Source organism: Mesorhizobium sp. M1329, from assembly GCF_040318035.1.
Classification (GTDB): Bacteria; Pseudomonadota; Alphaproteobacteria; order Rhizobiales; family Rhizobiaceae; genus Mesorhizobium.
In genome coordinates, this window is record NZ_JAMYLN010000022.1 from 1 (window position 1) to 53258 (window position 53258).

64 protein-coding genes and 2 tRNA genes (1 of these 66 running past the window's edge) are annotated in these 53258 nt (G+C 63.0%); 38 read left to right on the top strand and 28 right to left on the bottom strand.

From position 1 onward, the window contains the following. Window positions 1–277 precede the first annotated feature (277 nt). The 4 genes from NKH21_RS21085 to NKH21_RS21100 all read left to right on the top strand — a co-directional run bounded on the left by NKH21_RS21085 (window position 278) and on the right by NKH21_RS21100 (window position 2987). On the top strand, window positions 278–949 hold the full coding sequence (locus NKH21_RS21085) for a TetR/AcrR family transcriptional regulator (protein WP_352867275.1): 672 nt from the start codon (window positions 278–280) through the stop codon (window positions 947–949). Between the two features lie 4 nt (window positions 950–953). After that, window positions 954–1565, top strand: coding sequence for a hypothetical protein (locus NKH21_RS21090; RefSeq protein WP_352867278.1), 612 nt, complete (start codon window positions 954–956; stop codon window positions 1563–1565). Further along, entirely contained in the window at window positions 1562–2410 is an 849-nt protein-coding gene (locus NKH21_RS21095; protein ID WP_352867280.1) for a 23S rRNA (adenine(2030)-N(6))-methyltransferase RlmJ, read from the top strand. Before NKH21_RS21090 ends, NKH21_RS21095 begins: the two co-directional genes overlap by 4 nt. A 124-nt stretch (window positions 2411–2534) precedes the next feature. After that, a complete protein-coding gene (locus tag NKH21_RS21100; RefSeq protein ID WP_352567494.1) occupies window positions 2535–2987 on the top strand; it encodes a hypothetical protein in 453 nt (150 codons plus the stop codon). Window positions 2988–3024: 37 nt separating this feature from the next. On the opposite strand, the gene NKH21_RS21105 is transcribed toward NKH21_RS21100, so the two are convergent. Then, a complete protein-coding gene (locus NKH21_RS21105; protein ID WP_352667187.1) occupies window positions 3025–3387 on the bottom strand; it encodes a VOC family protein in 363 nt (120 codons plus the stop codon). A gap of 126 nt (window positions 3388–3513) precedes the next feature. Here NKH21_RS21105 and NKH21_RS21110 point away from each other — a divergent pair, with 126 nt between their 5' ends. Then, window positions 3514–4266 (top strand): sulfite exporter TauE/SafE family protein, encoded by a 753-nt coding sequence (locus NKH21_RS21110; RefSeq protein ID WP_352867284.1) that lies wholly within the window; start codon window positions 3514–3516, stop codon window positions 4264–4266. Window positions 4267–4305: 39 nt separating this feature from the next. Here NKH21_RS21110 and NKH21_RS21115 read toward each other — a convergent pair whose 3' ends face one another. Continuing rightward, window positions 4306–4941 carry a TetR/AcrR family transcriptional regulator gene (locus NKH21_RS21115; protein ID WP_352867286.1) on the bottom strand — a complete coding sequence of 212 codons (636 nt, stop codon included), beginning with the start codon at window positions 4939–4941 and terminating at the stop codon, window positions 4306–4308. 63 nt (window positions 4942–5004) lie between these two features. Here NKH21_RS21115 and NKH21_RS21120 point away from each other — a divergent pair, with 63 nt between their 5' ends. The 3 genes from NKH21_RS21120 (at window position 5005) to NKH21_RS21130 (ending at window position 7523) form a co-directional block, all read left to right on the top strand. After that, window positions 5005–5535, top strand: coding sequence for a DinB family protein (locus NKH21_RS21120; protein WP_352867288.1), 531 nt, complete (start codon window positions 5005–5007; stop codon window positions 5533–5535). Between the two features lie 494 nt (window positions 5536–6029). Continuing rightward, entirely contained in the window at window positions 6030–6440 is a 411-nt protein-coding gene (locus tag NKH21_RS21125; protein WP_352867290.1) for a hypothetical protein, read from the top strand. A gap of 486 nt (window positions 6441–6926) precedes the next feature. Further along, a complete protein-coding gene (locus tag NKH21_RS21130; protein WP_352867292.1) occupies window positions 6927–7523 on the top strand; it encodes a glutathione S-transferase family protein in 597 nt (198 codons plus the stop codon). Window positions 7524–7602: 79 nt separating this feature from the next. Here NKH21_RS21130 and NKH21_RS21135 read toward each other — a convergent pair whose 3' ends face one another. Then, on the bottom strand, window positions 7603–8253 hold the full coding sequence (locus NKH21_RS21135; RefSeq protein ID WP_352867294.1) for an outer membrane protein: 651 nt from the start codon (window positions 8251–8253) through the stop codon (window positions 7603–7605). Between the two features lie 419 nt (window positions 8254–8672). Here NKH21_RS21135 and NKH21_RS21140 point away from each other — a divergent pair, with 419 nt between their 5' ends. The 5 genes from NKH21_RS21140 to NKH21_RS21160 all read left to right on the top strand — a co-directional run bounded on the left by NKH21_RS21140 (window position 8673) and on the right by NKH21_RS21160 (window position 12954). After that, complete coding sequence (locus NKH21_RS21140) at window positions 8673–9449, top strand: SDR family oxidoreductase (protein WP_352867297.1); 777 nt, start codon at window positions 8673–8675, stop codon at window positions 9447–9449. Beyond that, window positions 9446–11524 (top strand): excinuclease ABC subunit UvrC, encoded by a 2079-nt coding sequence (gene uvrC / locus NKH21_RS21145; RefSeq protein WP_352867300.1) that lies wholly within the window; start codon window positions 9446–9448, stop codon window positions 11522–11524. Before NKH21_RS21140 ends, uvrC begins: the two co-directional genes overlap by 4 nt. Window positions 11525–11624: 100 nt before the next feature. Then, entirely contained in the window at window positions 11625–12221 is a 597-nt protein-coding gene (pgsA, locus tag NKH21_RS21150) for a CDP-diacylglycerol--glycerol-3-phosphate 3-phosphatidyltransferase (RefSeq protein WP_023719790.1), read from the top strand. A gap of 1 nt (window position 12222) precedes the next feature. Then, window positions 12223–12480, top strand: a complete 258-nt coding sequence (gene moaD, locus NKH21_RS21155) for a molybdopterin converting factor subunit 1 (RefSeq protein WP_023677674.1) — start codon at window positions 12223–12225, stop codon at window positions 12478–12480. Window positions 12481–12483: 3 nt separating this feature from the next. Then, the gene (locus NKH21_RS21160) at window positions 12484–12954 is read left to right on the top strand and encodes a molybdenum cofactor biosynthesis protein MoaE (RefSeq protein ID WP_352468976.1); all 471 of its coding nucleotides are present in this window, start codon (window positions 12484–12486) and stop codon (window positions 12952–12954) included. Between the two features lie 19 nt (window positions 12955–12973). Here NKH21_RS21160 and NKH21_RS21165 read toward each other — a convergent pair whose 3' ends face one another. Genes NKH21_RS21165 through NKH21_RS21180 form a run of 4 tightly spaced genes read right to left on the bottom strand, consistent with a single transcriptional unit; the run spans window position 12974 to window position 15532 of the window. Continuing rightward, window positions 12974–13468, bottom strand: coding sequence for a DoxX family protein (locus tag NKH21_RS21165; RefSeq protein WP_352667160.1), 495 nt, complete (start codon window positions 13466–13468; stop codon window positions 12974–12976). Then, window positions 13465–14274 (bottom strand): HvfC/BufC family peptide modification chaperone, encoded by an 810-nt coding sequence (locus NKH21_RS21170; RefSeq protein ID WP_352667158.1) that lies wholly within the window; start codon window positions 14272–14274, stop codon window positions 13465–13467. The genes NKH21_RS21165 and NKH21_RS21170 overlap by 4 nt, the downstream gene beginning before the upstream one ends. Then, on the bottom strand, window positions 14261–15181 hold the full coding sequence (bufB, locus tag NKH21_RS21175) for an MNIO family bufferin maturase (RefSeq protein ID WP_352867304.1): 921 nt from the start codon (window positions 15179–15181) through the stop codon (window positions 14261–14263). The genes NKH21_RS21170 and bufB overlap by 14 nt, the downstream gene beginning before the upstream one ends. A gap of 27 nt (window positions 15182–15208) precedes the next feature. After that, the gene (locus NKH21_RS21180) at window positions 15209–15532 is read right to left on the bottom strand and encodes a BufA1 family periplasmic bufferin-type metallophore (protein WP_352479258.1); all 324 of its coding nucleotides are present in this window, start codon (window positions 15530–15532) and stop codon (window positions 15209–15211) included. A 293-nt stretch (window positions 15533–15825) separates the two neighbouring features. Between NKH21_RS21180 and NKH21_RS21185 the strand changes: the two genes are divergently transcribed. Further along, the gene (locus NKH21_RS21185) at window positions 15826–16593 is read left to right on the top strand and encodes a YbaY family lipoprotein (RefSeq protein WP_352867307.1); all 768 of its coding nucleotides are present in this window, start codon (window positions 15826–15828) and stop codon (window positions 16591–16593) included. Between the two features lie 191 nt (window positions 16594–16784). After that, window positions 16785–17054, top strand: coding sequence for a hypothetical protein (locus NKH21_RS21190; protein WP_352867309.1), 270 nt, complete (start codon window positions 16785–16787; stop codon window positions 17052–17054). Window positions 17055–17129: 75 nt separating this feature from the next. Here NKH21_RS21190 and NKH21_RS21195 read toward each other — a convergent pair whose 3' ends face one another. The 6 genes from NKH21_RS21195 to NKH21_RS21220 form a co-directional block, all read right to left on the bottom strand. Then, the gene (locus NKH21_RS21195) at window positions 17130–17738 is read right to left on the bottom strand and encodes a class I SAM-dependent methyltransferase (protein WP_352867311.1); all 609 of its coding nucleotides are present in this window, start codon (window positions 17736–17738) and stop codon (window positions 17130–17132) included. A 258-nt stretch (window positions 17739–17996) separates the two neighbouring features. Continuing rightward, window positions 17997–18419, bottom strand: a complete 423-nt coding sequence (gene ndk, locus NKH21_RS21200) for a nucleoside-diphosphate kinase (RefSeq protein ID WP_023677669.1) — start codon at window positions 18417–18419, stop codon at window positions 17997–17999. A gap of 354 nt (window positions 18420–18773) precedes the next feature. Then, window positions 18774–19061 (bottom strand): DUF1905 domain-containing protein, encoded by a 288-nt coding sequence (locus NKH21_RS21205; protein WP_352867314.1) that lies wholly within the window; start codon window positions 19059–19061, stop codon window positions 18774–18776. Window positions 19062–19099: 38 nt separating this feature from the next. Then, on the bottom strand, window positions 19100–19222 hold the full coding sequence (locus NKH21_RS21210; protein WP_352493224.1) for a hypothetical protein: 123 nt from the start codon (window positions 19220–19222) through the stop codon (window positions 19100–19102). A 4-nt stretch (window positions 19223–19226) separates the two neighbouring features. Then, window positions 19227–19862, bottom strand: a complete 636-nt coding sequence (gene bluB / locus NKH21_RS21215; RefSeq protein WP_352867317.1) for a 5,6-dimethylbenzimidazole synthase — start codon at window positions 19860–19862, stop codon at window positions 19227–19229. 438 nt (window positions 19863–20300) lie between these two features. Beyond that, window positions 20301–21011 carry a glutathione S-transferase family protein gene (locus NKH21_RS21220; protein ID WP_352867319.1) on the bottom strand — a complete coding sequence of 237 codons (711 nt, stop codon included), beginning with the start codon at window positions 21009–21011 and terminating at the stop codon, window positions 20301–20303. A gap of 77 nt (window positions 21012–21088) precedes the next feature. Between NKH21_RS21220 and NKH21_RS21225 the strand changes: the two genes are divergently transcribed. From NKH21_RS21225 to NKH21_RS21235, 3 genes are all read left to right on the top strand, one after another. Continuing rightward, window positions 21089–21601, top strand: coding sequence for a DinB family protein (locus NKH21_RS21225; RefSeq protein ID WP_352670262.1), 513 nt, complete (start codon window positions 21089–21091; stop codon window positions 21599–21601). Window positions 21602–21608: 7 nt separating this feature from the next. Continuing rightward, entirely contained in the window at window positions 21609–21914 is a 306-nt protein-coding gene (locus NKH21_RS21230) for a hypothetical protein (protein ID WP_352867321.1), read from the top strand. Between the two features lie 130 nt (window positions 21915–22044). Next, the gene (locus tag NKH21_RS21235; protein ID WP_352867323.1) at window positions 22045–22833 is read left to right on the top strand and encodes a GGDEF domain-containing protein; all 789 of its coding nucleotides are present in this window, start codon (window positions 22045–22047) and stop codon (window positions 22831–22833) included. A gap of 12 nt (window positions 22834–22845) precedes the next feature. Here the strand turns inward: NKH21_RS21235 and NKH21_RS21240 are convergent, their stop codons facing one another. The 3 genes from NKH21_RS21240 to NKH21_RS21250 form a co-directional block, all read right to left on the bottom strand. Further along, window positions 22846–23148 (bottom strand): DUF982 domain-containing protein, encoded by a 303-nt coding sequence (locus NKH21_RS21240; protein WP_352452964.1) that lies wholly within the window; start codon window positions 23146–23148, stop codon window positions 22846–22848. A 164-nt stretch (window positions 23149–23312) separates the two neighbouring features. Further along, window positions 23313–25394 (bottom strand): ATP-dependent helicase, encoded by a 2082-nt coding sequence (locus NKH21_RS21245; RefSeq protein WP_352867326.1) that lies wholly within the window; start codon window positions 25392–25394, stop codon window positions 23313–23315. A gap of 94 nt (window positions 25395–25488) precedes the next feature. Then, complete coding sequence (locus tag NKH21_RS21250) at window positions 25489–25662, bottom strand: hypothetical protein (protein WP_352867328.1); 174 nt, start codon at window positions 25660–25662, stop codon at window positions 25489–25491. Window positions 25663–25794: 132 nt separating this feature from the next. Between NKH21_RS21250 and NKH21_RS21255 the strand changes: the two genes are divergently transcribed. From NKH21_RS21255 to NKH21_RS21285, 7 genes are all read left to right on the top strand, one after another. Continuing rightward, the gene (locus NKH21_RS21255) at window positions 25795–25974 is read left to right on the top strand and encodes a hypothetical protein (protein ID WP_254820275.1); all 180 of its coding nucleotides are present in this window, start codon (window positions 25795–25797) and stop codon (window positions 25972–25974) included. A gap of 450 nt (window positions 25975–26424) precedes the next feature. After that, the gene (locus NKH21_RS21260) at window positions 26425–28302 is read left to right on the top strand and encodes an ABC-F family ATP-binding cassette domain-containing protein (protein WP_352867330.1); all 1878 of its coding nucleotides are present in this window, start codon (window positions 26425–26427) and stop codon (window positions 28300–28302) included. Between the two features lie 85 nt (window positions 28303–28387). Next, a complete protein-coding gene (locus NKH21_RS21265; RefSeq protein ID WP_352867332.1) occupies window positions 28388–30496 on the top strand; it encodes a molybdopterin-containing oxidoreductase family protein in 2109 nt (702 codons plus the stop codon). Window positions 30497–30552: 56 nt separating this feature from the next. Next, on the top strand, window positions 30553–31251 hold the full coding sequence (locus NKH21_RS21270) for a DUF2270 domain-containing protein (protein WP_352492634.1): 699 nt from the start codon (window positions 30553–30555) through the stop codon (window positions 31249–31251). A gap of 189 nt (window positions 31252–31440) precedes the next feature. Beyond that, complete coding sequence (locus tag NKH21_RS21275) at window positions 31441–33663, top strand: cation:proton antiporter domain-containing protein (protein WP_502911904.1); 2223 nt, start codon at window positions 31441–31443, stop codon at window positions 33661–33663. Between the two features lie 378 nt (window positions 33664–34041). Continuing rightward, window positions 34042–34278, top strand: coding sequence for a DUF680 domain-containing protein (locus tag NKH21_RS21280; protein WP_352670228.1), 237 nt, complete (start codon window positions 34042–34044; stop codon window positions 34276–34278). A 278-nt stretch (window positions 34279–34556) separates the two neighbouring features. Next, window positions 34557–34829, top strand: a complete 273-nt coding sequence (locus NKH21_RS21285; RefSeq protein ID WP_352867336.1) for a DUF680 domain-containing protein — start codon at window positions 34557–34559, stop codon at window positions 34827–34829. 88 nt (window positions 34830–34917) lie between these two features. Here NKH21_RS21285 and NKH21_RS21290 read toward each other — a convergent pair whose 3' ends face one another. The 6 genes from NKH21_RS21290 to NKH21_RS21315 form a co-directional block, all read right to left on the bottom strand. After that, window positions 34918–35433 carry a SixA phosphatase family protein gene (locus NKH21_RS21290; RefSeq protein WP_352867339.1) on the bottom strand — a complete coding sequence of 172 codons (516 nt, stop codon included), beginning with the start codon at window positions 35431–35433 and terminating at the stop codon, window positions 34918–34920. A gap of 4 nt (window positions 35434–35437) precedes the next feature. Beyond that, window positions 35438–35629: a type II toxin-antitoxin system RelE/ParE family toxin gene (locus NKH21_RS21295; RefSeq protein ID WP_352867341.1), complete on the bottom strand. Its 192-nt coding sequence runs from the start codon at window positions 35627–35629 to the stop codon at window positions 35438–35440. 78 nt (window positions 35630–35707) lie between these two features. Beyond that, complete coding sequence (locus NKH21_RS21300; RefSeq protein ID WP_352867343.1) at window positions 35708–35995, bottom strand: type II toxin-antitoxin system ParD family antitoxin; 288 nt, start codon at window positions 35993–35995, stop codon at window positions 35708–35710. Between the two features lie 34 nt (window positions 35996–36029). Next, the gene (purN, locus tag NKH21_RS21305; protein WP_352867346.1) at window positions 36030–36737 is read right to left on the bottom strand and encodes a phosphoribosylglycinamide formyltransferase; all 708 of its coding nucleotides are present in this window, start codon (window positions 36735–36737) and stop codon (window positions 36030–36032) included. After that, complete coding sequence (purM, locus tag NKH21_RS21310) at window positions 36734–37798, bottom strand: phosphoribosylformylglycinamidine cyclo-ligase (protein WP_352867349.1); 1065 nt, start codon at window positions 37796–37798, stop codon at window positions 36734–36736. The genes purN and purM overlap by 4 nt, the downstream gene beginning before the upstream one ends. A gap of 254 nt (window positions 37799–38052) precedes the next feature. Further along, window positions 38053–38700 (bottom strand): glutathione S-transferase family protein, encoded by a 648-nt coding sequence (locus tag NKH21_RS21315; protein WP_352867351.1) that lies wholly within the window; start codon window positions 38698–38700, stop codon window positions 38053–38055. Between the two features lie 200 nt (window positions 38701–38900). On the opposite strand from NKH21_RS21315, the gene NKH21_RS21320 reads away from it, so the two are divergent. From NKH21_RS21320 to NKH21_RS21345, 6 genes are all read left to right on the top strand, one after another. Continuing rightward, window positions 38901–39458: a CDP-alcohol phosphatidyltransferase family protein gene (locus tag NKH21_RS21320; protein WP_352867480.1), complete on the top strand. Its 558-nt coding sequence runs from the start codon at window positions 38901–38903 to the stop codon at window positions 39456–39458. After that, window positions 39430–40686: an AI-2E family transporter gene (locus NKH21_RS21325; protein WP_352867354.1), complete on the top strand. Its 1257-nt coding sequence runs from the start codon at window positions 39430–39432 to the stop codon at window positions 40684–40686. Before NKH21_RS21320 ends, NKH21_RS21325 begins: the two co-directional genes overlap by 29 nt. A gap of 5 nt (window positions 40687–40691) precedes the next feature. After that, window positions 40692–41393 (top strand): DnaA regulatory inactivator HdaA, encoded by a 702-nt coding sequence (gene hdaA, locus NKH21_RS21330; protein WP_352670194.1) that lies wholly within the window; start codon window positions 40692–40694, stop codon window positions 41391–41393. A 15-nt stretch (window positions 41394–41408) separates the two neighbouring features. Continuing rightward, entirely contained in the window at window positions 41409–41744 is a 336-nt protein-coding gene (locus NKH21_RS21335; RefSeq protein ID WP_352867357.1) for a hypothetical protein, read from the top strand. A 243-nt stretch (window positions 41745–41987) separates the two neighbouring features. Continuing rightward, window positions 41988–42245 carry a type II toxin-antitoxin system Phd/YefM family antitoxin gene (locus NKH21_RS21340; RefSeq protein WP_352867360.1) on the top strand — a complete coding sequence of 86 codons (258 nt, stop codon included), beginning with the start codon at window positions 41988–41990 and terminating at the stop codon, window positions 42243–42245. Next, window positions 42242–42625 carry a type II toxin-antitoxin system VapC family toxin gene (locus NKH21_RS21345; RefSeq protein WP_352670188.1) on the top strand — a complete coding sequence of 128 codons (384 nt, stop codon included), beginning with the start codon at window positions 42242–42244 and terminating at the stop codon, window positions 42623–42625. The genes NKH21_RS21340 and NKH21_RS21345 overlap by 4 nt, the downstream gene beginning before the upstream one ends. A 70-nt stretch (window positions 42626–42695) precedes the next feature. Here the strand turns inward: NKH21_RS21345 and NKH21_RS21350 are convergent, their stop codons facing one another. Further along, window positions 42696–43697 (bottom strand): GlxA family transcriptional regulator, encoded by a 1002-nt coding sequence (locus tag NKH21_RS21350; RefSeq protein WP_352867362.1) that lies wholly within the window; start codon window positions 43695–43697, stop codon window positions 42696–42698. Between the two features lie 126 nt (window positions 43698–43823). On the opposite strand from NKH21_RS21350, the gene NKH21_RS21355 reads away from it, so the two are divergent. Then, on the top strand, window positions 43824–44651 hold the full coding sequence (locus NKH21_RS21355) for an alpha/beta fold hydrolase (protein WP_352867364.1): 828 nt from the start codon (window positions 43824–43826) through the stop codon (window positions 44649–44651). Between the two features lie 123 nt (window positions 44652–44774). Here the strand turns inward: NKH21_RS21355 and NKH21_RS21360 are convergent. After that, window positions 44775–44851, bottom strand: a tRNA-Pro gene (locus NKH21_RS21360). A 160-nt stretch (window positions 44852–45011) separates the two neighbouring features. Between NKH21_RS21360 and NKH21_RS21365 the strand changes: the two genes are divergently transcribed. From NKH21_RS21365 to NKH21_RS21375, 3 genes are all read left to right on the top strand, one after another. Continuing rightward, window positions 45012–45317 (top strand): ETC complex I subunit, encoded by a 306-nt coding sequence (locus tag NKH21_RS21365; RefSeq protein WP_352670180.1) that lies wholly within the window; start codon window positions 45012–45014, stop codon window positions 45315–45317. 49 nt (window positions 45318–45366) lie between these two features. Further along, a tRNA-Arg gene (locus NKH21_RS21370) sits at window positions 45367–45443 on the top strand. 58 nt (window positions 45444–45501) lie between these two features. Then, on the top strand, window positions 45502–46722 hold the full coding sequence (locus NKH21_RS21375; RefSeq protein ID WP_352867367.1) for an anion transporter: 1221 nt from the start codon (window positions 45502–45504) through the stop codon (window positions 46720–46722). Between the two features lie 105 nt (window positions 46723–46827). Here the strand turns inward: NKH21_RS21375 and NKH21_RS21380 are convergent, their stop codons facing one another. From NKH21_RS21380 to NKH21_RS21395, 4 genes are all read right to left on the bottom strand, one after another. Next, window positions 46828–47139, bottom strand: coding sequence for a cupredoxin domain-containing protein (locus NKH21_RS21380; RefSeq protein ID WP_352867482.1), 312 nt, complete (start codon window positions 47137–47139; stop codon window positions 46828–46830). 14 nt (window positions 47140–47153) lie between these two features. After that, window positions 47154–47678 (bottom strand): DUF4142 domain-containing protein, encoded by a 525-nt coding sequence (locus NKH21_RS21385; RefSeq protein ID WP_352867369.1) that lies wholly within the window; start codon window positions 47676–47678, stop codon window positions 47154–47156. Between the two features lie 104 nt (window positions 47679–47782). After that, window positions 47783–48454 carry an RNA polymerase sigma factor gene (locus tag NKH21_RS21390; RefSeq protein ID WP_352867371.1) on the bottom strand — a complete coding sequence of 224 codons (672 nt, stop codon included), beginning with the start codon at window positions 48452–48454 and terminating at the stop codon, window positions 47783–47785. 254 nt (window positions 48455–48708) lie between these two features. Further along, on the bottom strand, window positions 48709–49878 hold the full coding sequence (locus NKH21_RS21395) for a cystathionine beta-lyase (protein WP_352867373.1): 1170 nt from the start codon (window positions 49876–49878) through the stop codon (window positions 48709–48711). Between the two features lie 426 nt (window positions 49879–50304). On the opposite strand from NKH21_RS21395, the gene NKH21_RS21400 reads away from it, so the two are divergent. The 3 genes from NKH21_RS21400 to NKH21_RS21410 form a co-directional block, all read left to right on the top strand. Next, a complete protein-coding gene (locus NKH21_RS21400) occupies window positions 50305–51333 on the top strand; it encodes an amino acid ABC transporter substrate-binding protein (RefSeq protein WP_254820740.1) in 1029 nt (342 codons plus the stop codon). Window positions 51334–51396: 63 nt separating this feature from the next. Beyond that, window positions 51397–52584: an amino acid ABC transporter permease gene (locus NKH21_RS21405; RefSeq protein WP_352867375.1), complete on the top strand. Its 1188-nt coding sequence runs from the start codon at window positions 51397–51399 to the stop codon at window positions 52582–52584. A 4-nt stretch (window positions 52585–52588) separates the two neighbouring features. Next, window positions 52589–53258 carry the 5' portion of an amino acid ABC transporter permease gene (locus NKH21_RS21410; protein WP_352867378.1) on the top strand. 488 nt of this gene lie beyond the right edge of the window, so 670 of the gene's 1158 nt are visible here — the first part of the coding sequence; its start codon is at window positions 52589–52591; its stop codon lies off the right edge, out of view.

Consider the following 53258-nt stretch of genomic DNA (forward strand, 5'->3'; position numbering starts at 1 on the left):
GCGCCCGTCGCTTCACCGGCCCAGCAGGGCACAACCCACGCCGGAAACGAACTCAAAACTGGATAGAAACTGGGGGCAACGTCAGTCGGCATAAGAAGGGCCTGCAGCCAGGGTCAGGACACAGGCGGCGGCGAGCAGGCAGGCACGGCGGACGGAAGAATGCGTTGATGAGAGAGTACGATAGACAGGCATGACATTCTCCTCTGGTCTTTGTTAGCCTTACGATGTAAGGTAATGTCGAAAATGAACCTTACACTGTAAGTTGTCAAGCGGCACCATGGACACATCGATCAAAAAAAAGCGACCGCGCGGCCGGCTGTCTCGCGAGATGATCGAGGATGCGGCTTTGAAGGTGATCGAGAGCGAGGGCCTCGCCGGGTTTTCGATGCGCAAGCTGGCGGCAGAACTCGGCTGCGAAGCCATGAGCATCTACCACCACTTTCCTTCGGCGGCGCATCTCTTCGAAGCCTTGGTGGACCGGCTGATCGGCTCCATCGAAATGCCCGACGCGGATTTGCCCTGGCGGCAAAGGTTGCGCAGCGCCGTGCTGGATTTCCGCCGCGTCGCGCGTGAGCACCCGGCCTTTGCCACGTTCCTTGTAACCTACCGGATGAATTCGCCGACCTGTCTCACTTGGCTGAACGGCATCCTTGGCCTGTTCGAGGCCGGCGGCTTCGGACCGGAACTGGGTGCGCGGCTGTTCCGCACCACCGGCTATTATCTGATGGGTGCCATCCTCGACGAGACTGCCGGCTATGCAAAGGGGCCTTCGGCCGTGACCACCGTCAGCGACGGGCAACTGGCGCGGGATTTTCCAAAAGTGGCTGCGGCCGAGCGTTATTTCGGCACCGCCGAATTCGACCGAACGTTTGATCTCGGCCTTGACATGCTCCTGGACGAAATGGAGCGCGCCCGCGACTGCGCCAGCGCGCCGAACACCAGGTCTTGACCTCATGCGCTCCCTGTTCGCCCTGATACTGCTCATCGGTACCGGCATCGGCGTCGTCTACCCGTGGGCGATGACCAATTTCTCCGGCCATGAGATCGGCACCTGGCGGGTTTACGACCAGGGCCGGTTCAAGCCGGTGACGGTACCCCTGAGCGCACGCGACGGGCCGCTACGCGTGCTGGTCGACCTTACGGCAAGAGCCGAGCACATCGTCTCGCAGCAGCGCACCGTGTTGACCCTGACTGCCGCCACCGGTGGTAGGACGGTGCTCGCCTCGGCGCTGCAGTTCAACCATTCCGACAATCCGCGCCAGGTCAGCCCACAGCTGCCGGACAGGATCTTTCGCGACGAGGCCGGCCTGATCCCGAGCGTTACCCCCGGTTCCTACATCTTCACCGTCGGTCCGGACGACGCCGAGGGCATTCCGATGCGGGCCGTCGACCTCGTCCTGCGCTCGGGTGCCGGCGAGGTCGACCGCCGGGCGCGGCCGGTCGGTTTTTCCGTGATGGCGGCCGGCCTGGCCGGGCTGGTGCTGGCATTCTGTTTCGGCGGCCGCCGGCCCGAAAATCCGAACTCGCAGCCGCCACCGCCGCGCTGGGGCAGGGGCTCCAATTGAACTATCGCCACGCCTACCATGCCGGAAACTTCGCCGACGTCGTCAAGCATGTCGTGCTCAGCCGGCTGATCGAATATCTGAAACACAAGGACAAGGCGTTCCGGGTCATCGACACCCATGCCGGGATCGGCCGTTACGATCTGTCCTCGACAGAAGCGCAAACGACCGGCGAATGGCAAGGCGGCATCGGCCGGCTGGTCGATGCGGCCCTCGATGCGCCGGCGGCAGCGCTGCTGGCGCCGTATCTTGAAGCCGTCCGTTCGCTCAATCCGGACGGCGGCGTGAAAAAATACCCGGGTTCGCCGCTGATCGCTCGGCACCTGATGCGCAAGCAGGACCGGCTGTCGGCGGTCGAACTGCACGCTAAGGATGCTGCCGGGCTGAAGGCGCTGTTCGACGGTGACTTCCAGACCCGGGTGATCGAGCTCGACGGCTGGCTGGCTCTCGGCGCGCATCTGCCGCCAAAGGAAAGGCGCGGCCTCGTGCTGATCGATCCGCCTTTCGAGGAAGAGGGTGAGTTCGGTCGCTTGGTCGACGGGCTGCAAAGCGCCCATCGGCGCTGGCCAGGAGGAATTTACGCACTGTGGTATCCGCTCAAGGACCGCAAGGCGGTCGCCGCCTTCCGCAAGGCGCTGAAGCAGACGGGCATTCCGAAGCTGCTCGATATTGGTTTTGAGATCAGGCCGGCATCCGTCGAGCCGAGCCTCGACGGCTGCGGCATGGTGGTGGTCAATCCGCCCTTCACGCTGGAAGGCGAGTTACGGACGCTGCTGCCGGCGCTGCACCGACTGCTTGCACTCGAGCAGCCGTCGCATTGGACGCTGGACTGGCTGGCGGGAGAGTAGTTTGAGGCGCAGCCCTGCCATTCAGACAGCGCAACAATCGTCACCACAACCATGGTCGCTACAACCGCTTGACCGCGCGTCAGCGAATCCGCACAGTGCGCGCAGTCGACCTTGAGAGGCTGCCATGACTCGCTTCGCCCAATCCGCCCTTGCCGCACTACTCGCCTTGTGCACGCCGTTGGCCGCACCACTTGGCGTCACCCAGGCAGTCCAGGCGGCCGACCTTGCAATCTATACCGACGAGGATAGCGGCGTCTGCGGCGAGGCCTGGGTCCTGGACAAGATCACCGACCGCTTCTCCTATCAGGTGCATCACGTGCCGCATCTGCCCGATGTGCAGATCGTCGACTTCCAGCGTATCCACCAGCATCGCTATCTGCCGGCGGACGACACCTGGCCGATCGGCCGCCGTTATTGCGGTGCCACCGTCAGCCTCTCCGACGGCCGCGCCCGCACCATCTGGTACCTGATCGAAGAAGGCCAGGGCTTTGCCTCGATCGGTGACAACGTCGAATTCTGCGTCTCGGGCTTCGACCGTTGGATGGTCTATAACGGCCGCTGCCGCGTCCTGCGCTGAACCGGCGCCCTTCGATTCCCGATGGATTGTTGCGCCCTTAAGTGGTCGAGAAAAGAAACACCTGACGGCCATCAGGATCGCGGACGATAACACGCCTGCCCATAGCCGTCGCCTTGACATCCGCGATGACTCCAAAGCCATTGGCCTTCGCCGCAGAAGCGGCTTCGTCTGCGTCGGCGATTTCGAAGCCGATCATCGTTCCCGCTCCTTCCGTCATCATTCCTTCGTTTGCCGGATAGAGTTCGATCGCGAGCCCTTGACCTTGGAACGCGAAATGTATCGGACCGGAGCCGTGCTGCTCTTGCCTGAAGACAATTCCGAAATTCGCGTAGAAAGCGGCGGCTGATCTGGGATCAGCCGAAAACCAGGTGACAAATGCCAAGCTCGGCAAGGAGGACATTCATACCTCTCTGATGTGAGGGTTGTCCGGCACTCAAGGTCGGACGGAGGTTGCCAAAATCGTAGACTTCTATGCAAGTCGACGCCAACAGACCACATCGATCACTGTGCGGGGAAACAGCACTGCATGGATTCACTTGTTTATACTGTTGCTCTCGGGGCGGTCGTTGCTGGCTTCGTCCAGGGGCTGTCCGGGTTCGCCTTCAGCCTGGTTGCCATGTCGTTTTGGGTTTGGACCGTTGAGCCCCAGCTTGCTGCTGCCATGGCGGTCTTTGGGGCGCTCACCGGCCAGATCATCGCTGCCGTCACCGTCCGCCGGGGTTTCGACCTCAAGCTTCTGCTGCCCTTCCTGATCGGCGGGGCCATAGGGATTCCGGTCGGTGTCGCCGTCCTGCCCTTTCTGGATGTGCAGTTGTTCAAGTTGGTCTTCGGTGCGCTGCTGGTCGTTTGGTGTCCCTTGATGCTCTTTGCGCGTCGCCTCCCTCCCATCACGGTCGGAGGTCCTGTTGCAGACGGTGCGATAGGTCTGGTCGGCGGCATCATGGGTGGGCTTGGCGGCTTCACCGGCCCGGTCCCAACGCTGTGGTGCGTGCTGCGCCAATGGGAAAAGGACAGGCAGCGCATTGTCATCCAGAATTTCAACCTTGTGACCCTCTCCATGACGATGGCCGCCTATCTTGCGGCCGGAAAGATCAAGCTCGAAATGCTGCCGATGTTTGCCGTCGTCGCGCCGGCGATGTTGATACCGACACTGCTTGGCGCGAGACTCTACATCGGTGTTAGCGAGGCGACTTTTCGAAAGATCGTCCTCACGCTCTTGGCCGCATCAGGTGCAGCATTGTTGGCATCGTCCTTGCCGCACCTCATGAGCCGGTTTTGAACGACACACAGAAATCCCCGACTTCCGCCGTGCCATGCGCTATCGACCGATGCGGCCCGCTCCCGATAGGTAGGCGCAGATCAGTTCGACGAGTTGCTTTTGCAGCTCCGGCGCGGCGAGCATGTTCCGGCGTGCCGCGTTGTGGATCACACCTTCGATCGCCGACGACAGCACGCCCGCCACGGTCTCTATGTCGACGCCTTTCCTTGGCTTGCGATAGGAGGCGACGGCAGTCGCATAATGATTGAGGTATTGTGCCTGGAACGACGCATGGGCGGCCCTGGAGCGGCGATCGCCGGGCGCCTCGTCGAGCAGAACCTGGTGTAGTGTCGGGTGAATGCTGTGCGCCGCGATCATGCCGCGCACCAGCTCCTGCGCGAATTTCCTGAGCGGCTTTTGGTCTTCCGCCGAATCGTGAATGACCGACAGCACATGATCGAAGTGACGGCGCCGGACGGCTTCGAGCAGGGAAAGCTTGTCGGGAAAATACTGGTAGAGCGTGCCGATGCTCACACCTGCCGTCTCGGCAACCTTGTTGGTGGTGAAGCCGGCCCAGCCTAGCCCGCTCAGAACATGAGCCGCCGCCTCGATGATCGCCTCGACGGTTGCCCTGGAACGCGCCTGGCGCGGCTGCTTGCGCATGCGCGGATGCGGTTTTGCAATGCGAGTAGACACGCCCGCCCGTTCTCCTGAAAATATAAACAACATACTCGCATTTCCGTGAGAAGGACACCGGCCATGAGTGCGCTCACTCTGCTTCGCAGCCTGTTTGCCTATCAGGCCTGGGCCAATGACGAACTGCTGGAAAAGCTGGCGGGCCTCGACCCGCATGTTCACGACAAGGAACGGCAGGCCGTGATACGGCTCGTCGATCACAGCCATGTGGTTTCGCGGATATTCTCGGCGCACCTGGTTGGTGCAAGCCATGGCTACTCCGCCGACACCACGGAGGACATGCCGGCGTTCGACGAACTTCGCGCCGCGGTCGCGGCGACCGATCGCTGGTATCTCGATTATCTCGAAACCGTTTCGTCGCGGCAGCTGTCCGAGCCCGTCGCATTCGTGTTCACCGACGGGGATAAGGCATTGATGTCGCGACAGGAAATGCTGACCCACATCGCACTGCATGGAGTCTATCATCGCGGTGAAGCGGGGCGCATCCTGGCGCAGATTTCCGTCATGCCGCCATGGGATACCTTTGCCGTCCATCTCCACAGGGCCGAGCCTTCGCGCCGGCTGCAGATGAGCCGTGAGCCGCTCGGCGCCTGAACGGCCAAGCGCTTTCGATCACGCGGTCGGCGCGACCGGATCTATCGAGCGATATCCTGTCCTTCAGAAATGCGAGCTGTCTGCTCACTGTCATCGCGTCGTGCAAGATAGTGCAGCGGCGTGCTCGGCGCGTTGCTTCCTACTTACCTGTAGTTTATCTTTTCGGACAAGACGAGGCGGGCGACCGCCTTCGCTCTTGACAATGTTCGCGCTGAGCGTCGGACGTTGAAGCGCAAAACTGGTCGAAAAGGTCATGAGCTTGACGAGAAGACCGGTCGAGATAGAGCGACCAGAATTTCTGTCGCAGAACTTCGCTGCGGGGCACAAAGATTCGCAACCAATTTTCGCGCCGGTAAAATGGTCGCCCGCTCGCCGTAACCGAAACTTAAGCTGCAAAAATCATTCTAATGCTTCGCTGGCTAGCAAGCCGCGAGTCAGATATGCAATGCGCGCCGGGTCAATAACGGCCGTCGGCACAACGGAAGGGGCATGATATGGCTAAGCAGTCATCCAAAGCGCCGGCATCCAAGGCACCGGCAAAGTCACCGGCAAAGAAAGCACCGGCAAAAGCAGCCGCGGCAAAGGCCGCAACTGCTGTGAAGAAAGCAGCACCCGCTGCCAAAGCGAAGGCCGCTGCGCCTAAGGCAAAAGTAGCGCCGGCCAAAAAGCCGGTCGCCAAGGCCGCGGCAAAACCGGCCGTAAAGAAAGCAGCACCGGCCAAGGCTGCACCGGCAAAGAAGGCGGCACCGGCCAAGAAGCCGGCTGCAAAGGCCGTGGCGAAGCCTGCTGCGAAGAAGGCAGCACCGGCAAAGGCCGCCGCTGCGAAATCTTCTGCTGCAGTGAAGAAAGCAGCGCCCGCGGCCAAGCCGAAGGCAGCGCCCGCAAAGGCGAAGGCCAAGAAGTAGTCGCGGTCCTGCTACCGCCGGGGACAGTACTCACGATTGCCAGGGCGGGATGCCGGACAGGCGCCTCGCTTCTCGGTTGACGGTCGGGCAGGACGAGAAAGAGGCGGGAGGAAGACGTCTTTTCGCAACTCCCAGGACTTCGCCATGCGGCGAAGTCCGGTGGGATTTTCTTGGTTATCAAAACCAACCTTCGGTGCAAGGCCGAGTTGGCAGCTGATCGGATCTGGATTGTCCGACCTGCTCGCGTCTGCCGCCGCACCTCCGGCTCATCGCATCCGAAAGCGAGACTATGGCTGCACGCTGGCGGCGCGGTTTTCCGCCTCTGGCCGTTGATGAACCCTGCATGATCGGTCAACAGTGCCCGCGCACGAGCCCCTGTCGGAATCGATTTTCGGTGAGGGTCATGCGCGAAGTCACAATGCTACCGCGTCCTTTTGCGCGTCCAACAGGGCGTATGGAGCTGTAGCCGTCAAACAGGAATCGACAATGCCCAGACTGCTCTACGCGTCCACTTCTCCCTACAGTTCCAAGGTCCGCATGGCAGCACTTCATGCGGGCATTGCGGTCGATCTCGTGCCGATAAAGACCGAGGAAAGGCCGGCCGAACTGATCGGCGCCAATCCGCTCGGCAAGATCCCGGTGCTGGTGCTCGATGACGGCCGCTCGGTCCACGACAGCCGCGCCATCACCCAGCATCTCAACCGGATGTCGAAGAACGCATTGTTTCCGCGTAATCCCGACAAGCGCCTTGAGGCGGAGGTGCTGGAGGCATTGGCCGACGGTATCTGCGACTGCGCGCTGTCGATGGTCTATGAGCGGCGCAGGCGGCCGGAAGAGATGGTCTATCAGCCTTGGCTTGAGCGCCAATGGACGAAGATTGCGGCCGCGCTCGATCTGCTCAACGCCAACCCGCCGAAGCTGCCGAAGAAAATCACCCTCGGCCAGATCGCATTGCGCGCCTGCCTCGGCTATCTCTCGCTGCGTTTCGCTGGAAAATGGGAAAAGGGCCGCGGCCGGCTGACGCGCTGGGCGGCACGCTTCGACGAGAAGTTCCCGGAGCTGAAGCCCGCCATCCCGGCTTGAGGGCGGGCGGCCTAAAGCCGTGCCACAAAAAAAAAGCCGGGCGCGAGGCCCGGCTTTTTCGTGTCGTGGCTTGGACGACTTAGAACTTCATACCGACGCCGAAAGTGACGCGATTGTCGGTCGACTTGACCTTGCCGATACCGTCGAAGTCCTTCCTGCCGAAGTCCGTGTAACGATACTCGACACGGCCGAACACATTGTCGGTGATCTTGATGTCGGTACCCACGCCGGCTGTCCAGCCAAACTGGGTGTTGGTGTCGCTAACGCCGGCCGCTTCAATCTTCTGGTTCTTCAGCGCGCCACCGGCGGTGCCGTAAAGCAGGATATCCGGGCTGACGGAATAGCCGAGGCGGGCACGCAGCGAACCCTCGAAGCCACCCTTGGCCTCGATGCCGGCATCGTCGCCCTTGACGCCGTTGTAGCCGATGTCGGCTTCGGCACCGTAGACGAAGTTCTCCTGCTGCCAGTTATAGCCGCCGAAGACGCCGCCGACAAAACCCTTGGTGTCGACGTCGACGCCAATGTCTTTGGCTTTGGCATGGCCGGCAAAGCCGTAGCCGACGCTCACACCGGCATACGGACCGGCCCAGGATGCGACCGGAAGTTCTGCAATCGGGGCAGGTGCCGGCGGCTCTTCCTGAACCACGTCCGCGGCATAGGCGGTTCCGCCGAGGGCGAACAGCCCAAACGCCACCGCGAGCGGTCGCGCAAATTTAAGATTGGCTTGCATTGTTCTTTACTCCTTAAGCCACAGGACACAGGCTTGTTGTTTATGAGCGCCCTCAACCCGTCCGGGGGATGAAACGGATCCGGCGTTCAACGGTTCCAAATGTCGTGTCGAAATGCGGCTGAAGCGAACCTGAACTTGGGTCATTCCCTGGCACGAATGAGGCAGAACCTTGACGTTGCATCTTCGCAACAGCGAATGTCAGCAGGTTCGCCGTGCTGCACTGCACACGGCTTGGTGTAAGGGCTCCAGCGCCCTATATTGCGGTCGGGCTGGCCCGAATTCCGGTCGAGCCAGAACGCCCACCGGCCACTTTGCCACAATCTTGCCCCAGGTGGAAATGGGATTTAACGCTTGGCGGGCCATAATTTGCCGGCGCGATCCCGGCAGGTCGGAATCGGCATCGGATTAAGGATTGACAGATGAGCAAGGTCGCCGCGACGGCACTGGTGACGGGCGGGGCGAAGCGGATCGGCAGGGCGATCGTCGAGGACCTTGCCGCGCATGGTTTTGCCGTCGCCATCCACTGCAATCGCTCGCTGGCCGAGGCGGAGGCACTGGCGGCCGAAATCAACAATGATCATTTTGGTCGACATGGCCGGGCCGCCGTGGTTGCTGCCGACCTGACCGACATGGATGCCGTCGGCAACCTTGTCGGCCGCGCGGCGGCGGCGCTCGGGCCGGTGTCGCTGCTGGTCAACAACGCCTCGCTATTCGAGCACGACAGCGTTGAGGATTTCGACTGGCCGGCCTGGGATCGCCATTTCGCCGTGCATGTCAAGGCGCCGGCGCTGTTGGCGCAGACTTTCGCCCGGGCCTTGCCGCAGAATAGTGAGGGGCTGATCGTCAACATGATCGACCAGCGTGTCTGGCGGCCGACGCCGCGTTATTTTTCCTATGCGCTGTCGAAGTCGACCTTGTGGACGGCGACCGAGATGACGGCGCAGGCGCTGGGTCCCCGCATCCGCGTCAACGCCATTGGTCCTGGACCGACATATAAGAACACGCGCCAGCACGACAGCGATTTCGATGCCCAGATTGCCGGCCTGATCCTGAAACGCGGCCCGGAATTGCCGGAATTCGGTGCCACTATCCGTTATCTCTGGGCGGCACGCTCGGTTACCGGCCAGATGATCGCGCTTGACGGCGGCCAGCATCTTGCATGGCAGACGCCCGATGTGACAGGCATGACAGAATGAGCCCCATGGACCAGAAACAGAAAACGCGCGGTGGCGCCGACGACCTGCCGCCCGAAATCGACCTCGAGGACGAGGCGGCCGAAGAGGTCGTCGAGCCTGCAGCCAGCGGTCCGGACGTCACCTTCACCGCCATCGACTGGACCCCGCATGCCGGCGACGCCGACGGCATGGTCGGCGCCGAGGTGATCCAGACGCTGGTCAAGCGGCTGCCCAATGCGCCCGGCGTCTACCGTATGATGAATGCCACCGGCGACGTGCTCTATGTCGGCAAGGCACGCAGCCTGAAGAAGCGGGTCACCAGCTACGCGCAAGGCCGGTTCCACACCAGCCGCATCGGCCGCATGGTGCGCGAGACGTCGACGATGGAGTTCGTCGTCACCCGCACCGAGATCGAAGCGCTGCTGCTTGAAGCCAACCTCATCAAGCGCTTGCGGCCACGCTTCAACGTGCTGATGCGCGACGACAAGTCGTTCCCCTATATCCTGTTGACCGGCGACCATGTCTCGCCCGGCATCTACAAGCATCGCGGCGCGCGCTCGCGCAAAGGCGACTATTTCGGCCCCTTCGCCTCGGCCGGCGCCGTCGGCCGCACCATCAATTCGCTGCAGCGCGCCTTCCTGCTCAGGAGCTGCACCGACTCCTTCTACGAGAACCGCACCCGGCCTTGCCTTTTGTTCCAGATCAAGCGCTGCGCCGGCCCGTGCACCGGCGAAATCTCGCATAGCGACTATGCAAGGCTTGTGGCCGAGGCGAAGGATTTTCTCTCCGGCCGCAGCCAGAAGGTGAAGACGGAGATCTCCGCTGCCATGCAGCAGGCTTCGGAAAACCTCGATTTCGAACGCGCCGCCATCTATCGCGACCGGCTGGCGGCGCTGTCGCATGTGCAGAGCCATCAAGGCATCAATCCGCAGACCGTCGACGAGGCCGATGTCTTCGCCATCCATCAGGAGGGCGGCCAGGTCTGCATCCAGGTGTTCTTCTTCCGCACCGGCCAGAACTGGGGCAACCGCGCCTATTTTCCCAAGGCCGATCCGGCGCTCGAAGCCGGCGAGGTGCTGGGGTCGTTCCTGGCACAGTTCTACGACGACAAACCGACGCCGCGCACCATCCTGTTGTCGCATGGCGTCGAGGACCAGGAATTGCTGGCGGAGGCGCTCTCCACCCGCGCCGGCCGCAAGGTGTCGATCTCGGTACCGCAGCGCGGCGAGAAGAAGGACCTGACCGACAATGCGCTGCAGAATGCGCGCGAAGCGCTCGGCCGGCGGCTCGCCGAAACCTCGACGCAGGCGCGGCTGCTCACTGGCTTTGCCGAAACCTTCGGCCTGGAAAAACCGCCGGTGCGCATCGAGGTCTATGACAACTCGCACATCATGGGCACCAACGCCGTCGGCGCCATGGTAGTCGCCGGGCCGGAAGGTTTTGTGAAGAACCAGTATCGAAAGTTCAACATCCGCTCGACCGAGATCACGCCGGGCGACGATTTCGGCATGATGCGCGAGGTGATGCAGCGGCGCTTTTCGCGGCTGTTGAAGGAACATGGCGATGCCCCGCAGTTCGGGGGCTCGGGCGAGGCGGGCCCTACCGAACCGGGCGACGATATCGAGGACGCGGGCGGCTTTCCCGCATGGCCCGACGTCATCCTCATCGACGGCGGCCAGGGCCAGATGACGGCGGTGCACAAAATCCTCGCCGATCTCGACATAGAGGACCGCGTGGTGGCCATCGGCATCGCCAAGGGGCAGGATCGCGATGCCGGCCGCGAACGCTTCTTCGTCAAGGGCAGGGTCCCATTCTCGCTGCCCGTACGCGATCCGGTGCTCTATTTCGTCCAGCGGCTGCGCGACGAGGTCCATCGTTTTGCCATCGGTTCGCACCGCGCCCGCCGCAAGAAGGAGATGGTCAAGAGCCCGCTCGACGAGATCAGCGGCATCGGCCCCGGCCGCAAGCGCGCGCTGCTGATGCATTTCGGTACGGCCAAGGCGGTCAGCCGCGCCGCCGTCGAGGACCTGGTCAAGGTCGACGGCATTTCCGAGCAGGTGGCGAAATTAGTCTATAATCATTTTCACGAGAGCTAAGACCTATTGCCGATATTTCGGCTGGCTAATCGATTCTGGCCTGTTGACCCCCCACATTCGCTTCTGATTTGACTAAGCAGGCAGAAAGAGTTCCCAAAACATGTCCCAGCGCGCGTTCAACCTGCCCAACATGCTCACTTACGCCCGCATCCTGGCGGTGCCGCTGGTCGTGCTGTGCTTTTTCCTGGAGGGGCATCTGAAATCGAGCGACTTCGCCCGCTGGTCGGCGCTCATCATTTTCCTGCTCGCCTCGATCACCGATTACTTCGACGGCTATCTGGCCCGCGCCTGGCAGCAGACCTCCAACATCGGCAAGATGCTCGACCCGATCGCCGACAAGCTGCTGGTCGCCACTTGCCTGCTGCTGCTTGCCGCCGATACCGATCGTCATGCCGGCATCGCCGGCTGGTCGCTATGGGCGGCGATCATCATCCTGTGCCGCGAGATCCTGGTTTCGGGCCTGCGCGAATATCTGGCGGCCCTGAAGGTCTCGGTGCCGGTGACGCAGCTCGCCAAATGGAAGACCACCATCCAGATGATCGCCATCGCCTTCCTGCTGGCGGGACCGGCCGGCGACAAGATCTTCCCGCTGACCACCCAGACCGGGCTGGTGCTGCTGTGGATCGCCGCCCTGGTTACGCTCTACACCGGCTACGACTATTTCCGCGCCGGCCTCAAGCACATCATGGATGAATAAAATGTCGACGAAGCTCATCTATTTCGCCTGGGTGCGCGAGCGGATCGGCAGACCGGAGGAAGAGGTCGAACTGCCGGCAGGCATCGAAACGGTCGCCGACCTGTTGCGCTGGCTGAAATCGCGCGGCGAGGAGTACGAGAACGCGCTGCAATATCCTGACGTGATCCGCGTCGCCATCAACCAGGAACATGTCGAGCACCGCGAGAAGATTGCCGGCGCGCGCGAGATCGCGCTGTTCCCGCCGATGACCGGTGGCTGAACCATGTCCGCGGTGGTGCCGGTCGTGCGCATCCAGGCGGAGGATTTCGACGTCGCCGCCGAGATCGCCAGGCTGACCAGGGGTCGCAACGACATCGGCGCTGTGGTGACCTTCTCCGGCCTTTGCCGCGACGAGCAAGGCAGGCTCTCCGCGCTCGAGCTCGAACATTATCCCGGCATGGCGGAAGCCGAGATTTCCCGCATCGCCGGGGAGGCAATCGAGCGCTGGCCGCTGCAGGGGCTCACCGTCATCCATCGCCACGGCAAGATCGCGCCGGGCGAAAACATCGTCCTGGTGGTGGCCGCTTCCGCCCACCGGCAGGCGGCGTTCGAGGCCGCGAATTTCCTGATGGACTATTTGAAATCACGGGCGCCGTTCTGGAAAAAGGAACACCATAGCGACGGTTCCGAGGGCGGCTGGGTCGACGCCAAGGAGGCCGACGACAAGGCAGCGAGCCGCTGGAAACGAGACTGACCAGGCTTTCCGCGAGCCCTCAACCTTTGTCAGCGCCGATCAGATGATCGAGCGAAATCCGGCCGGGTCCCCAGGCCATGATGCCCAGCGCCATCGCCGCCCAGGTAATGTGCAGCGGCCAGCCGTCCGGCACGGTGAGCTCGATGACCAGCGTCATCAGCAGCAACCCGAATGCCGCCAGTCGCGTCGCCAGGCCGAAAACAAGGAGAACTGGCAACACGATCTCCGCTGACCCTGAGGCGAACGCCACCAGCCCAGGTGCCGGAAAATCGTAAGGGCCGCCCGGCAGATGCAATTTGAGTTCCGAGCTGAAAAGCAGCACGGCGACATCGTTCAACTGTAGAAAACCGTCCCATTTGTTGACGCCGGATCGCCAGAACGGGACGGCGAGGGCGCAGCGCAGAACAAGCTGCGTCAGCGATGGCGTCGCGATCGTGCGCAGGGCGGCATTCAGCCTTTCGACGAGGGCGGCGACCCCTCGCGATTCGGTGCTCGCGTTCTGTCCATCGCTCATCGTGCTCGCCTTTCCTGATGTGCTGTCGTGAAGACTCCCGCTTCCAGCACGCCGGCAATGTTGGCGGAAAGCTCGAATTCGGCACTCTCCGCAAATGCCGCCGCGGCCGCCGCGCCGAGCGACTCGCCCGCGATCAGATGCGAGATAAACACAGCGCCGCCGGGCGGCAGGTGGCGAACGAAGACCTCAAGGCCGGGCCGCGTGACCAGCGCATCTTCAGCGCCCGTTGCCCGGATCGGCCCAACAGGAGCCTCGTTCCGGTTTGTCGCGAAGACCGTGACTGCCGGGAACCGAGAGCGCGCGACCCGCGTCGCCGGATGCGGCCGCAGCCTGGTATCGGCAAGCCTCTCGCGAGGGATCGACGCCAGTGCCTCAGCCGACAGCGCCTCCGCGTCGGCGGCATGATAGGCGTCAAGCCAGGCCCGCTCGATGCGCGCCACGTCGGCCAGCCACGGCATCGACTGCGCGTATTCGTAGCGCTCGATGAAATCGGGAAAGTCGCGGCCATATTCGAATAGAAGCGGCGAGGTGGGTGGCGTTTCGCGGATGTGAAATCGCGCCATCGCGCAAAAAAAATCCGGGCCGGTGATGCGCAGCGTCGCTGGAAAGCTGGCGGCCAGCGCATCGATCAGGCTGACCGTGACGTTGTTGCGGTAGACGGCATATCGCTTGACCGCAGCCTTCCCGTTCGGCCCCGAGACAGAGTCAGGCGGGGCACGGTCAGGATCGAGCAAACCGGCGGTGAATGCCGCGGCATAGTCAAGCCGGCGGCCGAGATCGCCCGACTGGAGCTCATCCTGCGGCATGGGCTTTTCCGAAATCGGCATGACGGTCGAGGATGGCTTGGGCGGCCGCTGCCTCCGCCTTGAGCACCGGCCACTCGGGAATGTCGCTGTCCCATTCGATCAGCGTCGGCAGTGGCCCGCATCGGCCGATGACGGTATCGAAGAGCTTCCAGACCGCGTCGGCAACCGGGCCGTCATGGCTGTCGATGAGCAGCAGGTCGCCCTCGTCGTCCTTCTGCTCGGCGTGCCCGGCCAGATGGATTTCGCCGACATGTTCGAGCGGGAAGTCCGCGAGATAAGAACGTGCCGAATAGCCGTGATTGGTGGCCGAGACTAAGACGTTGTTGACGTCGAGCAGCAGGCCGCAGCCGCTACGCCGAACCAGCTCGCGGATGAAATCCGTCTCGCTCATCGTCGATTCCGGAAAAAGCACATAGGTCGAAGGATTCTCGAGCAGGATCGGACGGCCGATCGTGCCCTGCACCTCGTCGATGTGATCCGCCACCCGCGAAACCGTTGCCGGCGTGTAGGGCAGGGGAAGCAGGTCGTTGTAATAGGTGGTGTCGTGGGTCGACCAGGCGAGATGCTCTGAAACGAGCACCGGCTCGTAGCGATCGACCAGCGCCTTGAAACGACCGAGATGCGCCTTGTCGAGCGGCTGCGGGCCGCCGATCGACATGCAGACGCCATGCAGCGAGACGGGATAGTTGCGGCGGATGCGGGCGAGCGCGTCGTGCGGCGGGCCGCCGGCGCCCATGTAGTTTTCCGCATGAACCTCGAAGAAGCCGCTTTGGGGGCCGTCGCCGAGGATTGCGGACAGATGCTCATGCTTGAAACTGATGCCGGCAAGGCCGGCGACCGGGTGCGCCGGAAAGCGCAAGGTCTTCGACATGCGGGATGCTGGACGGCTCGGTCCTTTCATCGTCATCGCCGCTTTCCGGGCAGGGTGCATCGCTTACGATGGGACGTCGCGGGTCAGCTCGGTGGGTGAGCCCTTGCGGCCGCCGGGTAGGTCCATCGTCGTGCAGGTGCCGCCGTCGACGAACTTCCAGGCGTTGCCTTGATAGTCGACGGTCGAGGTGCCTTGGCAGGTGGTCCCCGGGCCTGCCTTGCAGTCGTTCTGCCCCTTCAAGGCGACGCCAAAGCACTTCTCCTTGCCGGCGTCCATCGCTGCCTTGACCTGTGCCTCGGTCAGCGGCGCGGCCGTCGCAAAAGAAGCAAGAGCCGTGGCAACGGCGCTGGCCAGTAAGGCCGCGCTCACGGTTGATCTCGTTGACATGATTTCACCTCCGGTTGGGTTTTAAGCGCACTCTCCTCAGCGCGCACTGGTCAGTTCGGTCCGGACACCGACCGTGTTACGTCTGTTTGGAACACGAATTCGTGATCGCCTGAGGCTTGGCCGAGCGTGGCCGGAACAGAGTTTGCGGAGCGGCCGAGGAGGCGGACGATAAGGCGGCGGGCCGCTGAAAGCAGCGCCGGCCAAATAAATCCCTGCGACAGCCATCCCATACCCCGCCAGCCATTCATTGACCGCAATCCTGCGAGACCTTTGGCCGGAAGGGGAGCAGGATCATGCTGGACAGGATCGCCGAGTTCTTCATCTTCGGACTGGTGCCGCTGGCCGTCGGCATACTTGCCGTTCCGGATCGTTCCGTGGCTGCCGAAAAGACCCTCAAGGGCGAGGTGATGTATCGCGAGCGCATCGCGCTGCCGCCCAATGCCGTGCTTTCCGTGCAGCTTGCCGACGTGTCGCTGGCCGACACGCCGGGCGCAATCATCGGCGAGCGCAAGGTCGTGCCAGCCGGCCAAGTGCCGATCAAGTTCGAGATCAGCTTCGATCCGCGGGTGGTCCGGCCTGATATGACCTACGCGCTGCAGGCGCGCATCACTGTCGATGACCGGCTGCTGTTCGTCACCGACACGCGCCATCAGGTCGACCCACTCAGCGACGCACCACAGACCATCATGCTGAAAATGGCGGCGCCGGTCGACGAGCCGGCGGCAGCTTCCGTGTTCGGCCAAAGCTGGCTGGTCGAATATATCGACGGCATCGGCGTGATTGCCGAGCCGCGGGCGACCTTCCGCATCAGCGAAGCCGGCAAGGCCGGCGGCAGCGGCCCTTGCAACGTCTATTTCGCCACCGCCAGGATAAACGGATCGACGATCGCTATCAGCGACATCGGCTCGACCTTCAAGGCGTGCGCGCCACAGGTCATGGCCGAGGAAAAGGCGCTGTTCGAGGCGCTGGCCAAGGCGGCATCCTACCACGTCGACGCCGGTAAGCTTGTCATTGCCGACAGAGACGGCCGCGACATCCTGCGCTTCGACGCCGCGAGCTAGCACTTCGTCCGCGCCGACTGGCCCGCGCGGCAGCCGCATGCCGATCACGTTGTGTTTCACCGGGAATAGGCCGGGCAGGGGGTCCGTTAGTCATTCATAAGATGGCGGGTAAGGCAAAAGGGACGTTTGTCCCTTCGTTGAAGCCGCCAGAATGGCTGCGGCTCGTTCTGGCCACTCAAAGGAGTCCAGAGATGAAAACGCATTCGCTTATCCTTGCCGCCACCGGTGCATCGCTCCTTGCCTTTACCGGCCTTGCCAAGGCGGACGACCATCTCGTCAACGCTCTTGACCACGGTCTCAAAGCGGACAGCCAACCGTTCCAGACCAACAAGGCCGGCCATAGCGGCGATCTCGCGCCGGGGCAGGGCAGCCCGTTTTCAGGTGAAGAGACCAAGACCCCGTCCACCGACACGCCAGCGGCGAATGAACATGCGAACGTGAAGGAACGCCAGGCGAAATAGACTGGCAGAACCCGCCGCTAGGGGGCGGCGGGCGAACATATATCGGGCGACGATGCCGCATCTCATGCGATATTCTCAATTCGTCGCTAGTTTGAATACCGCGCCATAGTGATAGGGCGGCACATCAAACAGCTCTGCGAGCTTGAATCCGCTCGCTTCCACCGCCGCGGTGGTCTGTTCGGGTGACAGCCTGAGCTCGGTCTTTGGCCCGCGCGGCTCGCCCAGGACTGTGGTTTGCTCGCGCGGATACTGGTGCCAGTTCACGATGGCAAAACGACCGGCAGGGCCAAGCGTCGTCCGCAAGGCGCGGGCAAGGCGCGGCCGGTCCAGAACGCCATGGAAGGCGTTGGCCATGAAAACGAAGTCGACGGTTTGAGGCACCAGCCCTGCAAGTTCATAGGCGTCGCCCGCCACAAACTCGCAATTGCTCGCGCCGCCTTCGGCCAGTCGCCGCCTGGCGACTTCGAGCAGATCGGCATCAATGTCGATGGCGATTACATGACGGGCGACCCTGGCGATTGGCAGCGTGAACCAGCCGTCGCCGCAGCAGAGATCGACCACGTCCGTGCCGGGCTTCATACCTACTGCCGCCAGCACGCTGGCAGGCTCGGGCCACAGCGCTTCCCACCAGCCGCTGGTTGGCATTTCGGTGCCCTGGAAGAAGCCGGGAATGGTGCTGGTCATGGCCTGGTCGGCTCCATTGTCGGGATCGCGTTTGATCCGCCCCTTCGAGCTTAACGCACCCGTGACCCGCCGAGGAGCCTGAAGCTGACAATGTTCGCTAATGCATGTCGCGCAAAAGTGTGCAGCGGTCTTGTGATAACGACATGCATCAAAACAAGAAAACTAAAGCGCATCGCATGAGGTCGGTCGAACGCGACGCGCTTTAGCGAAAAAGGCCGGCGTTGTGCCGGCCTTTTTGATGGGGTTCGGGATGCCGGCTCAGCCGACGATCTCGGTGTCCGAGAACCAGTATTTGATCTCCTGCGCGGCGGTTTCAGGCGCATCGGAACCATGCACGGAATTCTCGCCGATCGACAGCGCGTGCAGCTTGCGGATGGTGCCTTCGGCGGCGCTTGCCGGATTGGTGGCGCCCATCACTTCACGGTTCTTGGCGATGGCGTTCTCGCCTTCCAGTACCTGCACGACCGTCGGGCCCGACGACATGGACTCGACCAGCTCGCCAAAGAACGGACGCTCCTTGTGAACAGCATAAAAACCTTCCGCCTCGCGGCGGCTCATCCACACCCGGCGCGAAGCGACGACGCGCAGGCCGGCATCTTCCAGTATCTTGGTGATAGCGCCGGTGAGATTGCGACGGGTCGCGTCGGGCTTGATCATGGAAAAGGTGCGTTCGAGCGCCATGGGGTCGTCCTTGTGATGGAGAGTGGAATTGAAGGTGGCGGGCTCTATACAAGCCGCCCGCCGCCTTGCCAAGGGGAGGCCGGCAGGGGATGGGAGGTCAATGGGAGCAGCACCGTCGGCGAAGCTGCCAGAGGAGGGGTTTGTCCCATGAACTCTCAAGAACTGGGTTCCTCGCCATACGAAAGTGGGGAGAGGTGGCCGCGAAACGGCCGGAGAGGGGCCTTCGTAGAGCGCAGTCCCCTCTCCGGTCTCGGCTTCGCCGAGCCACCTCTCCCCACTTTCGTGGGGCGAGGAACCCAACCTGGAATGAAGCCGCGCCCTATAGCGCGTCGTCGTCAGCCTGACCTACCGTCGTCATAACTGCATCTCGATCGTCAGGTTGGCCGTGTCGCCAGCCCCGAGGCCTTCGCGAACCCGCACCGCGGTCTTGATCCGCAAGAGCAGGCTGCCGGATTTCTTGTCGGGAAACAGCAATGTCCGCCATCTGGTCTGGCCGATGACGGCTTGGACGCCAAGCGAGCCCCAGGGTCTTGCCGCCCCCACCATCGCCGTCTTGATCCGGGCCCCAAGCTCCGGCGGCAGCGTCACGAAATGCCAGCCGCCCTTGCCCCGGATAGACCCAGATCTCGGCCTGCATGTCATAGCGGAACATTTCTGTGCCCTTCCTCAGGTCAAGGCCGTCATGACTGGCTTTGCCATGCTGCCTTGTTGGCGATACTGACGATCGGCGAACCATCGATGATTTCCACAGCCCTGCGGGGGAAAGCCATTCTTCCCTGCAAAGAGGATGGCAGCGCCGCCATTGCACTACCGCCTTGTCACGATAGACGGCCGCCGGGTTTCCCAGCCTTCCCGTTCCAGTTCCGGCACGCTGTGGTTCTCGCTCGGGTAGCCGATGCAGAAGTAACCGATCAGCGTCCACTCCGGCGGGACGTCCAGGATTGTCGCCATCTCGGCCGGATCGAGGATCGAGACCCAGCCCATGCCTATTCCTTCGGCGCGCGCAGCCAGCCACATCGTGTGGACCGCCATGACAGCCGAATAGTCTATGGTGGCTGGCATGGTCAGGCGTCCAAGCCCATGCCCTTGCTCGGTTGCGCGGTCGGCGAAAACCGCAAGCTGGCAGGGCGCCTCATTCAGGCCGGCAAGCTTCAGGCGACCATAGAGCGCGGCGCGTTCGCCGCAAAAATTTGCGAGTGCCTCCGCGTTGCAGCGCTCGAAGCATGCCCTGACGGCGGCGCGGCGTGCTTCGCTCTCGACGATGACGAAGCGCCAGGGCTGGCTCAGCCCGACGGACGGCGCGGCGCTGGCAAGCTCGAGCAGCCGCTCCAGCGCCCCTTCGGGGAGCGGCGTCGGCTTGAACCGCCTGACGTCGCGCCGCCACAGGAAAAGATTGGCGAGCCCGGCGCGAAAGTCGGCCGGGAACTCTGGGTTTGCGGTCATGGCGCGCTGCCTTTGTTATGGTTGCCCGTTCGCCGGACTTCGTCTTGTTTGCTTCGATCCGGGCAGTGATGAGGCGCCTCAAGCGACACTTCGGCTACCCGCATTGTCGCATTTCGCCGGGCGCGAATTCTAATGCATGTCGCGCCAAAGCATGTCCTCGGGCTTGACCCGGGGGTGTGCAGCGGTTTTGCGGTAACGACATGCATCAAAAAACGAACCTAAAGCGCGCCACATGAGGCCGGTCGAACGCGAGGCGCTTTAGCCGAGGCCGGACGACATCGCCGCGATCTACGCCGTTGGACCTTGATCGGCAAACAAAACCCGCCTCGGCAAGCCGGGCGGGTCGTTGGAGCCAATTAGCACCATACCCAGATTAATAGCATAGCTGCCGGCACAAAGCAAGAACAAAATGTGGCGTTGCCGATGAAACTGCCGATTTCAACTCTCGAGTGGGGCGATCGCTGCGGCCGCGACCGTGCGGCCGAGGCCGCCATGCAGATCGAGGCATCGTTCGAACCATTGCGCCACCACATCGCTGTCGTCGAGTAGCCGGTAGGGCGTGGCGATGCGCGCCCATTGCAGCGCGCCGAAAACGATGTAGTCGGCAAACAGCGGCGACGGGCCGCCGATGAAGGGCTGATAGCCAAGCATCGAGCGGAGCGGCTCCAGCGAGGCGCGGAAGCTGGCGAGCCTGGCGTCGCGGGTGGCGTATACCGCCTCCAGGCGCTTGCCGAAGCGCTGCTCGCGGTTCTGGCGGAAATAGGCGGCGTTCGCCTCGTCCTGCATGGCATGCAGGTCCAGTATCGCTGCGGTGGTGACGTAGGGATGGATGGTCAGCTGCGACCAGCGTTCGATGAAGCGCGCCGTCGCCTTGCCGCCGTCGCCGGAAAACAATGTCGGCCGCTCGGGATAGGCCTCCTCGAGATAGAGCGCGATAGCAAAGGAATCGGCGACCACCGCCTCTCCGTCGCGGATCACCGGAACGAGCTTCGAGACGCCGCCTTCCACCTTCGGCACTTCGAGAAAACGGGTCGGCACGCTGGTGATGTCGAGCCCTTTGTGGGCCAGCGCCATCACCGCCTTCCAGCAATGTGGGCTGAATGGGCGGGCGGCGTCGCGTCCGACAAGGTCGTAGAGCAGAATGGTCATTGGCGGCAGCGTCCTTGCAGTCTAACTATGCCCGAAACAGACCCGCGCGAAACAGGGTCTCGCAGGTCGAGAGAAGAATGAAACAGCATTTCAGGATGTTTGCGGCCTACAATCAATGGGCTAATGGCCGCATCTACGATGCCGCCGCCGATCTCGACGAGGAAGAGTTCGACCGCAATATCGGCGTCTTCTTCGGTTCGATGATGGGAACGCTCAACCACCTCCTGGCAGCCGACCGTATCTGGATGAAACGCTTCACCGGCGAGGGCGACGCGCCGGCAAAGCTCGACGCGATCCTGCACCGCGCGTTGCCCGGCTTGCGGCTGGCGCGCGAGGCCGAGGACAAACGGATCATCCACTGGGTAGACGGCCTGAGCGACAAGGCGCTGTCGGGCCGCTTCTCCTATATGACCGTCTCGGATATGCGCACCGTCTCGCAGCGGCTGGCGCCGGCGCTCGACCACTTCTTCAACCACCAGACCCACCACCGCGGCCAGGCGCACGCGATCCTGACCATTCTGGGCAAGCCAAGCCTCGGACTGGACCTGACGATGTTCCAGCGCAGCGAGGAGGGCAGGGCATTCGCCTGAACTTGGGATGGCTGGTGAAGCGGACGGTGGTAGAGGACGATCCGCCGAGATTGCAAAACCTACCAAAACATTTTATGGAGCGCACGGTCGTGAGGGCGGCCGCTTCAGCAGCATTCAGCAGCAACAGCGAGAATTGGCACGCATGCCCAATGAACCCTTGCGCCTCGTGGCGTTCTTCGCCGTGGTCCTGGCGCTTCTCAACTCCGGTTATTATTTCCATCAGGGCGACATCGTCGCGACCATCTATTTCATGATCGGCGCCATTCTTGTGACCGCGGTCACCCGGATGAGCATCAGAAGGCAGCTGATTTAGGACCGATCTTCTTATCCGGCCGCCATCTCGACGGCTGGTTCGCTTCGACTGCGATCGAATTGAAAGCAAAGTCTTAGGACTTCGTTTGCGCTGTTGCTTCAAGGTAGCCGGCCGAAGCAGGAGCAAAAGCATGCAGATCGATTTGTCCCCGACGAGCTGGGGCAGGGTCGTGGCGGTTACCGTCGCGGGCACGGCGGTCTGCATTGCAGCCGCGTTCTTCGTCGATTCCTTCAATTTCCCGTATTTGTCGCCGGAAGCGCTGTGGCGGGCGCAGCTCACCGACCTGCTGCTGCCGCTCGTCCTGGCCAGCTCGTTCTTCTCTTTCCTGATGTGGAAAATGCGCCAGCTGGCGATCGCGCAGAAGACACTGGCCGTCGTCGCGGCGACCGACAGCCTGACGGCGGTATTCAACCGGGGTGCGTTTTCCATGCTCGTCGAGGCCTATCTAGAACAGGCCCGCAGCCATTCCGTCGTTAATGCCGGCGCCTTGCTGATCGTCGATGCCGACCATTTCAAATCCGTCTACGACCGCCTCGGCCACGACTGCGGAGACCAGGCGCTCAAGCTGATCGCCAGGACGATCCAGGGCCAGCTACGCGGCGCCGACATCGTCGGCCGGATCGGCGGCGAGGAATTTGCGGTTTTCCTTCCCGGCGCAGATCCTTCGCAGTCCTGGCTGGTAGCGGAGACAATTCGCCGACGCGTCCGTGAGGCGGAGTTCTCGCCTGGCGGCCGGCCCTGTCCTCTCTCGGTCAGCATCGGCGGCGTGGCGTTCAGCGGGCCGACCACCTACGCCGAGATGTTCGTGGTGGCGGACAAGCACCTTTACAAGGCCAAATCGAACGGCCGCGATCAGGTCAGTTTCGAACCCGCGGCAGCGGGCGACGCGCCGGGCGGCGGCCCGATGACGGTCCATTGATGGTCGTTTCTGTCAGGCGGCGTAGCCGCCGAGGCCCCGGGCGACGGGCTTGACCGAGACTGCCGGCTGGGCGGCCGGCCAGAGAATGCCTGCCGTCACGGCGAAGGTGATCAGGGCGTCGCGTGCCGCTTCGGCCGAGATCTCGCCGGCACGTGCCGCCTCGCAGGCCTTTACCGCCGCACCATAGCTCAGCCGCCGGCGCGAAGGCGGGAACTCGGTCAGGAATTCGTGCATCTCGGAGAACGAAGCGATTGTACGCTTGTAGCCGGCGCCAACAGTTAGGGCGACCGGGGTGGAAAACGTCCTGTCGTGCATTCTGGCCTCTCGAATGGGCGGAGGTCACGGCGGACGCCGTTCTCCGGTCTGGGGGTCGGGCAGAAACGCGGATCACGGCGCGAGGTTCCATGTTGCCGGGACTGTTTTTTCGCCGGCTCCGGGAGCGGTCGCCGGGCGAGCAGCGCCAGCGGCGAGGCGGGTGCCTATTTCCACATGCCGCGCATGTGGGCGCCGAGGTCGACACGCACCTGCGGCTGGCGGCGCGGATCGTCCCTGGCCTGGACGCTGGCCCATGCCACCTGCTCGAAGGCGCCGAGGATCGAGCGCGGGATGAAGCGCGTGCGCGAGGCATAGACATGGCGGTCGCCGCGCGCCGCCTGGCCGTGCACGAAAAAGCGATGCGGCATGACCAGGTGCAGGCTATCCTTGGCGCGCGTCATCGCCACGTAGAGCAGCCGCCGCTCCTCGTCGACGTCCTCCTTGCTACCGACGCCGAGATCGATCGGGATGCAGCCGTCGACGGTGTTGAGTACGAAGACGTTCTTCCACTCCTGGCCCTTGGCCGAATGGATCGTCGACAGGATCAGATAATCCTCGTCGCGGTGCGGTGGGCCGGCCTCGTCGCTGGTCGCGTCCGGCGGATCGAGCGTCAGCTCGGTGAGGAAGCGCTCGCGCGACGCATAGCCGGAAGCGATCTGCTCGAGTTGCAGGAGATCGGCCCGGCGCGTCGTTGCATCCTCGTGGATACGTTCCAGATGCGGCTCGTACCAGAGCCTGACCTGTTCGATGTCGGCCGGCCATTTTTGCGCGCCGGTGCGCAGGCCGCTATAGAGGGCGACAAAGCCCGGCCAGTCGTCGGCGGCACGCTGCGGCGGCCGATAGCGGGCAAGCCCCATCGTCTCGTCAAGCGAATTTGCCATGGTCTCGACGATCGCATTGGCGGCCGAAGGGCCTATGCCCGGCAGAAGTTGCAGCACGCGAAAGCCGGCGACGCGGTCGCGCGGGTTTTCGGCAAAGCGCAGCACGGCGAGCACATCCTTGACGTGGGCGGCATCGAGGAATTTCAGTCCGCCGAACTTGACGAAGGGGATGTTGCGGCGCGTCAGCTCGATCTCCAGCGGGCCGCTATGGTGCGAGGCGCGAAACAGCACCGCCTGTGCTTTGAGAACGGTGCCGGCCTCGCGTTCGGTGAGTATCGCCTGGCAGACATAGCTCGCCTGCTCGGTCTCGTCGCGCACGCTCACTAGCTTCGGCTTTTCCGCAGATTTGCGCTCGGTCCAGAGATTTTTGGTGAAACGCTCCGACGCTTCGCCGATCACCGCATTGGCGGCCGCCAGGATCGTCTCGGTCGAGCGGTAGTTGCGCTCCAGCATGACGACTTCCGCCGGCTGCGCGAACTGCTTGGGAAAATCCAGGATATTGCGCACTTCCGCGGCGCGGAACGAATAGATCGACTGCGCGTCGTCGCCGACCACCGTAAGCCCCGATCCGTCGGGCTTGAGCGCCGTCAGGATCGATGCCTGCAGCCGGTTGGTGTCCTGGTATTCGTCGACCAGCACATGGTCGAAACGCGCACCCAGATGCGCGGCGATTTCCGGCTCGCCGGCCATCTGCGCCCAATAGAGTAGCAGGTCGTCGTAATCGAGCACATTCTGCGCCTGCTTGGCCTCGACATATCGGGCGAACAATTGCTTCAGCTGTTCGGCCCAGCCGGCGCACCACGGGAACACCGAACCCAGCACCTCGCCGAGCGGCGCCTGTGCGTTGACCGCACGCGAATAGATCGCAAGGCAGGTGCCCTTGGTCGGGAAGCGGGCTTCGGTCTTCGAAAACCCAAGCTCGTGGCGGGCGAGATTCATCAGGTCGGCGGAATCCTCGCGGTCGTGGATGGTGAAGGCGGGATCGAGACCGATCTCCAGCGCATAATCGCGCAGCAGCCTGGCGCCGATGCCGTGGAACGTGCCGGTCCAGCTCAGCGCATCGGTAATGACGGAGGCATCGCGCCCCAGCACCTCGCCGGCGATGCGCTCGACCCGCTTGGCCATTTCCGCTGCGGCACGGCGCGAAAATGTCATCAAAAGGATACGGCGGGGGTCGGCACCCCTGACGATCAGATGCGCGACCCGGTGCGCCAGCGTGTTGGTCTTGCCGGAGCCGGCGCCGGCAATCACCAGCAACGGCCCGGCGATCTTGCCGTCGCCATGTTCGACGGCAAGCCGCTGCTCGGCGTTGAGCTTCGCCAGATAGGCCGGCTGGAAGGACGAATCACGGGCGGCAAGGTTCATCGCCCATCAAGCATCGTTTCTGCTTTGTTCGCAACGGTTTGCGGAGCCGGAACAGGGCTCGTGAACGAAGAAGCCTGGCGGGCAGGCCTGTCGACTAACGCTCGGGCTCGACGCCCATCCTTGCCGATTGCCGCCGCAGCGCCTCGCGATCGTCCTGTGGCGGCGGCAGCAGCCGCGGATCGAAATCGTCGGGCACCTCGTCGATCACTTTCTTGGCGACGCGATAGGCGACATAGACGATTGCCCCGGCGATGAGCAGACGGATCATGCCTTCCTCCATTGATTGTGCAGCAACCGGAGACGCGGCATTTTGTTCCCCGGCTCCTTGGCGAATGCGGGAACGACACCGGCCGCGCAACCAAATTGCCGACGCCTCGTTGTCGGGCGAGAGGAGACTGCGATGAAAAAGCGCTCAATCCTGCTGCTTATGGCAGCTCTGACGGTTGCGGGTTGCGACAACAACATCCAGCCGACCAAAGCCCCCGGCGACACCGTCGAGCAGAACCCGCAGGTCGACAAGAATCCGGTGCCGAAGTCTACGACCGGCGGCGATCAGCCCGGCACGCCGCCGAAACAATGACCGCCTCAAATGGCGTCGGCGCCGGTCAAGGAGGGTGGCCGGCGCCGCTTGGGAGGAAGCTGATGGCGCCGGCCAGGCGGAGATCAGGCCCGCCGCACATCCAAGGATAGCCGAGTCTTTCCGCAGCGTCATGGTCGATAGCGTACAGACGGCACGCCCCTGTGGACAAACGTGTCGGCCACGGCAGCGTTTGTTCATCACATAGTTCGTTCTTCCCATGGAACAAACCAGGCTGCTGCGTGTTTGGATGTCGATCGGACGCTCCCAAGGCCGCCGTTCACGAAAGAACCCGCGATCCTTATCCCCCCTCAGGATCGCGGGTTCTTTTTGCGTTTGCGGGAAGTTGCGGCGCGACAGGCTGACTTGCTTGCTGCCGGTTTTCGCGCCTTATGCGGCGAGCCGGGGCTCAAGCCCTTGCGAAGCATGGTTGTCCCGTGCAAAAGCCCGGCCATGCTGATCATCAACGACCTTTCGCTCCGCATGGCCGGACGCCTGCTTCTCGACCATGCCTCACTGACCTTGCCGGCCGGCAGCAAGGCTGGCCTTGTCGGCCGCAACGGCACCGGCAAGACAACCTTGTTCAAGGCGATCACCGGCGACCTCGCCTCCGAGACCGGCTCGATCAGCCTGCCCAAAAACACGCGCATCGGCCAGGTCGCGCAGGAAGCGCCTGGCACCGAGGAGCCGCTGATCGAGATCGTGCTCAAGGCCGACCTCGAACGGAGTGCCCTGCTCGAAGAGGAAAAGACGGCGACCGACCCGCACCGCATCGCCGACATCCACATGCGGCTGGCCGATATCGACGCGCACTCGGCCGAGTCACGCGCGGCCACCATTCTCGCCGGCCTCGGCTTCGACGATGCCGCGCAGCGGCGCCCGGCCTCGTCCTTCTCCGGCGGCTGGCGCATGCGCGTCGCGCTGGCCGCAGTGCTGTTTGCCGAGCCCGATCTGCTGCTGCTCGACGAGCCGACCAACTATCTCGATCTCGAAGGCACGCTATGGCTGGAAAACTACGTGTCGAAATACCCGCATACCGTGCTGCTGATTTCGCACGACCGCGACCTGCTCAACCGCGCCGTCAATTCGATCGTCCATCTCGACCAGAAGAAGCTGACCTTCTGGCGCGGCGGCTACGACCAGTTCGAGCGCCAATACACCGAGCAGCGCGAATTGCAGGAGAAGGGCCGCGTCAAGCAGGAAGCCGCGCGCAAGCACATGGAATCCTTCGTCGAGCGCTTCCGCGCCAAGGCGTCGAAGGCGAGGCAGGCGCAGTCGCGCATCAAGGCACTGGAGAAGATGAAACCGATCGCCGCGATCGTGAACGACACGGTGCGGCCGTTCTCCTTTCCGGAGCCGGTGAAGACGGTGGCCTCGCCGATCATTGCGCTCAACAACGTCAACGTCGGCTACACCGAGGGCGAGCCGATCCTGAAGAAGATGACGCTGCGCATCGATGCCGACGATCGCATCGCGCTGCTCGGCGCCAACGGCAACGGCAAGTCGACCTTCGCCAAGCTTTTGGCCGGCCGGCTGAAGGCGGAGACCGGCAGCATGACGGTGGCGCCCGGGCTGAAGGTGGCAATCTTCGCGCAGCACCAGCTCGACGACCTCAGGCCCGACGAAAACGCCTACGAGCACGTCCGCCGGCTGATGCCGGAAGCGCCGGAATCCAAGGTGCGCGGCCGCGTCGCCCAGTTCGGCCTGACCACCGAAAAGATGAACACCGCCGCCAAAGATCTGTCCGGCGGCGAGAAGGCGCGGCTCTTGATGGGCCTGTCGGCCTTCGAGGGGCCGAACCTGTTCATCCTCGACGAGCCGACCAACCATCTCGACATCGACAGCCGTGAATCGCTCATCCATGCGCTGAACGATTTTCCCGGTGCGGTCATCCTGATCTCGCACGACCGCCATCTGCTCGAAGCGACGGCCGACCGGCTGTGGCTGGTCAAGGACGGCGCGGTCAATCCGTATGACGGCGACCTCGAGGACTACAAGACGCTGGTCACCGGCGTCTCCGGCGACCGCCGCGGCAAGCGCGAGGCGGATAAAGCCTCGAAAGCTGACCGCCGCCGCGATGCAGCCGCGCGCCGCGCCGCCTTCGAGCCGCTGGCCAAGGAAATCCGCGCTACCGAAGCGCTGATGGACCGCCTCCGCAAGCGCATCGACCTGATCGAGGACGAACTCGCCAATCCGGCCGTCTACGAAAAGGACCCCTCGACTGCCACAAGGCTGGCCAAGGAGCGCTCACAACTCGCGCAACAGCTGGCCGGCCACGAGGAAAAATGGCTGTCGATGTCGTCGGAGTACGAAGAAGGCACGGCGGAGTAGGAGAGCGTAATCTCCCCCCAGTGGGGGGAGATTGGCTCGTCATCTGGCCCTACACGCCACTATCACAACCGGCTAGTTTGCTCCCATGAATCAGCACGCCAAGCTCAAAATCGGCCATTCGGCCTGTCCGCATGATTGCCCTTCGACCTGCGCGCTCGAGGTCGAGTTGCTCGACGCCAGGCGTATCGGCCGCGTCCATGGCGCCAAGGCCAACAGCTATACGGCCGGCGTCATCTGCGCCAAGGTCGCCCGTTACGCCGATCGCATTCATCATCCCGACCGCCTGCTGAAGCCGCTGGTCCGTGCCGGCGCCAAGGGCGAGGGCGGATGGAAGGAAGCGAGCTGGGAGGCCGCACTCGACCTCATCGCCGAAAAATTCATCACGGCCGAGGCAAAATACGGCTCGGAGACGGTCTGGCCCTATTACTATGCCGGCACGATGGGGCTGGTGCAGCGCGACGGCATCGAGCGGCTCAGGCACGCCAAAAAATACTCCGGCTTCTTCGGCTCGATCTGTACCAATCTGGCCTGGACCGGCTGGATGATGGGCGCCGGCGCGCTGCGCGGCCCCGACCCGCGCGAGATGGCAAAGTCCGACTGCGTGGTGATCTGGGGCACCAATGCCGTGGTCACACAGGTCAACGTGATGACCCACGCCATCAAGGCGCGCAAGGAACGCGGCGCCAAGATCGTCGTCATCGACGTCTACGAAAATGCGACGATGAAGCAGGCCGATCTCGGCCTGGTGCTGAAGCCCGGAACCGACGGCGCGCTGGCCTGCGCGGTTATGCACGTGCTGTTCCGTGACGGCATGGCCGACCGCGCCTATCTGGAAAAATACACCGACGATCCGCATGGTCTGGAGGCGCATCTTCAAACGAGGACACCGCAATGGGCCGCCGATATCACCGGGCTTTCCGTCGACGAAATCGAGGCCTTCGCCGGTCTCGTCGGCACGACGAAGAAGACTTATTTCCGCCTCGGCTACGGTTTTTCCCGGCAGCGCAACGGTTCGGTCAACATGCATGCCGCGGCCTCGATCGCGGCGGTCACTGGCTGCTGGCAATATGAGGGCGGCGGCGCCTTCCATACCAATTCGGGCATCTTCAAGCTCAACCAGGAACTGCTCGAAGGCACGCGGATGCGCGACCCCGCGATCCGTCATCTCGACCATTCGCGCATCGGCCCGGTGCTGACCGGGGCTGAGGATGCGCTCTATGGCGGCCCGCCGGTGACGGCGCTCCTGATCCAGAACACCAATCCGGTCAATGTCGCGCCGGAGCAGCGGCTGGTAAAGCAAGGTTTTCTGCGCGACGATCTGTTTTCCTGCGTGCACGAGCAGTTCATGACCGACACCGCCAAGCTCGCCGATGTGGTGCTGCCGGCGACGATGTTTCTCGAGCATGACGACGTCTACAAGGGCGGCGGCAACCAGCACATCACCCTCGGGCCGAAGCTGATCGACCCGCCGGAAGGCCCGCGCACCAATCATTTCGTCATCGAGGAGCTCGGCAAAAGGCTCGGTCTCGCCGACCGTCCTGGCTTCGGCATGACCGAGCAGCAGCATATCGACATCATTCTGGGCAAGCGCGGGCTTGGCAGCTTTTCGAGCCTGAAAGAGCAGAAATGGGTCGATTTGCAGCCGGATTTCGAGGCCGCGCATTTCCTGGACGGCTTCGGCCATGCCGACAAGAAATTCCATTTTCGCGCCGACTGGACGGGCCAGGCGTCGCCCAATCGGCCACCTAAAAGCATGGGCCTGTTCGGGCCGGTGGCGCGCCTGCCGGACTTCCCCGATCATGTCGACCTGATCGAGGTGGCGGACGAGGCGCACCCGTTCCGGCTGACCACCTCGCCGGCGCGCAATTTCCTCAATTCGACCTTCACCGAAACGCCGGTGTCGCAGGCAAAAGAGCGCCGGCCGCAGCTGCTCTTGCATTCCGATGATGCGGCGGCACTCGGCGTCGCCGACGGCGGCCGTGTCGAGGTCGGCAATCGGCGTGGCGAGGTAGTGCTGCACGCAAAGCTGTTCGACGGCATCAAGCGCGGCGTCGTCGTCGCCGAAGGCATCTGGCCGAACAGCGCCCATGAGCGTGGCGAGGGCATCAACGTGCTGACCGGCGCCGATGCGCCGGCGCCCTATGGCGGTGCCGCCTTCCACGACAACAAGGTCTGGCTGCGCCCGGCGGATTGAGCGTCGGAACGATATCTCCATCCGGCCGTTTTCGCGTGGCGGGTGGAGGCATTGTCATGGCAGAAGTGTTGCCGGCGCCGGATCCCATCGGAAGGACACTGTCGTCCGGCGAACTCGTAACCACGATGTCGCACTTTCATCGCGCCGAGATTGCGCGCATGGCCGGGTGGCGCGACCGCCTGGACCGGACGAGCAACTGGGCGATAACGGTTGTCGCGGCGATGCTCTCAGTCTCGCTTTCGACAGCCAGCGCTCACCATGGCGTGCTGCTGTTTGCCATGCTGCTTGTCCTGCTGCTGCTGTGGATAGAGGCCCGCCGATATCGCTTCTTCGACTTCTATCGGGCTCGCGTGCGCCAGTTCGAACGGCACTATTTCGCGCAGATATTCTCGCCGCAGCCGGACTTCGCGTCCGATTGGCTGTTGATCGTCGGCGAGAGCCTGCGCGCGCCGAAATTCCTGATTTCGCAACGCGTGGCTTTGGCGCGCCGCCTGCGTCGCAATTACATCTACATGCTGCTGATTCTGCTGCTGGCCTGGATCCTCAAACTGTCGACCCCTAGTCTTCTGACCGAAGGCGTCCGCATTGGCTTCGTCGGGTCGATGCGTGAGGCCGTCACCGGTGCTGCCTTGGGTCCAATTCCGGGCGCCGTCATCGTCGTGCTGGTCGCCGTCCTCTATGCCGGCCTGCTGGTGACAGCCTTCCTGACGGAGAGCGACGACGGCGAACTCTCCTTCGGTGACGTCCACGTCTAGCAACGCAACGGCTGTCTAGCAACGCAACGCCCTGTCGCGCGTTGTTGGACACGTGCATTGGGCGATGGGGGTTTCATGGCTTGGCAGGCTCCGACACGTTCCAGCCTGACGCTGCTGGTTTGCGCGTTCGTCCCCGCAGGCGCGGTCTGGGCAGCGGAGACGCTCGTTGCCGGGACGAAGGCCTCTGGCATGGGCGGTTCGGGCGAAGGCGCTTTCGTTGCCGAGATCGTGCTTCTGCTGCTTGTCGGGCGCGGCCTGGGCGAAGTGCTGCAGCGCTATGGCCAGCCGGCAATCATGGGCCAACTGATCGGCGGCATCCTGCTCGGTCCCTCGCTGTTCGGCTGGCTGTGGCCGTCGGCCCAGCACCTGATCTTTCCCAGCGACCCCGCGCAAAAGGGCATGATAGACGCGGTCTCGCAGCTCGGCATCCTGATGCTGCTTTTGCTGACCGGCATGGAGACGGACCTGCGGCTGGTGCGCCGGGTTGGCGCGGCCTGTTTTTCCATTTCGGCTACCGGCGTCGTGGTGCCCTTCACCTTCGGTTTCGCGCTGGCGCAGTTCCTGCCGGACGCATTGCTGCCTGACCCCACGCAACGCACCGTCGCCGGGCTGTTCCTGGGCACCGCGCTGTCGATCTCGTCGGTCAAGATCGTCGCCATGGTGGTGCGCGAGATGAACTTCATGCGCCGCAACCTCGGACAGGTGATTATTTCCTCAGCAATCATCGAGGACACGATCGGCTGGCTGGTCATCGCCGTAACCTTCGGCATCGCCACCAATGGCAGGCTGCAGCTCGTACCGCTGGTGACCACCATCGCCGCCGTGGCACTGTTCATGGTGTTCTCCTTCACCATTGGCCGCCGTCTTGTCTTCACCTTGATCCGCTGGACCAACGATCAATTCCGCAGCGAGTTTGCGGTGATCACCATGATCCTCATCATCATGGGCGTGATGGCGCTGATCACCAACTTGATAGGCGTCCATACCGTGCTGGGGGCGTTCGTCGCCGGCATCCTTGTCGGTGAATCGCCCATTCTCTCCAGCCATATCGAAGGCCAGCTGCGCGGCGTCATCACCGCGCTGTTCATGCCGATCTTCTTCGGCATGGCGGGGCTTTCCGCCGATCTCACCGTGCTCGCCGATCCGACGCTTGCCATGCTGACGGGCGCTCTCGTGCTCATCGCCAGCATCGGCAAGTTTGGCGGCGCGTTCATCGGCGCCAAGCTCGCCACCATGTCGTTCAAGGAAGCAATCGCCGTCGGCAGTGCAATGAACGCGCGCGGCTCGACCGAGGTGATCGTCGCCAGCATCGGCCTGTCGATGAACATCCTGTCGCACAATCTCTTCACCATGATCGTCACCATGGCCGTGATCACCACCTTGGCCATGCCACCGATGCTGCGCTGGGCGCTCGGCCGGCTACCGGTTGGGCATGACGAGCAGCAGCGTGTCGAGCGCGAGGCGTTGGACGAATACGGCTTCATTTCCAGGCTGGAGCGGCTGCTGGTGCTGGTCGACGACAGCAGGATCGGCAAGTTCACTGCCTATCTCGCCGGACTGGTCGGCGGAGGCAGCGGCATGCCCACCACCTTGCTTCGCCTGCCCACCACCTTGCTTCAGGCGAAAGACGGCCGAGTTGACAGGCCGACCGACAGCAAGGGACAGGAGCGCGCCCTGCAGGAAATCAAGAAGGGTGCAAGAAAAAGCGCTCAGGCGGTGAAACGGATCGAAGATACGCTTGTCGACAAAGTCCATCTGACGGCCCGCACCGAATTGGAGGCCACGGGTGAGACGATCGCCGAGGAGGCTCGCAAGGGATACGGCCTGTTGCTGGTCGGCCTGGACAATGTGCTGACCGTCGACGGCGCCTTCGCGCCGGCCCTCAACGATATTGCCGCGGGATTTGACGGCCCGCTTTGCCTGGTCCTGAACGGCGGCAATGCTGCCGAAAAGATGCCGACGCTGAGGGCTGGCACCAGCATTCTCGTCCCGGTCAACGGTACCCAGGTGGCGCGTCGCGCCGCCGACTTGGCGCTGGCCCTGGCCCGTCCAAACCGGGCGCGGATCAAGGTTCTCTACGTCTCGCAAAGGGCAGCCAGGGGCCGCAGGTCGACATCGGTGTCGCATAGCCGCGAAGAGGCCGTGCTGAAAGACATCGCCGATTTGGCGGGCCGCTACGGCCTGCATATCGACACAGCGTTCCATACCCGCGTCACACCCGACAAGGCGATCACCCGGGAGGCGGCCAAAGGTGCGGCGATCGTCGTGATGGGCGTCACCCAACGTCCGGGTGAGGACCTGTTCTTCGGTGAAACCGCCGGCGCTGTTTTGGCCGCCTGCAACTGCCCCGTCGTGCTTCTGGCCAGCGCGCGGCCCAAGCATGACGCCGCTGGCGCTGAGCTGGCAGCGTGAATTTCATGGCGCATTGATCCGTCGGCAGGAATGTCGATCGAGGCTCTGAAGCGCCGATCTGGCCGAACGTAAAATAGCTCGAACCGAACGGTTTGGTTCTGTTGACGGAGCGTACAGGAATGGGTGAACGCCGGCTCCCGGAATGTTCGCGCTGCAAATCACCACTGACCCTATAACCATTTGGAAAGAAATAAGAACATTGTGGCGGAAGGAGCCGCATGTCGAATTTCAAGCGGCCAATTTGGCGCACCCGTACAAAATTTTCGTGATTGGAAACGACAGGCTTGCCGACCCATCTCGGGGGGGTCCGAGCGACGCGAATTCCTCCCAAGGCACGCCACGTGACGGACAGACCAAAGACCTACCGGAGTACCCGAAATGACCAAGATCGCTCTTACCGCCGCCGCCCTCCTTGTTGCCACCGGCACTGCTTTTGCCGGCAGCGACCACTATGGCTCGGACAACGTCAACCAGCCGGCCGCTGCTGCTGCTGCCAACGTCGACAACACGTTTACCGGCTCGATCCGCAGGCCGGTTACTTCCGAGCATACCGGTGCCAAGACGACTTCCGAGTCGGTGGCGCCTGAATCCGGCCAAGGCATCTGGGGCCGCTGATTGTCACAGCCCCAGAACACAAAGAGCGGCGGGCTTGGCCCGCTACTCTTGCTTTCGCCTATCAACGGGCGTGCGCGCCGGATCGCATCCTGCGCCAATCGAATACTTTGATTTGCAGGTTTCATCTGTAGCCATGATCTCGGTTACTGAAATCGCCCAGCAACGTGCATGTCGGAAAAAAGCCGGGTGCGTATTCGTCGGCGCGGACAGCGCTCTCATCTCGAATGCGTCGAAAGCAACGACAACTCACGAATGACCAGTACACTGGAGTACCTGAAATGACCAAGATTGCTCTTACCGTCGCCGCCGTCGTCCTCGTCGCCACGGGCAGCGCCTTTGCCGGCAGCGACCATTATGGTTCGGACGGCGTCAACCAGCCGCCCGCGCCTGTTGGCAACGCGCCTGTCGGCGCTATCGACAGCGGGTTTACCGGTTCCATCCGCAAGCCGCTGACGGCTGAGCACAACGCCGTCGACACCGAGGCGACGACCCGGTTCGGCACGGATCAACCCGTAGTGCCGCAATCTGGCCGGGGCAACTGGGGCCGATAGTTCCTCAAACCCCGGAGCACAAAGAGCGGCGGGCTCGGCCCGCCGCTCTTGTTTGTGCGAAGCCGGGTTGGCCGAAAGGTCGGCGACCCTAACGCAGATCCTTCGGCCAAATGCAGTGCGTCAGCCGGGCGCTGCCGAAGCTGAGACCGGCCCAATCGCCATCGACGTCGAAACGGGCCAGGGCCGCGGTCGGAAATTTTTCCGCCAGCTTCTTCAGCGCCGCTTCGTCCGATCCAGCCCCGGCAAGCCCGCGCGCGCACTCCTCCAACCCGGGATTGTGGCCAAGCACCAGCAGCGTTCCGGTCCCCGCCTTTACTTGCCGAACCTTGGCGAGGATGTCCGCCGCCGCTGCCTCGTAGAGCGCCTGGGCAAATTTGGCCTGCACCTTTGCCGGCAATTCCGCCGAGACCAGCCGCCACGTGTCGCGGGTGCGCAGCGCCGGCGACACCAGTGCCAGCTCCGGCAGCCAGCCGCGCCGGGCCAGTTCGCGTCCGACCAGCGGCGCTGCCTTCAGCCCGCGCCCGGACAGCGGCCGGTCGAAGTCGATGAGATCGGGATCGTCCCAACTCGACTTGGCGTGACGCAGGAGCAGCAGTTGCTTCATGGATTCAAAATAAGGCCGAAACGTCGCGTGCGCCATGCACGACGCGGACGATCCCGACCCGCTGTTCGGCCGGCCGATAAAGCACGAGATAATTGCCGATCGTCAACGTACGCACATCGGCAGCGATGTTGGGCCTCTTGGGACCGGATTCCGAGAATGTCCCCAATTGCACGACGCGCTCGGCAATAGCATCCAAAAAGCGGTCCGCGGCAAGCGGGCTATCCAAATATCGATCAGATCATCCTCTGCCGCCGGGCTGCGGACAATGCGGATGTCAGCCATTCCGCCGGTTTTTGCTAGTGTTGCCCAACCGGCTGCGGGCCTTCTGTATTATGTCCTCGATGTCGAACGGCGCAAACGGGCCGCTCTCCAGCCCTTCCGTCCAGGCTTTCCGCAACCGCTCCGCTTCGGCCTCGCGCAAGGGCTGGCGAAGCCGCCATTCGCGCAGTGCCTCGCGGATCACTTCACTTGCCGAACCGTACTGCCCGCTGGCCACCGCGCCTTTGACAATGTCCAGCAGTTCCGGGGAAAGCGCTACGCTGACTTTTTCGACTGTCGCCATCCAGCCGTCTCCTCGCAAATTCAAGAACTGACTCTTACGGCGTGATCCGCGCCAGGTGCTCGAGATCAGTCTCTTCGCGCAGCGGGTCGGGCGCGATCACTACCGACGTGGCGTTGTCGGCATCGTCGGCGAAGCGCGAAAAGACCGTGCGGCCGCCTTCCATTCGCGCCTTGCCTTCGGCGACCAGCCCCAGCGCCAGCGGATAGAGCTGGTGCTCGGCCTTGAGCACGCGCGCGGCAAGCGTATCCTCATTGTCGCCGACCATCACCGGCACGGCGGCCTGGGCGATGATCGGCCCGTCATCCATGTCGAGCGTGACGAAATGCACTGTGCAGCCATGGATGCGCATGCCCGCGCGAATGGCTCGCGCGTGCGTATCCAGCCCCTTGAAGGCAGGCAGCAGGGCAGGGTGGATATTGACCATCCGGCCCTGCCACTTCTCGACGAAACGCGCGCCGAGGATGCGCATATAGCCGGCCAGTGCGACGATCTCGGCGCCGAAGGACAAGAGGGCCGCGTCGATCGCCTCGTCATGCGCTTGCTTGCTGGCATAGTCGGAGCGCGAAATCACCCTGGTGGCGATGCCGCGTGCCGCGGCGATGCCGAGGCCGGCGGCATTGGCGCGGTCGGAGACGACGCCGACGATCTCGGCCGGATAGGCCGGGTTGCTCGCCGCCGCGATCAGCGCCGTCATATTGGAGCCGCGCCCCGAAATAAGCACTACGGTGCGTTTCCTGCTCATAGGCCGATCGAGCCCCGATAGATGACGCCGGCATTGCGGCGCGGTACGATCTGGCCGATCGGCGTCACCGTCTCGCCGCCCTCCTGCAGCACGGCGGCGACCTGCGCCGCCTGGCCGGAGGCGACGACCAGGATCATGCCGATACCGCAATTGAAGGTGCGCATCATCTCTTCCGGCGCGACGCCGCCGGTCTTGGCCAGCCACGAAAACACCGGCGGCACCTCGATGGCGCCGAGATCGAGCTCGGCCGAAAAATCCTTGGGCAGAACACGCGGGATGTTTTCGGGAAAGCCGCCGCCGGTGATATGGGCCAGCGCCTTGATGCCATGCGTGTTGCGGATCGCCTTGAGGATCGACTTGACGTAGATGTGCGTCGGCTCGAGCAGCGCCTCGGCCAGCGTCGCCTCGTCATTGAACGGCGCCGGATCGCTCCAGCCAAGGCCGCTGACGGCGACGATGCGGCGGACCAGCGAAAAGCCGTTCGAATGCAGGCCCGACGAGGCGAGGCCGAGCAGCACATCGCCCTCGACGATGTCGTCGGTCGGCAACAGCTGGCCGCGTTCGGCGGCACCAACCGCAAAGCCGGCAAGGTCGTAATCCTTGTCGTGATACATGCCTGGCATTTCCGCCGTCTCGCCGCCGATCAGCGCGCAGCCGGCCTGCCGGCAGCCTTCGGCGATGCCACCGACGATCGAAGCGCCCTGGTCGGGATCGAGCTTGCCGGTGGCGAAGTAGTCGAGGAAGAACAGCGGCTCGGCGCCTTGGACGACGATGTCGTTGACGCACATGGCGACGAGGTCGATGCCGATCGTATCGTGCTTGCCGGCGTCGATGGCGATCTTCAGCTTGGTGCCGACGCCGTCATTAGCGGCGACCAGCACGGGATCGGTGAAGCCGGCTGCCTTGAGGTCGAACAGGCCGCCGAAGCCGCCGATCTCGCCATCGGCGCCCGGTCGGCGGGTGGCGCGCACCAGCGGCTTGATCTTCTCGACCATGAGATTGCCGGCATCGATGTCGACGCCCGCTTCGGCATAGGTGAGCCCGTTCTTGCGCTTGCTCATACTCTTTCCCTGCTTTCCCGGGCTCTTCGCATGAACGGTTTCGGTCCGCAAGGATAACGGCGCTGAAACTGCCGATCTCCCCACTTGAGGGGGAGATGCCAAGCAGGGCAAAGAGGGCAGGCCAGAGGGGGGCGCTGTCCCGCCGACCTGCCGGCCGGCACCATTGCGCATCCAGATCAAACCCCAACCGGGTTTCCAGATATCAATGAGCTTGAGAGAGGCCTGCGGTAGGCTCAGCTTTACGAGGCAATGTTTCAGGTGGTCGATGGGGCGTTGATCGCAAATTGCGCGGCGAAGGCCCGGATATAAGCCGGCCGAGCTTCCCCGCGCGCTACATAGGCAGCCAAGTTTTGAAATTCGTCCAAAATGCCTGACATTCTTAGTCGCAGCAGCACCGATACCATCAACAAATCGCCCGCGCTGAACGCATTATCGAGCCAGTCGGCGACCCCCAAGTGGGCCGAGAGTTTGTCCAGCCGAGCGCGAACACGGTCCTTTACCAACGGCAAGCGCTCCTCGCTCCAAGGCTTGTCACGTTCGAATATTCTTGCCGTCGTCAATTCGAGGATCGGCGGTTCGACGGTGTTAAGTGCGGCAAACATCCACGTGATCGCACGCGCGCGGGCATTGCGGTCCTTCGGCAGCAATCCCGAATGCTGCTCAGCAAGATGAAAGACGATCGAGCCGGTCTCGAACAGCGAGAGAGAGCCTTCCTCATAGGTGGGGATCTGGCCGAAGGGATGGATGGCCAGATGGTCGGGCGCCTTCATGTCTGCGAAGGAAACAAGACGAACTTCATAAGGCTGCCCCACTTCTTCGAGCGCCCGGCGAACACGCGTATCGCGCGCCAGTCCCTTGCCGCCATCGGGCGATCGTTCAAATGCTGTGATAGTGATTGTCATCGCGTCCGTTTCCTTGCCTGGGCGAATTCTTCGGCTTCCTATGGTGAGACGAATGAGCCTCCCTGAAATCGACATTGGTCTTGAACTATTTCATTGCTGGCGCCCTCGTGGGGAGATTGGCAGCTTGTGTGTCGCTTCTCACTTGCCGTAACCCTCCATCTCCATCATGTATCGACAAACAAGAGCGACGGGATATGCGTTTGACCATCCCCAACATGATCACGATCGTGCGCTTCGTGCTTGTGCCGGCGGTGGTGCTGGCCATGCTGCAGGAACGCTGGGACTGGGCGTTTGCCGGCTTCCTCATTGCCGGCATTTCCGACGGCGTCGACGGCTTCATCGCCCGCCATTTCAATCAGTTTTCCAGGCTCGGCGCCTATCTCGATCCGATGGCCGACAAGCTGCTGCTGGTCTCGGTTTTCGTGGTCCTGGGCTTCAGCGGCGAACTGCCGCTGTGGCTGGTCGTTACCATGGTGTCGCGCGACGCACTGATCGTCTGCGCCGTGCTTTTGTCCACCGTCATGGCGCATCCCGTCGAGATGAAGCCGCTCCTGGTGTCGAAGGCCAACACCGCGATCCAGATCGTGCTGGCGGCAGTGGTGTTGGGCGAACTCGCCTTCGACATCCGTCTCGATCCGCTGAGGCCGGCCCTCATATTGCTGTCCGGGGTCTTGACCGTGGCTTCGGCCGCGGCCTATCTCGTGGCTTGGCTGAGGCATATGAGCGGCTATGGCGAAGGCTCCACACCCGGCACCTGAACGCGGGGCACGTGAACGCGGGGCACCTAAACGCGGGGCACCTGAACACCGGGCACCTGACGAACGGTCCATCGACGCCGAGGCCGAAGCCGCGGCGGCGGAGGCTTCGGCATCGGCGTCGTTTCGACGGCAGATCCGCTTCTGGCTGGTCAGCGCCATCATCCTTGCCGTCTTCCTCTATGTCTTCAGCGGCATCCTTCTGCCCTTCGTCGCCGGCATGGTGCTCGCCTATTTCCTCGATCCTGTCGCCGACCGGCTGGAGCGGCTCGGCCTGTCCAGGCTGATGGCGACGGTGGTCATCCTCATCGCCTTCATCGTCGTCCTGGTGCTGGCCGTCGTCATCCTGGTTCCGGTGCTCGCCTCGCAGATGGCCGATTTCGCCAGCAAGCTGCCAGACTATCTGACCCGGCTGCAGGGCCTGATCACCAGCTTCGACCCGAAATGGCTGGAAGAAAAATTCGGCGTCGACGCCAATGGCCTGCGCGAGGGCCTGAACTCGCTGCTGACCTCCGGCTTCGGCCTCCTGACCACCGTCTTCACCTCGATCTGGAGCTCCGGCGTGGCGCTGGTCTCGGTCGTCAGCCTGTTCGTGGTGACGCCGGTCGTCGCCTTCTACATGCTGCTCGACTGGGACCGCATGGTGGCAATCGTCGACAGCTGGGTGCCGCGCGACTACGTCAGGACCGTCAGGACGATCGCCAGGGACATCAACACGGCTACCGCCGGCTTCGTGCGCGGCCAGGGCACGCTGTGCCTGGTGCTCGGCGCCATGTATGCCACCGGCCTGACGCTGACCGGACTGAATTTCGGCATCCTCATCGGCCTGTTCGCCGGGTTGATCTCCTTCATCCCGTATGTCGGCTCGCTGACCGGCCTGGTGCTGGCCGTCGGCGTCGCCTTCGTCCAGTTCTGGCCGGACTGGACCATGATCGCGGCGGTGGCCGGCGTGTTCTTCGTCGGCCAGTTCATCGAGGGCAACATCCTGCAGCCCAGGCTGGTCGGCAAAAGCGTCGGCCTGCATCCGGTGTGGCTGATGTTTGCGCTGTTTGCCTTCGGCGCGCTGTTCGGCTTCGTCGGCCTGCTGATTGCCGTGCCGGCTTCCGCCGCCGTTGCCGTTCTGGTGCGTTTCGCCATCGCGCGCTACCTCGAATCGCCGCTCTACAAGGGCCATTCCGACGAGCCGGTGCCGCCGCTGCAGGTGCGGCGCCGCGGGGGCGCGCGCGGTTGAGCCATATGCCGGACAAGATCGATCCGCCGCGTCAATTGCCGCTCGATCTAGGCCACGGCACCGGCTATTCGCGCGACGAACTCGTCGTGTCCAGCACCAACAGCCAGGCGGCGGCGCTTGTCGACCGCTGGCCGGACTGGCCGTCGCCGGTCGTCGTGCTGGCCGGGCCGGCCGGCTCGGGGAAAACCCACCTGGCCTCGATCTGGCGGACCCGCGCCGGTGCGGTGAAAGTGGAGGCGGGCCGCATCGGCGACTGCATCGAAAATCTCGGCGCGCGCCCGGCCCTGATCGACGATGTCGATGCCGGCCCGGTCGACGAACATGGCCTGTTCCACCTGATCAATGCGGTGCGCGGCGCCGGCTCGACCTTGCTGTTGACGGCGCGCCGCTTTCCCTCCGCCTGGGGCGTCAGGCTGCCCGACCTGGCGTCGCGGCTCAAGGCCGCGGCGACCGTCGAGATCCACGAGCCCGACGATCTTCTGCTGGCCGGCGTCATCACAAAGCTGTTCGCCGATCGACAGGTCGAGGTCGAGCCGCATGTCGTGCAATATCTGGTGCGCCGCATCGAGCGCTCGCTAGCCACTGCCATGCGGGTAGTCGAACGGCTCGACCGTACCGCGCTCGAGCGCAAGACGCCGATCACGCGGGCGCTCGCCGCCGAGACCGTCAGCGCCATGGACGAAGGGCAGGGCGAGTTCGAGATTTAGGGGACGGCATACAAAATGGCATCTGAATTCAGTTCATACGACATCATTGATCCGTTTCTGATGGCGTGGGCAAAACGGTACGGAATACGAGTCGCCACTAAATATCGCGACGATGATGTCCGTTCTATCTGGGTTTACGACAAGAATGGTAATAGTCGCGCTCAGATGTGGCTCGATTTGCCAGACGTCCACGGCAACGTAACCATTGTGGCGTCGGAGCTGGATCCTAAAAGTGCCACAAAATGGGGTGCCCGAGAGGAGCGCCACGCATCTCCAGAAATGCTGCAAGGTGCGCTTGAAGAACTACGGCTAATAGTCTTTGACTGGGCTGGGGAAGGTGCGTTCACGTAGTCCCACTCGATGGCCTGGTGTCCCATTTCGGGAAACCAGTGCTGGCATCTGTCTTGCAACGTCAGCCTTGCCGGCTAACCCCGGTCCTGATTGCGTATCAAATCAGGTTGTAGGCTCGCCGGGAGTTGAGGCGGTTGGGGTTCTCTTCCCGGCGAGCTTACCTTTGGCCGTTGTAATGGACCGTTGAATGGTCTATTTTCACTGAAAATATGGACCAGAGGATGGTCCATAGAGGAGCGGCTCATGCAGGTATCCGTTACAGACGCCAAGGGACAGCTGACCGAATTGGTGCGTCGTGCCGAGGCAGGTGACGAGGTCATTCTGACCCGTCACGGTCATGCGGCCGTGCGCCTAGTTCCCGTCAAGGCAGTGCCGGACAGGCAAAGCCGTCGGGCGTTGCTGGAGGCGATGCGCGCATCCGGCGCCGCGAGGGCGAAGGCCGGGCCATCTGCCGCGCGAAGCCAGGATTTCCTCTACGGCGATGATGGCCTGCCTGAATGATCGTGGTCGATACCTCGGCGCTGATGGCGATCGTTCTTGACGAGCCGGAGGCTGATGTCTGCATCGCGGCGCTCGAGGCCGAAGACGAAATTCTGATTTCCGCCGGCACCGTGGCAGAAGCGCTGATCGTCGCGTCGCGGCGAAATGTCGGCGAAGAGCTGTCCGGCCTGATCGACGGGCTTGGTTTCGAAATCGCGGCAGTGACGCCGGCCTCTGCGCGTCGCATTGCCGAGGCCTACGCAAAATGGGGTAAGGGCATTCACTCGGCCGCGCTCAATTTCGGTGACTGCTTCGCCTATGAAGTGGCGAAGGAACATGCCTGCCGCCTGCTTTATGTCGGCGACGATTTTTCGAGGACCGATATCGAAAGCGCTCTCTAAGGAAGCAAGGCAAGGACCATAGGCGCGATTTTGCTTTGCTGCCCGGGTCGAGCCGCCACCGCTGCCACGTTCAGTTCCCGCCGTCCGACAGGGCGGCGCGTTCCGTGCCGAAGCGCTTGCGATAGTCGCCGGGCACAAGCCCGGTTATCCTGGCGAATACTTTGCGGAAGGAGCCGGGATCGTCATAGCCGACCTCCCAGGCGATCTGGTCGATCGATCGCATCGTGGTTTCCAGCATCTCGCGCGCCTTGCCGACGCGCAGGTGCTGGCAATATTCGGTCGGCTTGAGGCCGGTGGCGTTGCGGAAGCGCCGCAGGAAAGTCCGCTCCTCCAGCCCGGCTTGCTCTGCCATGGCGCCGAGCGTCACGTCACGCGCGCCGTTCGCCTGCAGCCAGTGCTGCACCTTGAGGATCGCTTCGTCGCCATGGGTCAGCCGTGGCGCGAACGGGCTGTAAAAACGTTGCTCGCGGCCCGGCGGATCGACCAGCATGAAACGCGCCGTGTCCATCATAACGGTCGGCCCGAGCACCCTGTCCACCAGCTTCAGGCCGAGGTCGGTCCAGGCCATGTAGCCGCCCGCGGTGATGATGTCGCCATCGTCGATGACCAGCCTGTCGGCGTCGAGCAGGATGCCTGGAAAGCGTAGCGCCAGCGCGTCGCGATAGGCCCAGTGCGTTGTCGCCGCGCGACCGGACAACAGGCCGGTCTCGGCAAGCACGAAGGCGCCGGCGCAGACCGAACCGAGCGTCGCCCCTGCCGCATGACGGTCCCTGAGCCAGCCGGCATAGGGCGCGGCTGCTTCCCGAGCGATCGGATCTCCCAAGGTCGGCGGGATGATAGCCATGGCTGGTTCATTGTCGGCGTCGGGGTCGCTGTCGAAGGTGCGGACTACAGTCTGGCCGGCGTTCTCCAATTGCCAATGGCTGACGCGAAGCCTCAACGCGTCCAGCGACCGATCGGCCGCCAGCCGGTTGGCCAGCATGAAAAGATCGGTCAAGCCGAGCACGGCTGCTTCCTGAACGCCGGGGTACAGGACAAGGCCGATCTCGACCGATTTACGTGCGACGCTCATTTGTCAGTTTTGCCATGCCCGATGTCCGTTTTGCCAATCCCATAATGACGGTGCTTCAATATTTGTCTAGCCGAAGGAGCAAAACCTCTGACTGCAACTCCAATTTTCGGATCAAGGACTACGAAAATGAGCACATTCACCACCCATGACGGCACCGAGATTTTCTACAAGGATTGGGGCAAGGGCCAGCCGATCGTGTTCCATCACGGCTGGCCGCTGAGCGCCGACGACTGGGACAACCAGATGCTGTTCTTCCTCGAAAAGGGGTATCGCGTCATCGCACACGACCGCCGCGGCCACGGCCGCTCGTCGCAGACCGCGACCGGCAACGAGATGGATACCTACGCCGCCGATGTTGCGGCGCTGGCGGCGCATCTCGATCTCAGGGATGCGATCCACATTGGCCACTCGACCGGTGGCGGCGAGGTGGCGCGTTACGTCGCGCTTTATGGCGGCGGCGGCCGTGTTGCCAAGGCGGTGCTGATCGGCGCCGTGCCGCCGATTATGGTCAAGACCGACAGCAACCCCGGCGGCTTGCCGATCGAAGTCTTCGACGGCTTTCGCGCGGCTCTGGCCGCTAACCGCGCCCAGTTCTACAGGGATGTGCCGGCCGGCCCGTTCTATGGCTTCAACCGCGAGGGCGCCAAGGTCTCGCAAGGCGCCGTCGACAATTGGTGGCGCCAGGGCATGATGGGCGGAGCCAAGGCCCATTACGACTGCATCAAGGCATTCTCGGAGACCGATTTCACCGACGACCTCAAAAAGATCGAGGTTCCCGTCCTGATCATGCATGGCGACGACGACCAGATCGTACCGATCGCCGATTCCGCGCTGCTTGCGGCCAAGCTGGTGAAGCACGGCACGCTCAAGGTCTACAAGGGCCTGCCGCACGGCATGTGCACCACCCACCCGGAGATCATCAATCCGGATCTGCTGGCCTTCATCCAGGGCTGACGGCTTACATGTCGGACGGGCAGCGCGGGCTCGTGCTGTCCGTCCGTCGCTTAACCATGACCGGGGATGGAGACACGCTAGAGCGCGATCCGCTTGCCCTGCCGACGAGATTTGCTTGATGAATGGTCGGAGTGGAGAGATTCGAACTCCCGACCCTCTGGTCCCAAACCAGATGCGCTACCAGGCTGCGCTACACTCCGAACGGTCTGTTGCCTAGTGATTTCAGCCCGCCAAAGCAAGCGTAAAAAGCCATCGGCCTTGCTGCCGGCGGCATTGCGCAGTAATGACGGGCTAGTGCATGGCCAGAGAACAGTAATCCGGTCTCGGGGTCGTGTGCTTGCAACCAGCAATGAGGTGGTCATGTCAGTCCGCATTTTCAGCCCAGCCAAAACCGCGATGCAGTCCGGCAAGGCCAAGACCGGCTATTGGGTGCTGGAATTCGATCCTGAGCAGCGCAAGAAGATCGATCCGCTGATGGGCTACACCACGTCCGGCGACATGCGAAGCCAGATCAGGCTGACCTTCGACACAAGAGAAGAGGCGGTCGCCTATGCCGAAAAGGAAGGGCTGGCTTTCCGCGTCGAGGAGCCGAAGGAAATCAAGCGCCGCCAGATTTCCTATGCGGAGAATTTCCGCTATGACCGCAGGACGCCCTGGACGCATTGATCCATACCGGCCCTGCCGGCACAATCCGCCGGTCACGCGGCCGGCCAGCGGTCCCGTAGCTCAGCTGGATAGAGCACCGGCCTTCTAAGCCGATGGTCACAGGTTCGAACCCTGTCGGGATCGCCAATATTTCCAGGTCCATTCCGGACAGGTTCACTCGCCAGTCGCACAGGATTTCCGACACATGACAGCGATGGGCGCGGCGGCATTGCTGATCCTGGTCCTGACCTATGCCGGCGTCGCCATCGGCAGGATACCCGGGCTGCGCCTCGACCGGGCAGGCATCGCGCTGCTCGGCGGTGCGGCGATGATCGCCATCGGCGCCCTCGATATGGAAGACGCCTACCGCGCCATCAGCTTCGACACCATCACGCTTCTGCTCGGCATGATGATCGTCGTGGCGCATCTGAAAGTGTCGGGCGCCTTTCGCGCGCTCGGCGGGTTCGCCATCGAGCATGCGCATGCGCCGTTCATGCTGCTGGTGATGGTGACGCTGTTGACCGGCGTCCTGTCGGCATTCCTGGTCAATGATGCCATCTGCCTGGTCATGGCGCCGATCGTCGTCCATGTCACCCGCGTCATCAACCGCAACCCGGTTCCCTACCTGATCGCCACGGCGACCGCATCCAATTGCGGCAGTGTCGCCACCATCACCGGCAATCCGCAGAACATGGTCATCGGCGCCCTGTCGGGGATTTCCTATCCGGCCTTCTCGGCGGCGCTTGCGCCGGTCGCGGCGTTCGGCCTCGTCGCCGTCATCGTTATCATCCGCATCGTCTACCGCACTGAATTTTCACGCAAGGCCGAGCTCAGCCCCGAAGTCTATCGCGGCCGCATGCTGCCGGGGCAGGTGCTGAAGGCGGTGGTCGTCTGTATCGGTTTGGCGATCGCCTTCTTTGCCGGCGTTCCGGTCGCCAAGGCAGCGCTGATCGGCGGCGCGATTCTGTTGCTGACCCGCGCCATCAAGCCTGAGCGCATCTATCGCGAGATCGATGGGCCGCTGCTGTTCATGTTCGCCGGGCTGTTCATCGTCGTCGCCGGGGCGGAGAAGACATTGCTTACGCCCGACATCGTCGCTTCGGCAAAAGACCTCGGGCTGAATGATGTCTGGCGACTGTCCGGCTTCACCGCAGTGCTGTCCAACATCATGAGCAATGTCCCGGCCGTGCTGGCGCTGAAGCCGTTCGTGCCCGGACTGGAAGATCCCGAGCGGGCCTGGCTGGTCGTCGCCATGAGCTCGACGCTAGCGGGCAATTTCACGCTGCTCGGCTCGGTCGCCAACCTGATTGTCGCCGAGCACGCGCGGGTCTCCGGCAAACCGCTGGGCTTCATCGCCTTCTTCAAGGTCGGCCTGCCGTTGACGCTGGTCACGCTTCTTGTCGGGACGGCGTGGCTGGCGGCCTAAAACGCGTCGCATTCGACCGGCCGCATGCGACGCACTTCAGGCTCTTTTTATACATGTCGTTATCGCAAAACCGCTGCACACTTTTGCGCGACATGCAGTAGCCAGTCAGGGCGACGTCACCGTGAGATGGCCTCTCATGTTCGGATGGAAGCGGCAGAAATAATCGACCGATTCCGCCTTCTTCACCGTCAGGCTCGCCGCCTTCTTCGGCGGGATCATCACTTCCCAGCCGCCGTTGACGGTTGCCGTGTGGGCGAACACGTCCTTGTTCACCCACTTGATCGTGTCGCCGACCTTCGCCTCGATCTTTGCCGGCGAAAACACAAGCTTCTCGATCGTCACCTCGATGGTTTCGGCCTTGGCCGGCGCGGCGCCGATGGTCAGCGCCAGCGCAACCCACAGCTGCCGCCTCGACATCATTGGCTCAATCCTCACTTCAGCATGCCGGCGACGTGTTCGGCGTGCTGTTCGTGGCCCTGGAATATTTTCAGGCCGGTTTCCAGCAGGCTCTTCAGCTCGGCATTGCTGGCCGACGGGATCAGCAGTGTTTCGAGCGCGCCGTCGACCTGCTTGTGGTAGGCCACTTCATTGGCGACATAGGCCTTGTCGAACGCTGCGCCCTTGAGCTTGGCAAGCTTGGCACGTTCCTCGGCCGCCGCCTTGGTCAGCGCCTTGCTGGTCGGATTGTCCTCAGGCGTGACCTTGAGCTTCTTGACCAGGTCGAGAGCCTGTTTGTTGACCGCTTCGTGATCTCGCACCATGTCCTTGGCGAAATCCACGACCTCCTTGTTCTTCGATTTCTTCAGCGCCTGCTTGGCCGCCTCGACGTCAAGCACGCCGGCTGTGTAGGCGATATGTGCGATCTGCGGATCGGTCGGCTTATCGGCAGCTTGCGACAAGGGTGCTGCGCTAAGCAGGAGAAATGCGGTCAGTGCCGCGGTCGATCGAATAAACATGATGCTCTCCTTCGCCCCGACGCGGAACGGCATCGGGCTTCGTTTTCAGTGATGCTCATTGGATGCAGGTCGCCGCCAAACGTTCCCGCGAAAATCGGCGCGGCCTATCCGGAAAGACCAAGCCGCTGCATCACGGCATTGGTCAGCCGCTCGCAGCGCCGGCCGGCGAACGGAAAGGCGTCGAGCAGCACCGGCCCGATCTGGTCGTCCAGCGCTTTGCGCACTAGCACACGGGCGCGGTGGAGCCGGGTCTTGATGGTTTCTGGTCGCACGCCAAGCAGTTCAGCGGTCTCCTCGATGCTCAATCCCTCGATGACTCGCGCCACGAACACCATCCGGTAGACATCGGGAAGACTGTCGGTTGCCCGTTCGACAAGCTCAAGGATCTGCCGTTGCGCCATCGTCCGCTCCGGATCGTCGCTCGGGTTGAGGGGAAACCGGATGATTTCGGCTTGCGGGTTTTCGGGCATCGCTACCATTCGCCGCCTTTTGCGCAAGCGGCCGAGCGCTTCGTTGATGACGATACGCGACAGCCACGTGGCGAGTGAGGCATCGCCGCGAAAGGACTCGAGATGGGCAAAGGCGCTGACATAGGCCTCCTGGACGATGTCCTCGGCCTCGCTGTCGTTACGCACGACGCCGCGGGCGATGCGGTAGAGCCTTTGGTTGTGCGTCTTGATGATGGTACGGAATGCATCGCCATCACGTGCCAGCGCGCGGCCGACAAGCTGCATGTCGCCAGAAGCGGCGGGCGTTGCCGTCAACGCAGCAGGCATGGCCGATCTCCTGATAGGCTTCTCATCGCGACATTGGATGCATCAGCCGACAAAAGGTTCCCGACCGATTCCGCCGGCCAGCCTCAATCAGTGTCAAGGACTGGCATAGGCTGTTCTACCGCCTTCACCGCACCGCCGCCTCTATTTTGTAGACACCGTTTTCATCGGCTGATCGGTCGCATGACATCGCTCAGGATCGCAAGTTTTCCAGGCTGTTACGTCGATTTCCTGACTCAGCCTGGAAAGGTGCTGGCTCAGGCCTCAGCGGCCGCCGCCAGCCCGCGCGCCAGGTCGGCTTTCAAATCCTCGACATCCTCGAGCCCGATCTGCAGACGCACTAGCGGCCCGTCATACGGGCCTTTGGCGACAGTGCGGTCGCCCAGGAATACCGGCACGGCAAGGCTCTCATAGCCGCCCCAGGAATAGCCGAGGCCGAAAAACTTCAACGCGTCGAGGAAGGCGTGCTGCTGCTTCTGTCCGCCGCCTGCAAGAACGATCGAGAAGATGCCGCTCGATCCGCAAAAATCGCGCTTCCACATCGCGTGGTCGGGATGGCTGGGCAGCCCCGGATGCAGCACCTGCGCTACGCCCGGCTGACCCTCCAGCCAGCCGGCGAGGGCAAGCGCGCTCTTTTGATGGCGCTCCAGCCGCACACCCATCGTGCGCAGGCCGCGCAGCACCTGGTAGACGTCGTCAGGCCCGGCGCAGCAGCCCATCGTGTTGAACGTCTCGAAAAGCTGCTTCCAGCAGTCCGCATTGGCCGACACCGTACCGAGCAGCACGTCGGAATGGCCGGCCGGGTATTTCGTCGCCGCGTGGATCGAGATGTCGACGCCATGGTCGAGGGGGCGAAAGTAGAGCGGCGTCGCCCAGGTATTGTCCATCATGACGATGGCGCTGGCGGCATGTGCTGCCTTGGCGATGGCCGGTATGTCCTGCACCTCGAAAGTGTTGGAGGCCGGCGATTCGGTGAACACCACCCTGGTGTTGGGCTTGATCAGCGCCGCGATGCCGGCGCCGATGCGCGGTTCGTAATACTCGACCTCGATGCCCAGCCGCTTCAGCATCATGTCGGCGAGGTTACGGGTCGGATGATAGACGGAATCGACGATCAGCAGATGATCGCCGGCCGACAGGAAGGCGAGCAGCGGCAACGTCACCGCCGCCAGGCCGGACGGCACCGCGACCGTGCCGGCGGAGCCTTCCAGCGCATCGATCGCGCTATTCAGCGCATCGGTGGTCGGCGTGCCGCGCGTGCCGTAGGTGTATTTCTGGCTGCGTGAAGCCATCGTCGCTGCGTTGGGATAGAGCACGGTCGAGGCATGCACCACCGGCGGATTGACGAAGCCGAAATAGTCATGCGGGTTGTTGCCGGAATGGGCGAGCCGCGTGTTGATGCCCATCTCGCTGCCGTCTTTTGCCATTGCTTTTCGTCCCATGGATTGGTCGTTAGCCATAGTGCGGCGGCATTGGCCGCGCAACCGCAGCGCACTCGCCAGGCCAAGCTCTTGAATATGCCAATTCAGCAATGCGCCGTAGTTCTTCTGGACGGCTGCCAGCTGTGCTTGGCAAGTCACGGTCGGACTTTGCCGGCTTTATTGGCGCGCTGACCAATTTGCGGGCGCGTTTGTCTGCAATTTCAGGCATTTCAGGCGGTTGGTTTTCAAAGTCTTTCGAATTCGGTCATTTCCCTTGACCTCACAGGAATAATCGCCTTCGATGTTGTTCGTGAATGGGAGGCAGCGCGTCGATTACGATGCGGGATTCCGGTAATGGGCCGGGATACATAGCTGCGTTCACACGGGAAAAGTCAGGTTCGCCTGGAAAAAACAGAAAAGGGTCTGTGGGTCATGAAACACATTGCAATCGGCGTTTTGGGCGCCGCCGCGTTTGGATTCGCGGCTTCGGCGGCTTCGGCGGCCACGCTCGACGATGTCAAGGCGAAGGGCTTCATCCAATGCGGCGTCTCGACCGGTCTGGCCGGCTTCTCGGCGCCGGACGACAAGGGTGAGTGGCAAGGCATCGACGCGGACTTCTGTCGCGCTGTGGCGGCCGCCGTGTTCGGCGATGGCACCAAGGTGAAGTTTACGCCGCTCAGCGCCAAGGAGCGGTTTACCGCTCTGCAGTCGGGCGAGATCGACATCCTGTCGCGCAACACCACCTGGACCATCAATCGCGACACCGCACTCGGCCTGAACTTCATCGGCACGACTTATTATGACGGCCAGGGCTTCATGATCAACGCCAAGAAGCTTCCGGGCGTGAACTCGGCGCTGCAGCTTTCGGGCGCGGCGGTGTGCGTGCAGAGCGGCACCACGACCGAGCTCAACCTTGCCGACTATTTCAAGTCGAACAAGATGGAGTACAACCCGGTCGTCTTCGAAAAGCTGGAAGAGGTCAACGCCGCCTATGATGCCGGCCGCTGCGACGTCTACACCACCGACCAGTCGGGCCTCTATGGTATCCGCCTGACCCTCGGCGCGCCGGCCGACCATGTCGTGTTGCCTGAGATCATCTCCAAGGAACCGCTTGGGCCGGCCGTGCGCCAGGGCGACGACCAGTGGTACCACATCGTCAAGTGGACCTATTTCGCGCTGCTCGACGCCGAGGAGCTCGGCATCACCAAGGCCAATGTCGACGAGATGAAGAACTCGGACAGTCCCGAGATCAAGCGCGTGCTCGGCCAGGAAGCCGACACTAAGATCGGCACCGATCTCGGTGTCTCCAATGACTGGGTCGTTAACATCGTCAAGGCCGTCGGCAATTACGGCGAGATGTTCGAGCGCAATGTCGGCTCCGGCAGCCCGCTGAAGATCGCGCGCGGCATCAACGCGCTGTGGACCAAGGGTGGCCTGCAATACGCTCCGCCGATCCGCTGATCGACAATGGATACGGAAGGCAGATCGTCTGCCTTCCGGTCTCTCTTTCCAGGGGACTGTCGAATGGCATCGCAGGAAGTTCTTCGCGAGGAGCCAAGCCGCGGTTCCTTCATCAATGATCCTCGCGTCCGCGGTATATTCTTTCAGGCAGTGGTCCTCGTCCTGCTGGTAGCGGGAGTCTGGTGGGTTACCCACAACGTCATCGTCAATCTGACACGCTTGCACATCGCCTCCGGCTTCGGCTTTCTCAAGGGCCGCGCCGGTTTCGACATCAGCGAAAGTGCCATCGCTTATTCGTCAGATTCGACTTATTTCCGAGCCATCCTGGTCGGCTTCATCAACACCGTGATCGTGGCCGTCGTCGGCATCATCACCGCCACCATCATCGGTTTCATCGTCGGCATCGGCCGACTGTCGCGCAACTGGCTGATCAGGAAGATCTGCACGGTCTATGTCGAGGTGTTTCGCAACATCCCGCCGCTGCTGGTCATCTTCTTCTGGTATTCCGGCGTGCTTGCGGTGCTGCCGCCGCCGCGCGAGAGCATCAATTTGCCGTTCGGCTCCTTTCTCAACCAGCGCGGCTTCTATTTTCCGCGCGCTATTTGGGGCGACGGCTCCTGGCTGATCCTGGTCGCTCTGCTCCTCGGCATCGCTATGGCCTGGTTCGTTGCCCGCAAGGCGCGACAGCGGCAGATGGCGACGGGTCAGCCGTTCCCGGTGCTCTGGACATCCATAGCGTTGATCGTCGGCCTGCCGCTGCTGGCCTACGCGTTGAGCGGCTTTCCGTTGAGCTTCGAATTCCCGAAACAATCGACCTTCAACCTGGTCGGCGGCTTTCAGGTCAGGCCGGAGTTCCTGTCACTTTATCTGGCGTTGTCCTGCTATACGGCCGCCTTCATCGCCGAGATTGTGCGCGCCGGCATCAGGGGCGTCAGCACGGGCCAGACCGAGGCGGCCGCGGCACTCGGGCTGCGCTCGGGATCGATCCTCAGGCTTGTCGTCGTGCCGCAGGCGATGCGCATCGTTATCCCGCCGCTGACCAGCCAGTATCTCAACCTGACCAAGAACTCTTCGCTCGCCATCGCCATCGGCTATCCGGACCTGACGGCGACCGCTGGCACTGTCTTGAACCAGACCGGGCAGGCGGTCGAAGGCGTGGTGATCATGATGGCTGTCTATCTCGCGCTCAGCCTGATCACGTCGGCGATCATGAACGTCGTCAATGCCAGGATGGCGCTGGTGGAGAGGTAGGGCCATGCAGGAACACGACATGTCCTGGGTGCGGACGGAGATGGTGCTGGCGCAGCCGGCGCCGTCGAGCGAGCGTGGCCTCACCGCCTGGATCCGCAAGAACCTGATTGCCACCACGGGCGACACCATCCTCACGATCGTCGGCATCGCGCTGGTCGCTATGATCCTGCCGCAGATCGTCAATTGGGCCTTCATCAACGCCCAGTGGATCGGACCGGACCGCTCGGTCTGCGCCACCGTGGCGCAAGGCGGCATCCAGCCGGATGGCTGGACCGGTGCTTGCTGGGCATTCGTCAACGCCAAGTTCGGCCAGTTCATGTTCGGCACCTATCCTATCGAGGAGCGTTGGCGGCCGATCGTTGTGGCCATCCTGTTCGTGGCACTGCTGGTACCATTGCTCATCCCGCGCGTACCGCGCAAAGGGCTGAACGCCATTCTTCTCTTCCTGGCGCTGCCGATCGTCGCCTTCGTTCTGCTGGTCGGCGGCATGTTCGGCCTGCCGCATGTCGAGACGTCGCGTTGGGGTGGGCTGCTGGTGACGCTCAGCCTGTCCTTCGTCGGCATAGCCGTGTCGCTGCCGATCGGCATCGTGCTGGCGCTCGGCCGGCGCTCGAACATGCCGATCGTCAAGCTGCTGTGCGTGGTCTTCATCGAGACGGTACGCGGCATCCCGC

Excerpts from the sequence above, each read along its gene's own strand:
- NKH21_RS21250 (WP_352867328.1), bottom strand. The coding sequence starts at position 25,662 with ATGATCCGTCTGCTCATCGCCGGGGCAATCGTCTATGTCGCCTATCGC.
- NKH21_RS21090 (WP_352867278.1), top strand. The coding sequence starts at position 954 with ATGCGCTCCCTGTTCGCCCTGATACTGCTCATCGGTACCGGCATCGGC.
- NKH21_RS21340 (WP_352867360.1), top strand. The coding sequence starts at position 41,988 with ATGCAGGTATCCGTTACAGACGCCAAGGGACAGCTGACCGAATTGGTG.
- NKH21_RS21160 (WP_352468976.1), top strand. The coding sequence starts at position 12,484 with ATGTCCGCGGTGGTGCCGGTCGTGCGCATCCAGGCGGAGGATTTCGAC.
- NKH21_RS21335 (WP_352867357.1), top strand. The coding sequence starts at position 41,409 with ATGGCATCTGAATTCAGTTCATACGACATCATTGATCCGTTTCTGATG.
- NKH21_RS21255 (WP_254820275.1), top strand. The coding sequence starts at position 25,795 with ATGAAAAAGCGCTCAATCCTGCTGCTTATGGCAGCTCTGACGGTTGCG.
- NKH21_RS21365 (WP_352670180.1), top strand. The coding sequence starts at position 45,012 with ATGTCAGTCCGCATTTTCAGCCCAGCCAAAACCGCGATGCAGTCCGGC.
- NKH21_RS21395 (WP_352867373.1), bottom strand. The coding sequence starts at position 49,878 with ATGGCAAAAGACGGCAGCGAGATGGGCATCAACACGCGGCTCGCCCAT.
- purN (WP_352867346.1), bottom strand. The coding sequence starts at position 36,737 with ATGAGCAGGAAACGCACCGTAGTGCTTATTTCGGGGCGCGGCTCCAAT.
- NKH21_RS21290 (WP_352867339.1), bottom strand. The coding sequence starts at position 35,433 with ATGAAGCAACTGCTGCTCCTGCGTCACGCCAAGTCGAGTTGGGACGAT.
- pgsA (WP_023719790.1), top strand. The coding sequence starts at position 11,625 with ATGTCCCAGCGCGCGTTCAACCTGCCCAACATGCTCACTTACGCCCGC.
- NKH21_RS21280 (WP_352670228.1), top strand. The coding sequence starts at position 34,042 with ATGACCAAGATCGCTCTTACCGCCGCCGCCCTCCTTGTTGCCACCGGC.
- NKH21_RS21165 (WP_352667160.1), bottom strand. The coding sequence starts at position 13,468 with ATGAGCGATGGACAGAACGCGAGCACCGAATCGCGAGGGGTCGCCGCC.
- NKH21_RS21315 (WP_352867351.1), bottom strand. The coding sequence starts at position 38,700 with ATGACAATCACTATCACAGCATTTGAACGATCGCCCGATGGCGGCAAG.
- NKH21_RS21240 (WP_352452964.1), bottom strand. The coding sequence starts at position 23,148 with ATGCACGACAGGACGTTTTCCACCCCGGTCGCCCTAACTGTTGGCGCC.
- NKH21_RS21125 (WP_352867290.1), top strand. The coding sequence starts at position 6,030 with ATGGCTAAGCAGTCATCCAAAGCGCCGGCATCCAAGGCACCGGCAAAG.
- NKH21_RS21385 (WP_352867369.1), bottom strand. The coding sequence starts at position 47,678 with ATGTTTATTCGATCGACCGCGGCACTGACCGCATTTCTCCTGCTTAGC.
- NKH21_RS21180 (WP_352479258.1), bottom strand. The coding sequence starts at position 15,532 with ATGTCAACGAGATCAACCGTGAGCGCGGCCTTACTGGCCAGCGCCGTT.
- NKH21_RS21190 (WP_352867309.1), top strand. The coding sequence starts at position 16,785 with ATGAAAACGCATTCGCTTATCCTTGCCGCCACCGGTGCATCGCTCCTT.
- bluB (WP_352867317.1), bottom strand. The coding sequence starts at position 19,862 with ATGACCGCAAACCCAGAGTTCCCGGCCGACTTTCGCGCCGGGCTCGCC.
- bufB (WP_352867304.1), bottom strand. The coding sequence starts at position 15,181 with ATGACGATGAAAGGACCGAGCCGTCCAGCATCCCGCATGTCGAAGACC.
- NKH21_RS21235 (WP_352867323.1), top strand. The coding sequence starts at position 22,045 with ATGCAGATCGATTTGTCCCCGACGAGCTGGGGCAGGGTCGTGGCGGTT.
- NKH21_RS21260 (WP_352867330.1), top strand. The coding sequence starts at position 26,425 with ATGCTGATCATCAACGACCTTTCGCTCCGCATGGCCGGACGCCTGCTT.
- NKH21_RS21245 (WP_352867326.1), bottom strand. The coding sequence starts at position 25,394 with ATGAACCTTGCCGCCCGTGATTCGTCCTTCCAGCCGGCCTATCTGGCG.
- NKH21_RS21220 (WP_352867319.1), bottom strand. The coding sequence starts at position 21,011 with ATGACCATTCTGCTCTACGACCTTGTCGGACGCGACGCCGCCCGCCCA.
- NKH21_RS21105 (WP_352667187.1), bottom strand. The coding sequence starts at position 3,387 with ATGTCCTCCTTGCCGAGCTTGGCATTTGTCACCTGGTTTTCGGCTGAT.
- NKH21_RS21185 (WP_352867307.1), top strand. The coding sequence starts at position 15,826 with ATGCTGGACAGGATCGCCGAGTTCTTCATCTTCGGACTGGTGCCGCTG.
- NKH21_RS21205 (WP_352867314.1), bottom strand. The coding sequence starts at position 19,061 with ATGACATGCAGGCCGAGATCTGGGTCTATCCGGGGCAAGGGCGGCTGG.
- NKH21_RS21285 (WP_352867336.1), top strand. The coding sequence starts at position 34,557 with ATGACCAAGATTGCTCTTACCGTCGCCGCCGTCGTCCTCGTCGCCACG.
- NKH21_RS21270 (WP_352492634.1), top strand. The coding sequence starts at position 30,553 with ATGGCAGAAGTGTTGCCGGCGCCGGATCCCATCGGAAGGACACTGTCG.
- NKH21_RS21405 (WP_352867375.1), top strand. The coding sequence starts at position 51,397 with ATGGCATCGCAGGAAGTTCTTCGCGAGGAGCCAAGCCGCGGTTCCTTC.
- NKH21_RS21375 (WP_352867367.1), top strand. The coding sequence starts at position 45,502 with ATGACAGCGATGGGCGCGGCGGCATTGCTGATCCTGGTCCTGACCTAT.
- NKH21_RS21300 (WP_352867343.1), bottom strand. The coding sequence starts at position 35,995 with ATGGCGACAGTCGAAAAAGTCAGCGTAGCGCTTTCCCCGGAACTGCTG.
- NKH21_RS21170 (WP_352667158.1), bottom strand. The coding sequence starts at position 14,274 with ATGCCGCAGGATGAGCTCCAGTCGGGCGATCTCGGCCGCCGGCTTGAC.
- NKH21_RS21265 (WP_352867332.1), top strand. The coding sequence starts at position 28,388 with ATGAATCAGCACGCCAAGCTCAAAATCGGCCATTCGGCCTGTCCGCAT.
- NKH21_RS21345 (WP_352670188.1), top strand. The coding sequence starts at position 42,242 with ATGATCGTGGTCGATACCTCGGCGCTGATGGCGATCGTTCTTGACGAG.
- NKH21_RS21390 (WP_352867371.1), bottom strand. The coding sequence starts at position 48,454 with ATGCCTGCTGCGTTGACGGCAACGCCCGCCGCTTCTGGCGACATGCAG.
- NKH21_RS21140 (WP_352867297.1), top strand. The coding sequence starts at position 8,673 with ATGAGCAAGGTCGCCGCGACGGCACTGGTGACGGGCGGGGCGAAGCGG.
- uvrC (WP_352867300.1), top strand. The coding sequence starts at position 9,446 with ATGAGCCCCATGGACCAGAAACAGAAAACGCGCGGTGGCGCCGACGAC.
- NKH21_RS21355 (WP_352867364.1), top strand. The coding sequence starts at position 43,824 with ATGAGCACATTCACCACCCATGACGGCACCGAGATTTTCTACAAGGAT.
- NKH21_RS21110 (WP_352867284.1), top strand. The coding sequence starts at position 3,514 with ATGGATTCACTTGTTTATACTGTTGCTCTCGGGGCGGTCGTTGCTGGC.
- hdaA (WP_352670194.1), top strand. The coding sequence starts at position 40,692 with ATGCCGGACAAGATCGATCCGCCGCGTCAATTGCCGCTCGATCTAGGC.
- NKH21_RS21120 (WP_352867288.1), top strand. The coding sequence starts at position 5,005 with ATGAGTGCGCTCACTCTGCTTCGCAGCCTGTTTGCCTATCAGGCCTGG.
- ndk (WP_023677669.1), bottom strand. The coding sequence starts at position 18,419 with ATGGCGCTCGAACGCACCTTTTCCATGATCAAGCCCGACGCGACCCGT.
- NKH21_RS21210 (WP_352493224.1), bottom strand. The coding sequence starts at position 19,222 with ATGGCGGCGCTGCCATCCTCTTTGCAGGGAAGAATGGCTTTCCCCCGC.
- NKH21_RS21100 (WP_352567494.1), top strand. The coding sequence starts at position 2,535 with ATGACTCGCTTCGCCCAATCCGCCCTTGCCGCACTACTCGCCTTGTGC.
- NKH21_RS21400 (WP_254820740.1), top strand. The coding sequence starts at position 50,305 with ATGAAACACATTGCAATCGGCGTTTTGGGCGCCGCCGCGTTTGGATTC.
- NKH21_RS21325 (WP_352867354.1), top strand. The coding sequence starts at position 39,430 with ATGGCGAAGGCTCCACACCCGGCACCTGAACGCGGGGCACGTGAACGC.
- NKH21_RS21225 (WP_352670262.1), top strand. The coding sequence starts at position 21,089 with ATGAAACAGCATTTCAGGATGTTTGCGGCCTACAATCAATGGGCTAAT.
- NKH21_RS21230 (WP_352867321.1), top strand. The coding sequence starts at position 21,609 with ATGGCTGGTGAAGCGGACGGTGGTAGAGGACGATCCGCCGAGATTGCA.
- purM (WP_352867349.1), bottom strand. The coding sequence starts at position 37,798 with ATGAGCAAGCGCAAGAACGGGCTCACCTATGCCGAAGCGGGCGTCGAC.
- NKH21_RS21350 (WP_352867362.1), bottom strand. The coding sequence starts at position 43,697 with ATGAGCGTCGCACGTAAATCGGTCGAGATCGGCCTTGTCCTGTACCCC.
- moaD (WP_023677674.1), top strand. The coding sequence starts at position 12,223 with ATGTCGACGAAGCTCATCTATTTCGCCTGGGTGCGCGAGCGGATCGGC.
- NKH21_RS21195 (WP_352867311.1), bottom strand. The coding sequence starts at position 17,738 with ATGACCAGCACCATTCCCGGCTTCTTCCAGGGCACCGAAATGCCAACC.
- NKH21_RS21275 (WP_502911904.1), top strand. The coding sequence starts at position 31,441 with ATGGGCGGTTCGGGCGAAGGCGCTTTCGTTGCCGAGATCGTGCTTCTG.
- NKH21_RS21130 (WP_352867292.1), top strand. The coding sequence starts at position 6,927 with ATGCCCAGACTGCTCTACGCGTCCACTTCTCCCTACAGTTCCAAGGTC.
- NKH21_RS21085 (WP_352867275.1), top strand. The coding sequence starts at position 278 with ATGGACACATCGATCAAAAAAAAGCGACCGCGCGGCCGGCTGTCTCGC.
- NKH21_RS21380 (WP_352867482.1), bottom strand. The coding sequence starts at position 47,139 with ATGTCGAGGCGGCAGCTGTGGGTTGCGCTGGCGCTGACCATCGGCGCC.
- NKH21_RS21135 (WP_352867294.1), bottom strand. The coding sequence starts at position 8,253 with ATGCAAGCCAATCTTAAATTTGCGCGACCGCTCGCGGTGGCGTTTGGG.